The sequence below is a fragment of the Pseudonocardia sp. EV170527-09 genome, assembly GCF_008369905.1.
Lineage (GTDB): Bacteria > Actinomycetota > Actinomycetes > Mycobacteriales > Pseudonocardiaceae > Pseudonocardia.
Genome location: NZ_VRMC01000023.1, coordinates 1 through 56,706 on the forward strand (window position 1 = coordinate 1; position 56,706 = coordinate 56,706).

The 56,706-nt window shown below is 74.2% G+C and carries 53 protein-coding genes and 1 pseudogene (1 of these 54 only partly in view); 23 read left to right on the top strand and 31 right to left on the bottom strand.

Annotation, left to right across the window (positions count from 1 at the left end):
• Both FVA95_RS09450 and FVA95_RS09455 read left to right on the top strand, forming a co-directional pair.
• Nucleotides 1-392: transposase (locus tag FVA95_RS09450; RefSeq protein WP_193564307.1), on the top strand; the 392-nt coding region annotated here is incomplete at its 5' end.
• A 48-nt stretch (nt 393-440) separates the two neighbouring features.
• Nucleotides 441-1,511, top strand: a complete 1,071-nt coding sequence (locus FVA95_RS09455; RefSeq protein WP_149663865.1) for an alpha/beta hydrolase family protein — start codon at nt 441-443, stop codon at nt 1,509-1,511.
• 7 nt (nt 1,512-1,518) lie between these two features.
• On the opposite strand, the gene modA is transcribed toward FVA95_RS09455, so the two are convergent.
• On the bottom strand, nt 1,519-2,316 hold the full coding sequence (gene modA / locus FVA95_RS09460) for a molybdate ABC transporter substrate-binding protein (RefSeq protein ID WP_149663866.1): 798 nt from the start codon (nt 2,314-2,316) through the stop codon (nt 1,519-1,521).
• A gap of 358 nt (nt 2,317-2,674) precedes the next feature.
• Between modA and FVA95_RS09465 the strand changes: the two genes are divergently transcribed.
• Nucleotides 2,675-3,826, top strand: a complete 1,152-nt coding sequence (locus tag FVA95_RS09465) for a hypothetical protein (RefSeq protein WP_149663867.1) — start codon at nt 2,675-2,677, stop codon at nt 3,824-3,826.
• Nucleotides 3,827-3,854: 28 nt separating this feature from the next.
• On the opposite strand, the gene FVA95_RS33885 is transcribed toward FVA95_RS09465, so the two are convergent.
• From FVA95_RS33885 to FVA95_RS09480, 3 genes are all read right to left on the bottom strand, one after another.
• Nucleotides 3,855-5,150: a RecX family transcriptional regulator gene (locus FVA95_RS33885; RefSeq protein ID WP_161992246.1), complete on the bottom strand. Its 1,296-nt coding sequence runs from the start codon at nt 5,148-5,150 to the stop codon at nt 3,855-3,857.
• Nucleotides 5,151-5,152: 2 nt separating this feature from the next.
• Nucleotides 5,153-6,205: a recombinase RecA gene (gene recA, locus FVA95_RS09475; protein ID WP_149663869.1), complete on the bottom strand. Its 1,053-nt coding sequence runs from the start codon at nt 6,203-6,205 to the stop codon at nt 5,153-5,155.
• 259 nt (nt 6,206-6,464) lie between these two features.
• Nucleotides 6,465-6,659 (bottom strand): DUF3046 domain-containing protein, encoded by a 195-nt coding sequence (locus FVA95_RS09480; RefSeq protein ID WP_043278601.1) that lies wholly within the window; start codon nt 6,657-6,659, stop codon nt 6,465-6,467.
• A 77-nt stretch (nt 6,660-6,736) separates the two neighbouring features.
• Between FVA95_RS09480 and FVA95_RS31485 the strand changes: the two genes are divergently transcribed.
• From FVA95_RS31485 to FVA95_RS09490, 3 genes are all read left to right on the top strand, one after another.
• Nucleotides 6,737-6,898 carry a hypothetical protein gene (locus FVA95_RS31485; protein ID WP_020624151.1) on the top strand — a complete coding sequence of 54 codons (162 nt, stop codon included), beginning with the start codon at nt 6,737-6,739 and terminating at the stop codon, nt 6,896-6,898.
• A gap of 302 nt (nt 6,899-7,200) precedes the next feature.
• Nucleotides 7,201-7,722 (top strand): hypothetical protein, encoded by a 522-nt coding sequence (locus tag FVA95_RS09485; protein ID WP_149663870.1) that lies wholly within the window; start codon nt 7,201-7,203, stop codon nt 7,720-7,722.
• Nucleotides 7,723-7,771: 49 nt separating this feature from the next.
• Nucleotides 7,772-12,832, top strand: a complete 5,061-nt coding sequence (locus tag FVA95_RS09490; RefSeq protein ID WP_149663871.1) for an ATP-dependent helicase — start codon at nt 7,772-7,774, stop codon at nt 12,830-12,832.
• A gap of 23 nt (nt 12,833-12,855) precedes the next feature.
• Here the strand turns inward: FVA95_RS09490 and FVA95_RS09495 are convergent, their stop codons facing one another.
• Nucleotides 12,856-13,650 carry a carbon-nitrogen hydrolase family protein gene (locus FVA95_RS09495; RefSeq protein WP_149663872.1) on the bottom strand — a complete coding sequence of 265 codons (795 nt, stop codon included), beginning with the start codon at nt 13,648-13,650 and terminating at the stop codon, nt 12,856-12,858.
• A gap of 36 nt (nt 13,651-13,686) precedes the next feature.
• Between FVA95_RS09495 and FVA95_RS09500 the strand changes: the two genes are divergently transcribed.
• Nucleotides 13,687-14,328 carry a GntR family transcriptional regulator gene (locus tag FVA95_RS09500; protein ID WP_020622813.1) on the top strand — a complete coding sequence of 214 codons (642 nt, stop codon included), beginning with the start codon at nt 13,687-13,689 and terminating at the stop codon, nt 14,326-14,328.
• On the opposite strand, the gene FVA95_RS09505 is transcribed toward FVA95_RS09500, so the two are convergent.
• On the bottom strand, nt 14,318-15,643 hold the full coding sequence (locus FVA95_RS09505) for an MFS transporter (RefSeq protein WP_149663873.1): 1,326 nt from the start codon (nt 15,641-15,643) through the stop codon (nt 14,318-14,320). The two genes, FVA95_RS09500 and FVA95_RS09505, sit on opposite strands and share 11 nt — an antisense overlap.
• 120 nt (nt 15,644-15,763) lie before the next feature.
• Between FVA95_RS09505 and FVA95_RS09510 the strand changes: the two genes are divergently transcribed.
• From FVA95_RS09510 to FVA95_RS09525, 4 genes are all read left to right on the top strand, one after another.
• Nucleotides 15,764-16,462 carry a DUF2848 domain-containing protein gene (locus FVA95_RS09510; protein WP_149663874.1) on the top strand — a complete coding sequence of 233 codons (699 nt, stop codon included), beginning with the start codon at nt 15,764-15,766 and terminating at the stop codon, nt 16,460-16,462.
• A 29-nt stretch (nt 16,463-16,491) separates the two neighbouring features.
• Nucleotides 16,492-16,893, top strand: a complete 402-nt coding sequence (locus FVA95_RS09515) for a MauE/DoxX family redox-associated membrane protein (protein WP_149663875.1) — start codon at nt 16,492-16,494, stop codon at nt 16,891-16,893.
• Between the two features lie 133 nt (nt 16,894-17,026).
• Entirely contained in the window at nt 17,027-18,490 is a 1,464-nt protein-coding gene (locus FVA95_RS09520; RefSeq protein ID WP_149663876.1) for a glycosyltransferase family 39 protein, read from the top strand.
• Between the two features lie 40 nt (nt 18,491-18,530).
• Nucleotides 18,531-19,406, top strand: coding sequence for a DNA-formamidopyrimidine glycosylase family protein (locus FVA95_RS09525; RefSeq protein WP_149663877.1), 876 nt, complete (start codon nt 18,531-18,533; stop codon nt 19,404-19,406).
• Between the two features lie 141 nt (nt 19,407-19,547).
• On the opposite strand, the gene FVA95_RS09530 is transcribed toward FVA95_RS09525, so the two are convergent.
• The 4 genes from FVA95_RS09530 to rimO all read right to left on the bottom strand — a co-directional run bounded on the left by FVA95_RS09530 (nt 19,548) and on the right by rimO (nt 23,203).
• Nucleotides 19,548-20,396: a PspA/IM30 family protein gene (locus tag FVA95_RS09530; protein ID WP_075311258.1), complete on the bottom strand. Its 849-nt coding sequence runs from the start codon at nt 20,394-20,396 to the stop codon at nt 19,548-19,550.
• Nucleotides 20,397-20,585: 189 nt separating this feature from the next.
• Nucleotides 20,586-20,957 (bottom strand): helix-turn-helix domain-containing protein, encoded by a 372-nt coding sequence (locus FVA95_RS09535; RefSeq protein ID WP_020623215.1) that lies wholly within the window; start codon nt 20,955-20,957, stop codon nt 20,586-20,588.
• 135 nt (nt 20,958-21,092) lie between these two features.
• Nucleotides 21,093-21,710: a CDP-diacylglycerol--glycerol-3-phosphate 3-phosphatidyltransferase gene (pgsA, locus tag FVA95_RS09540; protein WP_149663878.1), complete on the bottom strand. Its 618-nt coding sequence runs from the start codon at nt 21,708-21,710 to the stop codon at nt 21,093-21,095.
• Nucleotides 21,707-23,203: a 30S ribosomal protein S12 methylthiotransferase RimO gene (gene rimO, locus FVA95_RS09545; protein WP_149663879.1), complete on the bottom strand. Its 1,497-nt coding sequence runs from the start codon at nt 23,201-23,203 to the stop codon at nt 21,707-21,709. The genes pgsA and rimO overlap by 4 nt, the downstream gene beginning before the upstream one ends.
• A 52-nt stretch (nt 23,204-23,255) precedes the next feature.
• Between rimO and FVA95_RS09550 the strand changes: the two genes are divergently transcribed.
• The 3 genes from FVA95_RS09550 to FVA95_RS09560 all read left to right on the top strand — a co-directional run bounded on the left by FVA95_RS09550 (nt 23,256) and on the right by FVA95_RS09560 (nt 25,245).
• Entirely contained in the window at nt 23,256-23,777 is a 522-nt protein-coding gene (locus FVA95_RS09550) for an amino-acid N-acetyltransferase (RefSeq protein ID WP_240051382.1), read from the top strand.
• Nucleotides 23,778-23,806: 29 nt separating this feature from the next.
• Nucleotides 23,807-24,667, top strand: a complete 861-nt coding sequence (locus FVA95_RS09555) for a helix-turn-helix transcriptional regulator (protein WP_149663880.1) — start codon at nt 23,807-23,809, stop codon at nt 24,665-24,667.
• Between the two features lie 116 nt (nt 24,668-24,783).
• The gene (locus tag FVA95_RS09560) at nt 24,784-25,245 is read left to right on the top strand and encodes a tRNA (cytidine(34)-2'-O)-methyltransferase (protein WP_060712813.1); all 462 of its coding nucleotides are present in this window, start codon (nt 24,784-24,786) and stop codon (nt 25,243-25,245) included.
• On the opposite strand, the gene FVA95_RS09565 is transcribed toward FVA95_RS09560, so the two are convergent.
• Nucleotides 25,238-25,789, bottom strand: a complete 552-nt coding sequence (locus tag FVA95_RS09565) for a TetR/AcrR family transcriptional regulator (RefSeq protein ID WP_149663881.1) — start codon at nt 25,787-25,789, stop codon at nt 25,238-25,240. The two genes, FVA95_RS09560 and FVA95_RS09565, sit on opposite strands and share 8 nt — an antisense overlap.
• A gap of 118 nt (nt 25,790-25,907) precedes the next feature.
• Nucleotides 25,908-26,138 (bottom strand): annotated as a pseudogene (locus FVA95_RS33890) (GntR family transcriptional regulator); the annotation flags it as partial.
• A gap of 57 nt (nt 26,139-26,195) precedes the next feature.
• On the opposite strand from FVA95_RS33890, the gene FVA95_RS09575 reads away from it, so the two are divergent.
• Nucleotides 26,196-27,347 carry an FAD-dependent monooxygenase gene (locus FVA95_RS09575; protein ID WP_161992247.1) on the top strand — a complete coding sequence of 384 codons (1,152 nt, stop codon included), beginning with the start codon at nt 26,196-26,198 and terminating at the stop codon, nt 27,345-27,347.
• A gap of 30 nt (nt 27,348-27,377) precedes the next feature.
• On the opposite strand, the gene FVA95_RS33450 is transcribed toward FVA95_RS09575, so the two are convergent.
• The 6 genes from FVA95_RS33450 to FVA95_RS09600 all read right to left on the bottom strand — a co-directional run bounded on the left by FVA95_RS33450 (nt 27,378) and on the right by FVA95_RS09600 (nt 34,645).
• A complete protein-coding gene (locus FVA95_RS33450; RefSeq protein ID WP_255474627.1) occupies nt 27,378-27,605 on the bottom strand; it encodes a YceI family protein in 228 nt (75 codons plus the stop codon).
• Nucleotides 27,590-28,285, bottom strand: a complete 696-nt coding sequence (locus tag FVA95_RS33455) for a YceI family protein (RefSeq protein ID WP_255474628.1) — start codon at nt 28,283-28,285, stop codon at nt 27,590-27,592. The genes FVA95_RS33450 and FVA95_RS33455 overlap by 16 nt, the downstream gene beginning before the upstream one ends.
• A 135-nt stretch (nt 28,286-28,420) precedes the next feature.
• Complete coding sequence (locus FVA95_RS09585) at nt 28,421-31,012, bottom strand: DNA translocase FtsK (RefSeq protein WP_149663883.1); 2,592 nt, start codon at nt 31,010-31,012, stop codon at nt 28,421-28,423.
• 79 nt (nt 31,013-31,091) lie between these two features.
• Nucleotides 31,092-32,780 (bottom strand): ribonuclease J, encoded by a 1,689-nt coding sequence (locus tag FVA95_RS09590; RefSeq protein WP_149663910.1) that lies wholly within the window; start codon nt 32,778-32,780, stop codon nt 31,092-31,094.
• Between the two features lie 168 nt (nt 32,781-32,948).
• On the bottom strand, nt 32,949-33,980 hold the full coding sequence (gene dapA, locus FVA95_RS09595; RefSeq protein ID WP_149663884.1) for a 4-hydroxy-tetrahydrodipicolinate synthase: 1,032 nt from the start codon (nt 33,978-33,980) through the stop codon (nt 32,949-32,951).
• Between the two features lie 38 nt (nt 33,981-34,018).
• Complete coding sequence (locus tag FVA95_RS09600; RefSeq protein WP_149663885.1) at nt 34,019-34,645, bottom strand: TIGR03085 family metal-binding protein; 627 nt, start codon at nt 34,643-34,645, stop codon at nt 34,019-34,021.
• A 164-nt stretch (nt 34,646-34,809) separates the two neighbouring features.
• Here FVA95_RS09600 and FVA95_RS09605 point away from each other — a divergent pair, with 164 nt between their 5' ends.
• Together FVA95_RS09605 and FVA95_RS09610 are read left to right on the top strand one after the other, a co-directional pair.
• Nucleotides 34,810-36,123, top strand: a complete 1,314-nt coding sequence (locus FVA95_RS09605) for an MFS transporter (RefSeq protein ID WP_149663886.1) — start codon at nt 34,810-34,812, stop codon at nt 36,121-36,123.
• 187 nt (nt 36,124-36,310) lie between these two features.
• Nucleotides 36,311-37,051: a Crp/Fnr family transcriptional regulator gene (locus FVA95_RS09610; RefSeq protein ID WP_149663887.1), complete on the top strand. Its 741-nt coding sequence runs from the start codon at nt 36,311-36,313 to the stop codon at nt 37,049-37,051.
• A gap of 84 nt (nt 37,052-37,135) precedes the next feature.
• Here FVA95_RS09610 and thyX read toward each other — a convergent pair whose 3' ends face one another.
• Nucleotides 37,136-37,900, bottom strand: coding sequence for an FAD-dependent thymidylate synthase (gene thyX, locus FVA95_RS09615; protein WP_020627863.1), 765 nt, complete (start codon nt 37,898-37,900; stop codon nt 37,136-37,138).
• 151 nt (nt 37,901-38,051) lie between these two features.
• Here thyX and FVA95_RS09620 point away from each other — a divergent pair, with 151 nt between their 5' ends.
• The 3 genes from FVA95_RS09620 (at nt 38,052) to FVA95_RS09630 (ending at nt 40,287) form a co-directional block, all read left to right on the top strand.
• On the top strand, nt 38,052-38,645 hold the full coding sequence (locus tag FVA95_RS09620; RefSeq protein ID WP_149663888.1) for a toxin-antitoxin system HicB family antitoxin: 594 nt from the start codon (nt 38,052-38,054) through the stop codon (nt 38,643-38,645).
• Nucleotides 38,642-39,778: a DUF4097 family beta strand repeat-containing protein gene (locus FVA95_RS09625; RefSeq protein WP_149663889.1), complete on the top strand. Its 1,137-nt coding sequence runs from the start codon at nt 38,642-38,644 to the stop codon at nt 39,776-39,778. The genes FVA95_RS09620 and FVA95_RS09625 overlap by 4 nt, the downstream gene beginning before the upstream one ends.
• A 65-nt stretch (nt 39,779-39,843) precedes the next feature.
• Entirely contained in the window at nt 39,844-40,287 is a 444-nt protein-coding gene (locus tag FVA95_RS09630) for a nitroreductase family deazaflavin-dependent oxidoreductase (RefSeq protein WP_149663890.1), read from the top strand.
• A 4-nt stretch (nt 40,288-40,291) separates the two neighbouring features.
• Here FVA95_RS09630 and FVA95_RS09635 read toward each other — a convergent pair whose 3' ends face one another.
• Complete coding sequence (locus FVA95_RS09635) at nt 40,292-41,539, bottom strand: winged helix-turn-helix domain-containing protein (RefSeq protein WP_161992248.1); 1,248 nt, start codon at nt 41,537-41,539, stop codon at nt 40,292-40,294.
• 110 nt (nt 41,540-41,649) lie between these two features.
• Between FVA95_RS09635 and FVA95_RS09640 the strand changes: the two genes are divergently transcribed.
• Nucleotides 41,650-42,180 (top strand): GNAT family N-acetyltransferase, encoded by a 531-nt coding sequence (locus FVA95_RS09640; RefSeq protein WP_149663892.1) that lies wholly within the window; start codon nt 41,650-41,652, stop codon nt 42,178-42,180.
• Between the two features lie 4 nt (nt 42,181-42,184).
• On the opposite strand, the gene dapB is transcribed toward FVA95_RS09640, so the two are convergent.
• From dapB to FVA95_RS09685, 9 genes are all read right to left on the bottom strand, one after another.
• Complete coding sequence (gene dapB, locus FVA95_RS09645; protein ID WP_255474629.1) at nt 42,185-42,943, bottom strand: 4-hydroxy-tetrahydrodipicolinate reductase; 759 nt, start codon at nt 42,941-42,943, stop codon at nt 42,185-42,187.
• Nucleotides 42,944-42,948: 5 nt separating this feature from the next.
• The gene (locus tag FVA95_RS09650; protein WP_149663893.1) at nt 42,949-43,428 is read right to left on the bottom strand and encodes a DUF456 domain-containing protein; all 480 of its coding nucleotides are present in this window, start codon (nt 43,426-43,428) and stop codon (nt 42,949-42,951) included.
• Between the two features lie 292 nt (nt 43,429-43,720).
• Nucleotides 43,721-45,037 (bottom strand): pitrilysin family protein, encoded by a 1,317-nt coding sequence (locus FVA95_RS09655; protein ID WP_240051385.1) that lies wholly within the window; start codon nt 45,035-45,037, stop codon nt 43,721-43,723.
• 64 nt (nt 45,038-45,101) lie between these two features.
• Nucleotides 45,102-47,378: a polyribonucleotide nucleotidyltransferase gene (locus FVA95_RS09660; RefSeq protein WP_149663895.1), complete on the bottom strand. Its 2,277-nt coding sequence runs from the start codon at nt 47,376-47,378 to the stop codon at nt 45,102-45,104.
• Between the two features lie 243 nt (nt 47,379-47,621).
• The gene (rpsO, locus tag FVA95_RS09665; RefSeq protein WP_020621572.1) at nt 47,622-47,891 is read right to left on the bottom strand and encodes a 30S ribosomal protein S15; all 270 of its coding nucleotides are present in this window, start codon (nt 47,889-47,891) and stop codon (nt 47,622-47,624) included.
• Between the two features lie 290 nt (nt 47,892-48,181).
• On the bottom strand, nt 48,182-48,721 hold the full coding sequence (locus tag FVA95_RS09670; RefSeq protein WP_149663896.1) for a helix-turn-helix domain-containing protein: 540 nt from the start codon (nt 48,719-48,721) through the stop codon (nt 48,182-48,184).
• A 64-nt stretch (nt 48,722-48,785) separates the two neighbouring features.
• Nucleotides 48,786-49,748 carry a bifunctional riboflavin kinase/FAD synthetase gene (locus FVA95_RS09675; RefSeq protein WP_149663897.1) on the bottom strand — a complete coding sequence of 321 codons (963 nt, stop codon included), beginning with the start codon at nt 49,746-49,748 and terminating at the stop codon, nt 48,786-48,788.
• Between the two features lie 65 nt (nt 49,749-49,813).
• Nucleotides 49,814-50,710 (bottom strand): tRNA pseudouridine(55) synthase TruB, encoded by an 897-nt coding sequence (gene truB / locus FVA95_RS09680; protein WP_149663898.1) that lies wholly within the window; start codon nt 50,708-50,710, stop codon nt 49,814-49,816.
• Between the two features lie 9 nt (nt 50,711-50,719).
• Nucleotides 50,720-51,379: a response regulator transcription factor gene (locus FVA95_RS09685; protein WP_075307535.1), complete on the bottom strand. Its 660-nt coding sequence runs from the start codon at nt 51,377-51,379 to the stop codon at nt 50,720-50,722.
• 116 nt (nt 51,380-51,495) lie between these two features.
• Here FVA95_RS09685 and FVA95_RS09690 point away from each other — a divergent pair, with 116 nt between their 5' ends.
• The gene (locus FVA95_RS09690; RefSeq protein ID WP_149663899.1) at nt 51,496-52,962 is read left to right on the top strand and encodes a cation:dicarboxylate symporter family transporter; all 1,467 of its coding nucleotides are present in this window, start codon (nt 51,496-51,498) and stop codon (nt 52,960-52,962) included.
• A gap of 124 nt (nt 52,963-53,086) precedes the next feature.
• Complete coding sequence (locus tag FVA95_RS09695; RefSeq protein WP_161992249.1) at nt 53,087-54,856, top strand: ATP-binding protein; 1,770 nt, start codon at nt 53,087-53,089, stop codon at nt 54,854-54,856.
• A 357-nt stretch (nt 54,857-55,213) separates the two neighbouring features.
• On the opposite strand, the gene FVA95_RS09700 is transcribed toward FVA95_RS09695, so the two are convergent.
• On the bottom strand, nt 55,214-56,641 hold the full coding sequence (locus FVA95_RS09700) for an MATE family efflux transporter (RefSeq protein ID WP_149663901.1): 1,428 nt from the start codon (nt 56,639-56,641) through the stop codon (nt 55,214-55,216).
• Nucleotides 56,638-56,706: the final stretch of a class I SAM-dependent methyltransferase gene (locus FVA95_RS09705; RefSeq protein WP_370460849.1), read on the bottom strand. 570 nt of this gene lie beyond the right edge of the window; only the last 69 of its 639 coding nucleotides appear in the window; its start codon lies off the right edge, out of view — the gene reads right to left on this strand; its stop codon occupies nt 56,638-56,640. The genes FVA95_RS09700 and FVA95_RS09705 overlap by 4 nt, the downstream gene beginning before the upstream one ends.

Consider the following 56,706-nt stretch of genomic DNA (forward strand, 5'->3'; position numbering starts at 1 on the left):
GAGCTATTTACACCGCGTCCACCGCCGATGCCGCTGCAGCCGCGCTGGATGATCTCGATGACGAGTGGGGGCGAGCCTATCCGGCGATGATACGTTTGTGGCGTAACGCCTGGACCGAGTTCATGCCGTTCCTCGACTACGACATCGAGGTCCGGAGGGTGATCTGTACGACGAACGCGATCGAATCGTTGAACGCCCGCTACCGGCGAGCGGTCCGAGCGCGAGGGCATTTCCCCAGCGAGCAGGCCGCGATGAAATGTCTGTACCTTGTCACCCGCAGCCTCGACCCGACCGGACGAGGCCACACCCGATGGATGATGCGCTGGAAGCCAGTCCTCAACGCCTTCGCCATCACTTTCGGTGACCGCTGGCCGGGCGCCGAGCACTACTGACAACATCGCCGGAACCACCGTTCTCGTTACAGACCCCCACGTCAGTTCGTGACGGGGTTCGTCCTCGCCAGCGTGGTGGTCCTCGTGCCGGTCGTCCTGGGGGTGCGGCGGGCCGGGCGGTCCCGGCACCGGTCGCTGCGGATCCTCGCCCGGCTGGGCGCGACGGGCGTCGTCGCGGTGGTGCTGCTGGCGAACGCCCTGGTCGGGGTGAACGCCGCGCTGGACTACCTCCGGACCGTCGGTGACGTGGCCGGAACCGGACCGGCCGAGGGGATCGGGGTCGCGCAGCTGCTGCTGAGCCGGAAGGTCCCGTCGGCCGGTCAGGTCGTGGAGGTCGCGATCCCGGGGACGGCGTCGCACTTCGCGGCCCGGCCCGCGGTCGTGTGGGTGCCGCCCGCCTGGTACCAGCGACCCCGGCCGCAGCTGCCGGTGATCGTGCTGCTGCACGGGACTCCCGGACGCCCGGCGGACTGGGTGGACTCCGGGGGCGCCGCCGACGTCGCCGATGCCTGGGCCGCCCAGCACCACGGGGTCGCGCCGATCCTGGTGATGCCCGACGTCAACGGCACCTACACCGCGGACTCCGAGTGCGTCGACACCCCGACCGCGAAGGTCGAGACCTACCTGACCCGCGACGTGCCGCGGGTGGTGAGCAGGCTGTTCGGGACCCGGCCACCGGGACCGGCGTGGGCGGTGGCGGGGTTGTCCGAGGGCGGCAGCTGCGCAGTGATGCTGGCACTGCGCCACCCCACGGTCTTCGCCACGTTCGGCGACTACGCCGGGCTGCTCGGCCCGCGGGTCGGGGACTCCAACGGCGGGGTCCCGGACACCGTCGCCGAGCTGTTCGGCGGGTCGCAGGCCGCGTTCGCCGCGCACGACCCGGCGACGCTGCTGGCCGCGAACCGCGCCCCCGGGATCGCCGGCTGGTTCGAGGCGGGCGACGCCGACACCGACCCGGCCGCCGCCGCACGCACCCTGTCGGCGGTGGCGACCCGGGCCGGTGTGGAGAACCGGCTGGTGATCGTGCCCGGAGGTGGACACGACTTCGACCTGTTCTCCCAGGCGCTGGCGGACTCCTACCCCTGGCTCGTGGGACGGGTCTCGGTCCCCGCGCCCTGACCCGGGGTCACGGGGCGCCGAAGCCGGCCGCCCCGAGGACCTGACGGCCCTCGTCGCCGTTCACGAACTGCACCCACTTCTGCGCCAGCTCGGCGTTCCTCGTGTTCTTCAGGACGACGATCGGGTACTGGTTGACCGCCTGCGACGCCTGCGGGATGTCGACGCCCTGCGCCTGCCCGCCGGACGCGGTGACGTCGGTCCGGTAGACGAGCCCGGCGTCGGCGTTGCCGGTGGTGACCTTCTGCAGCACCGACTTGACGTCCTGCTCCTCGGAGACCGGCCTGATGTCCACGCCGGCGGCCTGCTCGACCTTCTCCGTCGCCGAGCCGCACGGCACCTGCGGGGCGCAGACCACCGTCCGCAGGTCCGGCTTCGTCAGGTCCTGCAGCGACGCGATCCGCTTCGGGTTCTGCGGCGCGACCGCGATCTGCAGGGTGTTGGTGGCGAAGACCTCGGGCTGCCCCTGGGCGTTGCCCGCGTCGGTCACCTTGGTCATGTTGTTCTGGTCGGCCGAGGCGAACACGTCGGCCGGGGCGCCCTGGTTGATCTGCTGGGCCAGGGCCGAGGACCCGGCGAAGTTGAACACCACGTCGGTGCCGGGGTTCGCGGCCTCGAACTTCTTCTCCAGGTCACCGAAGGTGCCGGTCAGCGACGCCGCGGCGAACACCGTCAGCGTGCCGCCCTGCGCCTGCCCGCTCGGCTGGGCGGCGGTCCCGCCGCCCCCGTCTCCCCCGCCGCAGCCCGCCACTGCGAACAGCGCCGTCACCGCCAGCGCGGCCCCGGCCACTCGTCCTCGGATCCTCACGAACACCCTCCCGGGATCGACACCTCGCGCCGTTCGTCGATCACGAACTGCGGCTCGGCGGGCATCTTATGCACGCAATCGCCCGCTGCACACCACCGATCGGCACGCAGGACCGGTTCTCCGCGCCGTGGCTCGGTCGTCGACTCTCAGTGATCGCTCAGCGTTCTCTGTGGTTGCTCTGCGCAACGACCGGAAGGCTCCACCGCGGCGGCGGATCATGCCGCCAGGACGCAGGAGGACGACGGCGCATGGTGCTGGAGACGCTGGTCCCGCCGGGGGCCGTGGCCCCGGGTACGACGGCGGCGGAGGGGGCGACCGGCGGGCGGGGCGGGGCGACCCCGGGCCCGGCGGTGCGGCGATGAGCGCGGTCGAGACCACCGTCGAGATCGCACCGGCGTCGAGGCACTCGCGGCGACGCCGGCGACGGCGCCGGGCGGGCGCGGTCCTGGCGGTGCTCGTGGTGCTGCTCGGCGGCGCGGGTGCCGGGATCGGCGCGGTGACCCTGGCCGCGCCCCCCGGAACCGGTCCGGTCGAGGCGACCGCCGAGTGGGCCCGCGACCACGGGCTGAACTGGCTGGTGACCAGCCTGGAGAAGCTCCAGTACGCCGCGGACGCGCCGTCCGAGGGCGGTACCCCGGCCGGTGGGATCCCGCGGGCTCCGGGTGCGCTGCCCGACCCGGCGACGACACCGCCGCTCGCCCCGGTCGCGGCCGGTGCCCCGCTGCCCGGGGAGGGCGTGTGGCAGACCGTGGTCGCCGACCAGGGGCGGCCCGCGGTGCAGGTGACCACTCTGCGGGTCGACGACACCCACACCTCCTACCTCGCCGGGGTGCTGCGGATGGATCCCGCGCTGGTGCGGGGCACCCTGCATCCGGGCGTCGGCGAGCCGGCCGGGCACTGGCGTGCGTCGACGTCGCTGGCCGGACGGGCCGGTGACGGGGTGGCGGTGGCGTTCAACGGCGGGTTCAAGCTGTCCGACCCCAGTCACAACGGCTACTACGCCGAGGGCCGTACGGTCGCGCCGCTGCTGCCCGGCAAGGCCAGCCTGGTCCTGCACACCGACGGCCGGGCCGACGTCGGGGCCTGGGGCACCGAGGTCGGGATGGGGCCGGACGTCGCGAGCGTGCGGCAGAACCTGCTCCCGCTCGTCGACGACGGCGCGGTGAACCCGACGTGCGCCACGGGCGGCACCGCGGAGTGGGGCAGCACGATCGGGCAGAACGCGTTCGTCCACCGCTCCGGGTTCGGTGTGACCGCCGACGGCACCGAGGTCTACGTCGCCGGGCCGGCACTGTCGGTGTGCACGCTGGGCAGGCTGCTCGCCGACGCGGGGGTGGTCCGCGGCATGGAGCTGGACATCAACCCGGCCTGGGTCAGCGGGACCTACTTCCACGACCGGCCCGGGCACGCCCCGCAGGGGTTCCCGCTGTTCCCGGCCGAGCAGGTGCCGCCGACCCACTACCTCACGCCGACGATGCGCGACTGGTTCGCCTGGTACCTGCGGTCGTGACCGGTCGGCGGATCCCGCCGGGGACGGGTCAGTCCTCGGGTGGGGCCTCGCCCAGCTCGTCGGCGTCCGCACCGGCGGCGGCGATCTCCTCCTTGACCACCCCGTAGGCGACCCCGGGGCCGTAGCCCTTGCGCGCGAGCATGCCGACCAGCTTGCGGGCACTGGACTGCCGCTCCTCGCGGCTCCCGACGGGCAGGCTCCGCAACCGCCGCACGACGAGCTCACGGGCCCGGTCGCGTTCGGAGGCGTCGTCGATCCCGGTGAGTGCCTCGTCGGCGATCTCGCGGTCGACGCCCTTGCGGTGGAGCTCCATCGCGATCGCCCGCTTGCCGAGGCCGCGGTGACGGTGCCGGGACCGGACCCACTGTTCGGCGAAGACCTGGTCGTCGACGAGGCCGACCTCGTCGAACCGCTCGAGGACGCGGTGCGCGACCTCGTCGGGGATCTCCTTGCGACGCAGCGCGTCGCCGAGCTCCTTGACCGTGCGGGCGCGGTCGGTGAGCAGGCGCAGGCAGATGTCGCGGGCGCGGCTCTCCTGCTCCTGCGGTGTCTCGACGCGCGGGGTGCGTTCCTCGCTCCGGCGGCTCCCCCGGCCACGACCCTCACCACGACGACGGCCACGGGAGGTGGCGCCCGTCTCCCCGGTGCCCGTCTTCTCGGTGCCCGTCTCCCCGGTGCCCGTCGCTTCGGTGCCCGGCCCGGCAGGTCCGGCGCTCCGGGACAGGTCGGCCACGGTGTCCGGAGTGGTCGTGGCCGCCGCTGTGTCTCCACCGGTCACGGCCGCTGCGGTGGTCGGGCGCCGGCGCGGGGTCGCACGGTCGCGGCGGGTCGCACGGTCGCGGCGGGCTCCGCCGCGGTGTGTGCCCCGTCCCGACAGCTCCTCGAACGAGACCACGCGGGGCGCACCGGATCCGTCGCCACCGCCGTCCGCTCCCGGTCCGGGAACGGGGTCGTCGAAGGTCAGCCTGCGGACCGGGGCGGGCTCCGCCACCCCGTCCGTCGCAGCGTCGGCCGACGGATCCGTCGGCCGGGCCGTCGCCGGCGGGTCGGTGATCGCCGTGGTGGCCCCGTCGGCGCCGCTGAGCGTCACGAACGAGACCTGGTGCGGACTCGCGTCCCACCCGGGGACGGCCGGGGGCTCCGCAGCGGGCTCCCCCGGTTCGGCGCCGGTCGGGTCGACGGTCCGGATCGCGGGCGGATCCGGCACGTCGGGACCCGACGGGGTCACGCCGAACAGGTCGTCGAGCGGGACGGTGCGGGGCCCGGTCGGCTCCGCACCGTCCCGTCCCGACGTGCCTCCGGACCCGTCGTGGTCGCCGGTCACGCTCAGAAGCCGACCGGGGCCGGGAGGGGCTCGACCGGGCTGGTCTCCTCGGCGTCGACGACCGCGCCGATCCCCAGCTTCTCCTTGATGCGCTTCTCGACCTCGGCGGCGACGTCCGGGTTCTCCTTGAGGAACTTGCGGGCGTTCTCCTTGCCCTGCCCCATCTGGTCGCCCTCGTAGGTGTACCAGGCGCCGGACTTGCGGATGATCCCCTGCTCGACGCCCACGTCGATCAGCGAACCCTCCTTGGAGATGCCGACGCCGTAGAGCACGTCGAACTCCGCCTGCTTGAACGGCGGAGCCACCTTGTTCTTCACGACCTTGACCCGGGTCCGGCTGCCGACCATGTCGGTGCCGTCCTTCAGCGTCTCGATGCGGCGGATGTCCATGCGGACCGACGCGTAGAACTTCAGTGCCTTACCACCGGTCGTGGTCTCCGGGGACCCGAACATCACGCCGATCTTCTCGCGCAGCTGGTTGATGAAGATCGCCGTGGTGCCGGAGTTGCTGAGGGCACCGGTGATCTTCCGCAGCGCCTGGCTCATCAGCCGGGCCTGCAGACCGACGTGGCTGTCACCCATCTCGCCCTCGATCTCGGCACGCGGCACGAGCGCGGCCACCGAGTCGATGACGATGATGTCGAGCGCGCCGGAGCGGATCAGCATGTCCGCGATCTCCAGCGCCTGCTCACCGGTGTCCGGCTGGGAGACCAGCAGGTCGTCGGTGTCGACACCGAGCGCCTTGGCGTACTCCGGGTCGAGCGCGTGCTCGGCGTCGATGAACGCGGCGACACCGCCCGCGGCCTGCGCGCTCGCCACGCAGTGCAGCGCGACCGTGGTCTTACCGCTGGACTCCGGGCCGTAGATCTCGACGACGCGGCCGCGCGGGATGCCCCCGACGCCGAGCGCGACGTCGAGCGCGATGGAGCCCGTGGAGATGGCACTGATCGGGACGCGGGCCTGGTCGCCCAGGCGCATCACCGATCCCTTGCCGTGGTTCTTCTCGATCTGGGCGAGGGCGAGTTCGAGCGCCTTGCCGCGGTCCGGAGCGGACATCTCTTGACTCCTCGCTGGTGGTCGACGGTCGGGTCCTGCTGGTGTCTTTCGGGGAGGCACACCACAACGGTATGGGGTACCCCTGACAGTTTCGGGCCCGGATCGGCGCCTGTGGACAACTCGTCCGACACCACGCCGCAGGACCGGTACCGCAAGCCCTGCCGGAACCGTAGACGAACACGCGTTCGACCCGACACCGCGACACGCCGACCGGGCGCCCACGGGAGCCGAGCGGTCAGCACGACCGCCCGGGGCGCCGCTACCGCCGTGCGGGTGGGACCTCGTAGGCCGCACAGACCGCGCGCCAGATCCGGCGCAGGTCGACGCCGGCCTCGATCGCCTGCTCGACGGTCCGGCCGCCGAGCTCGGAGAAGACGTGGTCGCGGGACAGCGACGCCGCCCGCACCGGCCCGAACTCGCCCTCCATCAGTTCCCGGAAGTGGCTCAGTCGCACGTCCGCGAGGGTAGACGGGTCACCCGTTCCGTGCGGCGTCCGCCCGATGACGCCCCGGAGCAGGTAGCCTGGGTGATATGTCCGAACTGCTCGCCACCGTCCCGGTCGACGTCGCCGACGAGGTCCTCGCGACGACCGGCATCGGCTCGCCACTGGCGTGGCAGATCGTGTCCCTGCTCGCGCTGCTGTCCGCGCTGGTCGTGCTGGTGCGCTGGTGGCTCCACCAGCGCCGTCGCTGAGGGTCCGGCTCAGCCCGCCGCCGGGCGTCCCGCACCGGCCGAACGCACGCGACGCCGTCGACCGCCGGTGAGCCGGACGGCCGGGAGGCGACCAGCGAGCTCGCGGCGATCGAGGTCGCGACGGCCGTCCCGCCGAGCACCTGCACCATCGCGAGAACCGCCAGCAGCCGGGGCTGCGCGAGGTCCTGGGGCGGGGAGACGGCGTCGGGTGCGGCGGTCACGGACGGATGCTGCCGTGCGACGGTCGCCGTGCGCCAGGGCGTTACGCTCCGGCCCGGCCACACGAGCGGAGGACGGTGGACATGGCGGGGACGACCCCGAACGCACGCAGGTCGGCGGGCGCGGACGACGCGGAGCTGCAGAACGCCTACCGCATGGTGTCCGACGTGCTGGCCGGGGCGGTCCGCGAGACGCTCGCCGCGCCGGGGCCGGATCCGGCCCGGTTCGCCGTGCGCCGGCTGACCGCGGTCGACCGGGACATGCCGCCGGACGCCACGCCGCCCGGCTGGTCGCTGGCCTTCCTCGTGCTGGCCGACTGGTACGACGCCGCCCGCGCCGCGCTGGTCGACCACGACGACCGCTCCGAGCGGGCGCTGGCCTGGATCGGGCAGAACCTGGGTCCGCGCTACGCGGCCCGGGCGCGCTACACCATCGCCCCGCTCGTCGACCCGGCCGACGCCCGCGAGACCTCGCACTACGTCGACGCGCTGGGCGTGGACTTCCTGGCGTCGATGGTCTGGACGATCGCGGCGGTCGTCGCGGAGTTCCCGGCCGAGGACGCCGCGGAGGTCTGGCCCCGTACCCGGGCGGACGCCGCGCGCTGAGAGCGCAGGTCACGCCCGGTCCGACGGGTGACTGTCGGACCCCACCCGCATGATGGTCGGCGTGACCGCACTCGAGGGCTTCTCCCCCGCCACCCGCCAGTGGTTCGAGGGGGCCTTCGCCGCGCCCACCGCGGCCCAGGAGGGCGCCTGGTCCGCGGCGCAGGCCGGGCGCAACGCCCTGGTCGTCGCGCCGACCGGGTCCGGCAAGACCCTGGCCGCGTTCCTCTGGGCGCTCGACCGGCTCGCGGCGACGCCACCGCCCGCCGAGCGCAAGCAGCGCTGCCGGGTCCTCTACGTCTCCCCGCTCAAGGCCCTGGCCGTGGACGTGCAGCGCAACCTGCGCTCGCCGCTGACCGGCATCCGCCAGGCCGCGCAGCGGCTCGACGAGCCGGTGCCGGACATCACCGTCGGGATGCGCACCGGCGACACCCCGGCCGACGAGCGGCGCCAGTTCCAGCGCACCCCGCCGGACGTGCTGGTGACCACTCCGGAGTCGCTGTTCCTCCTGCTCACCTCGGCCGCGCGGGAGTCGCTGCGCGGGGTGACGACCGTGATCCTCGACGAGGTGCACGCCGTCGCCGGCACGAAGCGGGGGGCGCACCTGGCGGTGTCGCTGGAACGGCTCGAGGAGATCACCGAGGCCACCCCGCAGCGGATCGGGCTCTCGGCGACCGTGCGCCCGGTCGACGAGGTCTCGACGTTCCTGTCCGGTACGCGCCCGGTCGAGGTCGTCCAGCCCGTGATCCCGAAGACGATCCGGGTCGAGGTGCAGGTCCCGGTGCCCGACCTGGCCGCGCTCGACGAGCGGCCCGCGCCGGGCAGCACCGACGAGGAGGTCGTCGGGTCCGCCGCGGGCACCGCGCGCAAGCCCTCGATCTGGCCCGCCGTCGAGGAACGGCTGCTCGGTCTGGTGCGCGAGCACCGGTCGACGATCGTGTTCTCCAACTCCCGCCGGCTCGCCGAGCGGCTGACCTCCCGGCTCAACGAGCTCGCCGCCGAGCAGGAGGCCGCCGCGCTGGAGGAGGCCGCGCTGGAGGAGGCCGCCGACCTCGACGCCGCGCCGGGTGCGTTCCCGGCCGAGGCGGTCGGGCAGTCCGGGGTGGGTGGCGGTGCCGCACCGACGGTCGCCAAGGCCCACCACGGGTCGATGTCGCGCGACCAGCGGACCCTGGTCGAGGAGGAGCTGAAGTCCGGCGTTCTGCCGTGCGTCGTTGCGACGTCCAGCCTGGAGCTGGGCATCGACATGGGCGCGGTCGACCTGGTCGTGCAGGTCGAGGCACCGCCGTCGGTCGCGTCCGGGCTGCAGCGGGTCGGGCGCGCCGGGCACCAGGTGGGCGCGGTGTCCGAGGGTGTCGTGTTCCCGAAGTACCGCGGGGACCTCGTGTCCTGCGCCGTCGTCGCCGAACGGATGACGACCGGGTCGATCGAGTCCACCCGCTATCCCCGGAACCCGCTAGACGTCCTGGCCCAGCAGATCGTCGCGATGGTCGCGATGGAGTCGTGGCGGCTGTCCGACCTGGCCGCGACGATCCGTCGGGCGGCCCCGTTCGCGGCGCTGCCGGACTCCGCGCTGCACTCGGTGCTCGACATGCTGGCCGGGCGCTACCCGTCCGAGGAGTTCGGCGAGCTGCGCGCCCGCATCACCTGGGACCGGGTCACGGACGAGCTGCGCGGGCGCCCGGGCGCGCAGCGCCTCGCCGTCACGTCCGGCGGCACCATCCCCGACCGCGGCCTGTTCACCGTGATGACCCCGGGCGGCGCGGACGGCGCCGGGTCGCGGGTCGGTGAGCTCGACGAGGAGATGGTCTACGAGTCCCGCGTCGGGGACACGTTCCTGCTGGGGACCTCGTCGTGGCGGGTCGAGGACATCACCCACGACCGCGTGATCGTCACCCCGGCGCCGGGGGTGCCCGCCCGGATGCCGTTCTGGAAGGGCGAGTCGATCGGTCGGCCGCTGGAACTGGGCCGGGCGGTCGGCGCGTTCGTGCGCGAGATGTCCGGGCTGGCCGACGCCGAGGCCCGCGAGCGCGCCACCGCGGCCGGACTCGACGTGTGGGCCTGCGACAACCTGCTGTCCTACCTGCGCGAGCAGCGTGAGGCGACCCGGCACGTGCCGAGCGACCGCACGATCCTGGTGGAGCGGTTCCGCGACGAGCTGGGCGACTGGCGCCTCGTCGTGCACTCGCCGTTCGGTGCTCAGGTCAACGGGCCGTGGGCACTGGCGATCGCGGCCCGGATGCGGGAGCGACGCGGGGTCGAGGTGAGCGCGTCGGGCGCGGACGACGGGATCGTCCTGCGCCTGCCGGACGCGGTCGACGACAACGGCACCGAGGTCGTCCCGAGCGCCGAGGACGTGCTGCTGGAACCGGGCGAGATCGAGCAGATCGTCGTCGCGGAGCTGGGGAACTCGGCGCTCTACGCCTCCCGGTTCCGGGAGTGCGCCGCGCGGGCGCTGCTGCTGCCCCGCCGCGACCCGCGTCGCCGCAGCCCGTTGTGGCAGCAGCGCCAGCGCTCGGCACAGCTGCTGGGCGTGGCGGGCAAGTTCGAGCAGTTCCCGATCACCCTGGAGGCGATGCGGGAGTGCGTGCAGGACGTCTATGACCTGCCCGGGCTCCGCGAGCTGATGGGCGACGTCGCCGCGCGCCGGGTCAAGGTCGTCGAGGTCGAGTCCGCGCAGCCGTCGCCGTTCGCGCGCAGCCTGCTGTTCGGCTACGTCGGGATGTTCCTCTACGAGGCCGACGCGCCACTGGCCGAGCGCCGCGCGGCCGCCCTGTCGCTGGACTCGACTCTGCTGGCGGAGCTGCTCGGCTCCGAGGCTATCCGGGAGCTGCTCGACCCGGAGATGCTGGCCGAGATCGAGGGGCAGCTGCAGCGCACCGACCCGGAGCGGCACGCCCGTGACGTGGAGGGTGCCGCGGACCTGCTCCGCTTCGTCGGTGACCTGTCCGAGGCCGACGGGCGGGCCCGCGGCGTCGACCCGGCGTGGCTGGCGCAGCTGGAGCGCGACCGCCGGGCGCTGCGGGTGCGGATCGCCGGTGAGGAGCGCTTCATCGCGATCGAGGACGCCGGGCGCATCCGGGACGCGCTGGGCACCGCGCTGCCGGTCGGGGTGCCGGAGGCCTTCACCGAGCCGGTGCCCGACCCGCTCGGTGACCTCGTGCTGCGCTGGGCACGCACGCACGGACCGTTCACCGCCGCCGAGCTCGCCCGTCGCTTCGGGCTGGGAGTGGCCGTGGTCGGCGGGGTACTGGAACGGCTCACCGGCACCGGGCGGCTGATGAAGGGCGAGCTGCGTCCGCAGGCCTCGGTGCCCGCCGGATCCGGCGGCGATCTGGAGTACTGCGACGCCGAGGTGCTGCGCCGGCTGCGCCGCGCGTCGCTGGCGAAGCTGCGGCACGAGGTCGAGCCCGTCGAGCAGCGGGCGCTGGGGCGGTTCCTGCCGCAGTGGCAGGGCGTGCAGGTGCGGTCGGGCTCCGAGCGGCGCGGCCGGGTGCGCCGTGCACCGGGGGCGGAGGACGTGCTCGGTGTGGTCGAGCAGCTCGCCGGGGCGCCGCTGCCGGCGAGCGCGGTCGAGTCGCTGGTGCTGCCCGCCCGGCTGCCCGGCTACACCCCCGCGCTGCTCGACGAGCTGACCGCCGCCGGTGAGGTGACCTGGGTCGGGTGCGGCGCGCTGTCCGGGCAGGACGGCTGGCTCGCGCTGACCCCGGCCGACGTGGCGGACCTGCTGCTGCCCGCCCCCGACCTCGACACCGCGGGCACCCCGCTGCACACCGCGGTGCTGGCCACGCTCGGGCTGACCGACCCGGCCGCGCTGACCGACCCGGGGGCGGCGCCGGACTCCGGGGGCGGTGCACTGTTCTTCCGCGAGCTCGCGACCCGGGCCGGGGTCCTGCTGACCGAGCAGGACGAGCCGGCTCCCTCCGACGACGACGTCGTCGCCGCCGTCTGGGACCTGGTCTGGGCGGGTGCGCTCACCAACGACACGCTCGGCCCGCTGCGGGCCCGGCTGTCCGGGGGCGGCTCGCGACGGGGCGCCTCCGGGCGGCAGGGCGGGGCGCATCGCACGGCGCGGCGACCGGCCCGCGGACGCTACGCACAGCTGCGTGCGGGGCGGCCGTCGATGCCCAGCCGGACCGGGCCGCCGTCGGTCGGCGGGCGCTGGTCGGTGGCGGTGCCGCGCGAGCCCGACCCGACCCGCCGTGCGCACGCCGCCGCGGAGGCGTTCCTGGAGCGTCACGGTGTGCTGACCCGGGGCGCGCTGGGCACCGAGCGGGTCACGGGCGGGTTCGCCGCGGTCTACAAGGTGCTCCGGGCGATGGAGGAGTCCGGCCGGTGCCGACGCGGCTACATCGTCGAGGGGCTGGGCGCGGCGCAGTTCGCGGTGCCGGGTGCGATCGACCGGGTCCGCGCCCTCGCCGGGATCGAGGGCGGCCCGGCCCCCGCCCCGCCGACCGGTCCGCGCCGTCTCGGTGCCGGGCCGGGCGCGGTCGTCACCGACCCCACCGACCGCACCGGGTCCGCCGGCACGGCCGGGTCCGTGGACCGGGCCGGGGACGTCGAGCCCCTGCCCGACGACCTCTGCGGCGACGCGGCGGGACTCCCCATGTGCGACGACCCGTACGCCGGGGTGCCCGACGACCTGCGCGGCAGCCTGGGCGGGCTCGGCGGCGCCGGCCGCCACGCCGAGTTCGACGGGGGCGCCGGTCGCCGCCCGCAGGCGCCGCGGGAGGCGTGGCGCGAGCTGTCCCGGGTGGTGCTCGCCGCCACCGACCCCGCCCAGCCCTACGGCGCCGCCCTGCCGTGGCCGGACACGACCGGTGAGACCCGGCACCGCCCCGGTCGCAAGGCAGGGGCCCTGGTCACCCTCGTCGACGGGGCGCCCGCGCTCTACGTCGAACGCGGCGGGAAGTCGCTGCTGTCGTTCACCGAGGACCGTGACGAGCTGCGCGCCGGGGCGGAGTCGCTCGCCGGGGCGGTGCACGAGGGCTGGCTGGGGTCGCTCGCCGTCGAGCGCGCCGACGGACAGGACTCGCTGACCTCGGCACTGTCGGAAGTGCTCACCGAGGCCGGGTTCCGGGTGACGCCGAAGGGGCTGCGGCTGCGGGCCTGACCGGCGACACCGCGGACCCGGGGTCAGTACCGCCGGTTGGCCAGGACCGGGATCGCCCGGCGGGCCGCGGTGACCGCGTCGAGGTCGAGGTCCACGAGCAGGGTCCCCGGTGCGGCGTCCAGCGCCGCGACGACCGAGCCGGTCGGGCCGGCGACCGTGCTCGCCCCGATCCCGGTCGGGGCGCCACCACCGGGGACCGGGCGCCCGGCCGCCTCCGGGTCCGCCTGGTCGCAGGCCGCCACGAAGGCCGTCGTGTCGAGGGCCCTGGCGCGCACCAGCAGCTCCCACTGCTCGCGCTTGCCCGGCCCCGCGCCCCAGGACGCGGGCACGACGACGAGCTGCGCCCCGGCGTCGCCGAGGGTCTGGAACAGGCCCGCGAACCGCAGGTCGTAGCAGGTCGCGAGGCCGACGGTGACGCCGTCGACGGTGACCGTGACCGGCCGGTCCCCCGGGGCGACCGTGTCGGACTCGGCGAACCCGAACGCGTCGAACAGGTGGATCTTGTCGTACTGCTCCTCGACGCCCGGGCCGGTGACGAGCAGGGTGTTGCGGACGCGGCCGTCGTCGGCGGGGGTGAACATCCCGGCGACCACGGTGACCCCCGCACCGGCGGCGATCCCGCGGACGCGGGACGCCCAGGGGCCGTCGAGGGGCTCGGCGACCGGGCCGAGCGGCACCCCGAAGCGGCACTGGGTGGCCTCGGGGAACACGACCAGCCGCGCGCCCCGGGCGGCCGCACCGGCGACGCCGTCGGCGACCAGGGCGAGGTTCTCCGCCGGGTCGGTGGTGGCGGCGATCTGGACGAGGGCGATCCGCATGGCGTCTCCTGGGATGGTTCGGTGTATACGTGTCGTATGCCGACGTCACGGGAGTCCGGTCGCGACCGCGCGTTGCACTACCTGCGCGAGACCGTCCTGGTGGACCCGCGGGTGCAGGGCACGTTCCTCAACGAGAACGAGCTCGCCGGCCGGATCGGGGTGTCGCGCACCCCGGTCCGTGAGGCGTTGCTCCTGCTCGTGGCCGACGGCCTGGTCGAGATGCTGCCCGGTCGCGGCGCCTACGTGCCGCCCTTGACCGGCCGGCAGATCTCCGAGCTGATGGAGCTGCGCGGGGTCCTGGAGAAGCACGCGGCGCGCGCGGCGATGGGCGCCGACGGTGTCCCGTTCGAGGCGATGAACGCGGCCCTGGACCGGCAGCGCGAGCTCGCCGGCGCCGGCGGGGACCCGGCCGAGTTCATCGAGCTCGACATGGTCTTCCACCAGGCACTCGTCGACGCCACCGGGAACGCGCTGCTCTCGCGGACCTACGCCGGGCTGCGGGTGCGCCAGCGCCGGGTGGGCGTGACCGCGCTGTTCCGGACCGAGGACCGGCGGCAGGCGGTCTGTGCCGAGCACGACCGGATCGTCGCGGCGCTGGCCGGCGACGACCCGGACGCGGCGGCGGAGGCGATCGACGAGCACCTGCAGCTCACCCTGCGCGTGCTGCTCAGGGCGTGAGGGCGAGGTAGGCCTCGTCCTCGTCGTGGTCCGGGTCGCGACCGATGACCAGCCCGACGACGGTCAGCGCGCAGGCGATGGCCAGGTAGGCCGCGACCGGCACCCAGTTCCCCGACCCGCCGGACAGCGCGGTGAACGCCAGCGGCGCGACGGCACCCCCGACCACGCCGGCGATGGTGTAGGCCAGCGAGCTGCCGGTGTAGCGCAGCCGCGGCGAGAACTGCTCGGTGACGAACGCGGCCTGCGGCCCGTACATGAACGAGTGCAGGCCGAGCCCGACGACGATGCCGACGACGAGCAGCGCGAACGAGCCGCCCGCGATCATCGGGAAGAAGACGAACGGCCACACCGCTCCCCCGACCGCGGCGACGCCGTAGACCAGGCGCCGGTTGAACCGGTCGGTGAGCGCCCCGGCAAGTGGGATCGCGGGCAGCTGCAGCGCCGAGCCGATCAGGATCGCGCCGAGCACCTCCGACCGGGAGAACCCGAGGTGGGTGGTGGCGAAGGTCAGCACGAAGACGGTGAACAGGGCGTAGCTGACGTCCGGACCGATCCGGCTGAGGATCCCGGCGAGCAGCGGGCGGCGTTCGGCGGTGAACACCTCGCGCACCGGCGCCGACGGCCGGTCACCGGACTCGGCGATCGCGCGGAAGACCGGGGTGTCCTCCAGCTTGAGCCGGATCCACAGCCCGAACGCCACCAGCACGGCCGACAGCAGGAACGCCAGCCGCCAGCCCCAGGCCAGGAACTGCTGATCGGTCAGCAGCAGGGTGAGCAGGGCCAGGACACCGTTGGACAGCAGGTTCCCCGCGGGCGGCCCGACCTGCGCGGCCGAGGCCCAGAACCCGCGCCGGCGCGGCTCGCCGAACTCGCTGGAGAGCAGGACCGCGCCGCCCCACTCCCCGCCGACGCCGACGCCCTGGGCGAAGCGCAGCAGCACCAGCAGGATCGGAGCCGCGACGCCGATCGTGCCGTAGGTCGGCAGCAGCCCGATGAGGAACGTCGCGACGCCGATCAGCACGAGCGTGATGACCAGGACCTGCTTGCGGCCGATGACGTCGCCGAGCCTGCCGAACACGACGCCGCCGAGCGGGCGCGAGACGTAGCCGACGGCGTAGGTGGAGAACGCGAGCAGCAGACCGGTCACCGGGTCGGCGGCCGGGAAGAACAGCACCGGGAACACCAGCGCGGCCGCCGCGGAGTAGACGGCGAAGTCGTACCACTCGAGCGAGGTGCCGGTGAGGCTCGCGACGAAGGCCTTGCGCAGGTCACGGCGGTCGACCGGTGGTGACGAGGAGGCGGAGGGCGAGGTCATCGCGGGCTCCCGGGGTCGGGGCGGTGGGGTGGACGGGGCTCATACTTGCTGTATACACAGTGTGTGCGCAACCCTCGCGCGCATCGGTTACGCGACGTACACATCTGACGGAGGTCCCCCGTGACGCTCGAGCTGACCCTGCCCGACGGCGACACCCGCTCGGTGGAGGTCCACCGGGTCTTCAACGCCGGCTACGCCGGCCGCGCCCAGGAGGAGGTCGCCGCGCACGTCGCGGAGCTGGCCGAGCTGGGCGTGCCCGCCCCGGACACGGTGCCCGCGCTGTACCCGGTCTCGCCGTACCTGGCGTCGCAGACCGACCGGGTCCCCGCCCAGCACGACCGGACCTCCGGCGAGGCGGAGTGGGCGCTGGTCGTCGGCGACGACGTCACCGACCCGCTGCTGACCGTCGCGTGCGACCACACCGACCGCGCGCTGGAGGTGCACGGTGTGGCCTGGAGCAAGAACGCCGGTCTCGACGTCCTGGGCCGCAAGGCCTGGCGGCTGTCGGAGGTCGCCGACCGGCTCGACGACATCACCCTGCGCGCGTGGGTCCGTCACGGCGGCGACCACGACGGCACCGAGGCGCTCGTGCAGGACGCGACGCTGGCAGCCCTGCTGCCGCCCGCCTACTGGGTCGACGTGCTGCGCGAGCGCGGCTGGCTGGTGCCCGGCACCGTCCTGCTGTCGGGGACCGTCGCGATGAAGGCGGGGGTCGACCAGTTCGCCGACGCCTGGCGGGTGGAGCTGCACGACCCGGCCACCGGCGACACGATCGGCCTGGCCTACGAGGTCGACCGGCTCCCGGCGCCGATCGGCTGACCGACCGGCCGGGTGGCACCATCCCGGTCATGACCCGTCGCTCCCCCGCCACCTCCTCCCGCGACCGGCGCCTCGCCGTCGGACTCGCGGGGCTGCTCGGCACCGCCGCCGTCCTGCACGTGGTGCGGCCCGAGCTGTTCGACTCGATCGTGCCGCGCAGCCTGCCCGGTGAGCCCCGGTTCTGGACCTACGCCTCGGGGGCCGCCGAGGGCGCCGTCGCCGCGGCGGTCGCGCATCCGCGGACCCGGCGTGCGGGTGGCTGGGCCGCGGCCGTGCTGTTCGCGGCGGTGTTCCCGGCGAACGTGTCGATGGCGTTGCACTGGAACCGCAAGGCTCCGTTGTACCGGGCGATCGGCTGGGGGCGGCTGCCGCTGCAGGTCCCGCTGGTGCTGTGGGCGCTGCGGATCGCCCGCAGTGCCCCGCGCGGCTGACCGAGGGTGGACCGCCGGTAGACCGAAGTCGATCGTCGGCCACCCGATGCCCGCTGCGCCGGACGGACCCGCCGGGGTCTGATGGCGCCGGGCCCGGGACCGACGGCGCCCACGTCGTCGCTCGGGGGGACACATGACGTCGTCGACCACGGTCCGGGACTCCGACGCCGCACCCGCGGCCGTCCCTCAGCTCGCGCGGCTGCCCGTGGGGATCATCGCCGCGGTGGTGGCCGCTGTCCACCTCGTGATGGGGGCGCTGGGCCGCGGGTACTGGTTCGATGAGGCGCTGATGCTCGCGATCGGGCGTCACCACCTGGGCTGGGGGTCGGCCGACCAGCCGCCGGTCGCGCCGGCACTGGCCGGGCTCGCCGACGCCCTCGCGCCGGGGGTGAACGGGGTGCTGCGGATCGTGCCGTCCCTGTCGACGGCCGGCGCGGTCGTCGTCGCGGCGCTGATCGCCCGGGAGCTGGGCGGGGACCGCAGGGCCCAGGTGCTCACCGCGCTCGCCCAGGCCACCGGGCTGTGGGTGACGATGTTCGGGCACTTCGTGACGCCGTACTCGCTCGAACCGCTGCAGTGGGCGCTCTTGCTGTGGCTGCTGGTCCGCTGGACCCGGGTCCGCGACGACCGGCTGCTCCTCGCCGTCGGGCCGCTGCTCGGTCTGGCCGCGCTGACGAAGTTCCAGGTGATCCTGCTCGGCGCGGTGCTGGTGGTCGCGATCGGCGTGGCCGGGCCGCGGGCGATGCTGCGGCGGCCGGCGTTCTGGTGGGCCGCGCTGGTCGGGGCGCTGATCGCGTCGCCGACGCTGGTGTGGCAGGCCGTGCACGGCTGGCCGCAGCTGCGGATGACCTCGGTCGTCGCGCAGGAGTCGATCCTGTTCGGCGGGCCGGGCCCGAACGCGGTGGCGATGCTGCTGCTGGCCGGCCTGCTCGGCACGGTGCTCGTGGTGGTCGGCACGGTCGCGGCGTTCACCGCGCCGCGGCTGCGGCCCTACCGCTTCGTGGCGGTCACCTTCCTGCTGCTGTGGGTCGTGTTCGCGGTGACCGTGGGGCGCGCCTACTACCTGTGCGGGCTGCACGGCGCCGTCGCCGCGCTCGGTGCGGTGTGGTTCCAGCAGCGGCGCGAGGCCGGGCGACGACGGTGGTCCTGGGTGGCGTGGCCCGCGGGGGTGCTGTCGGTCGCCCTCGCCACGACGATGCTGTCCGCGAGCGTCGCCGCGGCCGACCCCGCCGTGCCGGAGCGGATCGTCACCGAGGTCGCCCGGGTGCGCGACGGGCTGCCCCCGGACCGGCGCGACCGTGCGGTCGTGGTGGGCGACTCCTACATCTTCGCCGCCTACGTCGACACCGCCGACCCCGCGCTGGGCCTGCCCCCCGGGTACAGCGGCAACCGCAGCTACGGCTACTTCGACCCGCCCCCGGACGACCGGGACGTCGTGGTCTTCCTCGGGAAGGACCCCGGCCTGCTCGCGCCCACCGGGGTGACACTGCGACCGGTCGCCGACCTCGGCGACGGCAACCGCATCTGGCTGGGCGAGGGCATGACGCGTCCGTGGTCGCAGGTGTGGCCGCAGCTGCGGACCCTGGTCGTCGACTGAGCCCGGGCCGACCCCGGCGGGCCCGGGTAGCGTCGCGATCGTGCCCGAGGGAGACACCGTGTACCTGGCCGGCAAGCGGCTGCACGCCGCGCTGGCCGGGTACGAGCTGCTGCGCGGCGAGCTGCGCCACCCGCGGCTGGTCGAGCACGACCTGGCCGGGCTGACCGTCACCGGCGTCGTCTCCGTCGGCAAGCACCTGTTCACCCGGTTCGACGACGGCCGCAGCCTGCACAGCCACTTCCGGATGGACGGCTCCTGGCACCTGTACCGGCCGGGCATGCGGTGGCGCCGGGTCGCGCACGAGGCGCGCGCGGTGCTGGAGACCGCCGACCGGGTCGCGGTCGGGTTCGCCCTGCACGACCTGGAGCTGCTCCCCACCGACGACGAGCACACCCTCGTCGGGCATCTCGGGCCCGACCTGCTCGACCCGGCCTGGGGGCCCGCCCACGACGCCGAGGCGCTGCGCCGGATGACCGCCCGCGCCGACCACCCGCTCGGGCTGGTGCTGCTCGAACAGCGGGTCATGGCCGGCCTCGGCAACCTCTACCGCAACGACATCTGCTTCCTGCTCGGGCTCACCCCCTGGGTGCCGGTCCGCGACGTGCCCGATCTGCCCGGGGTCATCGACCTGTCGCGCCGGCTGTTGTCGTCGAACAAGGACCGCCCGGAGCAGACCACGACCGGCTCGCTGGCCGCGGGCGAGGCGCACTGGGTGTTCGAGCGGGCCGGGCGGCCGTGCCGCCGCTGCGGCACCCGCATCCGCACCGCCGACCAGGGCGACGACCACCGGGCCCGGGTCACCTACTGGTGCCCGCGCTGCCAGGCCGGGCCGTCACCGCGCCCGGTGCGCCGCGGCACCGGCCCGCGTCGCGGCGCCCCCGGGCGGCCGCCGCCCGGCGCGGCCCGCACGCCCTGACCGCGCGGCCACGTCGCGACCGACGGCCGGAGCCGGCGAGGTGCCCGGAGCCGTGTCGCCCGGCCCGGGCGGGCCCGGACACACGTCCGCCGCGGCCCCGGGATCGGGACCGCGGCGGACGGTGTGGAACGGCTGAGCGGCTCAGGCGGTGCCGGGCTGCTGCTGGTTCTGGGTGTTCTGCTGCTGGGCCGGCGCCGGCGAGGACGGCAGCTGCTGGGTCGCCTCGCCCTGGCCGACCTGCGGAGCCTGCTGGCCACCGGCGATCGGCGCCCCGGACATCGACGCCCGGATCTGCTCCAGCCGCGACATGCCGGCCATGTCGGTGGTCGACTGCTGGACCTCCAGCATCCGGCCCTGCACCGAGTTCTGGGCCAGCTCCGCGGACCCGAGCGCGGTGGCGTACCGCTTCTCGATCTTGTCGCGGACCTCGTCGAGCGAGGGCGCGTTGCGCGGCGCGGACAGCTCGCTCATCTGCTGCAGCGACTTCGCGGCCTGCTCCTGCATCTTGGCCTGCTCGAGCTGGCTGAGCAGCTTGGTGCGCTCGGCGATCTTCTGCTGCAGCATCATCGAGTTCCGCTCGACGGCCTGCTTAGCCTGGGCGGCGGCACCGATCGACTGGTCGTGCAGCGTCTTGAGGTCCTCGACGCCCTGCTCCGCGGTCACCAGCTGGGTCGCGAAGGTCTGCGCCGACTGCTCGTACTGCTGGGCCTTCTGCTCGTCGCCCTGGGAGCGGGCCTGGTCGGCCAGCACGAGTGCCTGCCGCGCCGACGACTGCAGCTTCTCGATCTCACCCAGCTGCCGGTTCAGCTTCATCTCCAGCTGACGCTGGTTGCCGATCACCGCCGCGGCCTGCTGCGACAGCTGCTGGTGCTGGCGCTGGGCGTCCTCGATGGCCTGCTGGATCTGCACCTTCGGGTCGGCGTGCTCGTCGACCTTCGACGAGAACAGGGCCGACAGATAGCTGAAGAACTTGGTGAATCCGTTGGCCATCTCTGCGCGTCCTCCGCCTGCGTTCGCTCGCGACCGTGCCCGCCACCACGGCGGGCATGCGGACCCCGGACCGACCCCGCGTTCCCCCCGTGGTCGGAACCGGGCCTCCGGCCCTGTCCATCCTGGCATCGCTGCCGGTCTGCCCGCACCCTACCGCGCAGGAGCGGTCGGCCGGGGTCGCCCGTGCGATCAGGCGGCCGAGGCCACCGGGCCGCCCGAGGACGCCGGTGCGGCGACCACGGAACCCGGCCGTCCGGCCAGCCGCAGCTCGGCGTGACGCTGCCCGATCGGGACGAGCACGTCGTCGCGGCGGCTCGCGGCCGCGGCGGACGTCGCCGTCGCCATCTCGGCGGCGACGGTGGTCAGCAGGTCCGGCACGGAGACCCCGAGTGCCTCGCAGATCGCCGCGAGCAGCTCGCTGGAGGGCTCCTTGCGCCCGCGCTCGACCTCGGAGAGGTACCCGAGGCTCACCCGCGCGGCCCGCGAGATGTCGCGCAGCGTGCGCCGGCGCGCCGTGCGCACCTCACGCAGCCCACTGCCGATCGCTTCCCGCAGCAGCATGTGCCCTCCTCGACTGCTCCCCGGACATCCGGTGATGTCTCACCGTACCGACTTCTCCGGTCCCTGGGCGCAGGGACGCTGTACGCCCACGGCGAACACCTCAACGCCGCACGGGCCGCGGATCGTCCCCGCAGGTCAGGCGGCCCGGGGCCGGACGGCCTTGCGGACGTAGTCGGCGCCGGTCACCACGGTGAGCACCAGCGCGACGGCCATCACCGCCCACTGGAGCACGAGCACGGCCGTCGCGGCCGCGGTGCCGGGGCCCAGCAGCTCCGGCAGCGGCAGGAGGAAGAGCCCGATCGCGACCGTCTGGGCGACGGTCTTGGCCTTGCCGCCGCGGCTGGCCGGGATGACGCCGTGCCGGCGGATCACGACGAAGCGCAGCACGGTGATGCCCAGCTCGCGGACGACGATCACGATCGTCACCCACCAGGGCAGCACACCGAGGATCGACAGCCCGATCAGGGCCGCGCCCATCAGTGCCTTGTCGGCGATCGGGTCGACCAGTGCGCCGAACCAGGTGACGAGCCCCCGGCTGCGGGCCAGCTGGCCGTCGAGCCGGTCGGTGGCCGCCGCGACGACGAACACCGCGAACGCGACCAGCCGCCACACCACGTCCTCGCCGCCGCCGACGAACAGCGCGACGACGAACACCGGGACGAGCAGCAGCCGCAGGACCGTCAGCGCGTTCGCGATGTTCAGCAGGGGCGGGTCGCCGACTCCGGCGGCGCCCCCGGCCGGGTGCGAGCTCATCCGGCCGCGGAGGCCGCCGGGACGGCGGCGGCCGGTGCGTTCGGGTCGATCAGCTCGAGGGCCTCCACCAGCAGGTCGACGCCCTCGGTGTCCACGACGCGGCAGCGGACGAGGTCACCGGGACGCAGCGAGTCCGGCTCGGGGCCGTCCTGCGCCGCCCCGACGACGGTGCATTCGCCGTCGGCGTCGGGGCCCTGGTGGGCGGCACGGCCGGTGCAGTCGTCCTCGTCGTCCTCGGCGGACTCGACCAGCACGACGACCTCGGTGCCGATGCGCTCCTCGGCGCGCTGCTCCATCAGCTCGTCGACCAGCGCCGAGATCCGCGCGACGCGGGCCCTGACCTCGGCCGGATCGACGTGGCCGTCGTAGCCCTCGGCCTCGGTGCCGTCCTCGTCGGAGTAGCCGAACACCCCGACGGCGTCGAGCCGGGCGCCGGTCAGGAACGCCTCCAGCTCGGCGAGGTCCTCCTCGGTCTCGCCGGGGAACCCGACGATGACGTTGGAGCGGATCCCGGCCTCCGGCGCCAGCGCGCGGATGCGCTCGCAGAGGTCGAGGAAGTCGGTGCGCGACCCGAACCGGCGCATCCGGCGCAGCACCCGCGCCGACGCGTGCTGGAACGACAGGTCGAAGTACGGCGCGACACCCGGCGTGGTCGCGATGACGCGCAGCAGGTCGGGCCGGAGCTCGGCGGGCTGCAGGTAGGCGACCCGGATCCGCTCGACGCCCTCGATCGCGGCGAGCTGCGGGAGCAGGTCGACCAACGCGCGGGTGCCGCCGGGGAGGTCCTTGCCGTAGCTGGTGGAGTTCTCGCTGACCAGCACCAGCTCGCGCACGTCCTGCCGGGCGAGCCAGGCGGCCTCGCCGAGCACGTCGGCCGGCGGGCGGGACACGAAGCTGCCGCGGAAGCTCGGGATCGCGCAGAACGCGCAACGGCGGTCGCAGCCCGAGGCCAGCTTGAGCGAGGCCACCGGCCCGCCGGACAGGCGGGTGCGCGCGATGTCGGGCACCCAGTCGTGCCCGGGGACCGAGACGTCCGCGGTCGCGGCCGGGCGCTCCACCGGCGAGATGGGGAGGAGCTTGCGACGGTCGGTGGGGACGTGCGGGGCCGGGGCGTGCCCGCCCAGGACGTCGCCGAGCCGCTCGGCGAGCTCGGGGTAGGCGTCGAAGCCGAGCACCGCGGCGGCCTCGGGGAGGTCGGCGGCGAGCTCGGCGCCGTAGCGCTCGGCCAGGCACCCGACCGCGACGACCTTCGCCCCGGCGGGACGTGCCACGTCCGCGGCGGCCAGCACCGTGTCGATCGAGTCCTTCTTCGCCTGCTCCACGAACCCGCAGGTGTTGACGACGATGACGTCGGGGCTGCCGTCCTCGGCGTCGACCAGTTCCCAGCCGGACCCGGCCAGACGGCCGGCGAGCTCCTCGGAGTCGACCTCGTTGCGCGCGCAGCCCAGGGTCAGCAGGGCGGCGCGCCGGGGCGCAGTCTCGGGGGATGCCACGAATACCAGGGTAGACGGCGCCGTCGGCGACCCCGGTCTAGGCTCTCCTGCCGTGCCCGCCCCCGTGCCCGCCCCGGTCCCCGACGTGATCGTCCGCCGCGCCCGCACCCGCGACGTCCGCCGGATCCGTGAGCTCGTCGACGAGTACGCGGGCACCGTCCTGCTCGCCAAGGAGACCGTCACCCTCTACGAGGCGGTCCCGGAGTTCCTGGTCGCCGAGGTCGACGGCGTGGTCGTCGGCTGCGGCGCGCTGCACGTGCTGTGGGAGGACCTGGGCGAGATCCGCACGGTGGCGGTGTCGCCGTCGGTGGTGGGCCGCGGGGTGGGGCACCGGATCGTCTCCGCGCTGATCGACGGCGCGCGCGAGCTGGGCCTGGAGCGGCTGTTCGTGCTCACCTTCGAGAAGCAGTTCTTCGCACGGCACGGCTTCGCCGAGATCGACGGGACACCGGTGTCGGCCGAGGTGTTCGCGGCCATGCTGCGCAGCTACGACGCGGGCGTCGCCGAGTTCCTCGACCTCGCCCACGTCAAGCCGAACACCCTGGGCAACGTGCGGATGCTGCTCACGCTCTGACCTCACCCGGCGGCGCTACCCTGGCCCGCATGTCCGACGGGGCCCGGCGCTGGCGTCCCTCCGCGCGTCTGCGCCCGCTGGTCTCCGGGATCTGGTGCTGGTCCTCCCCCGCGGGTCCGCCGGGGACGCACCAGGGTGTGTCGAGCGCGCACTTGACCGTCGTGCTCTGTCTGGACGGCACGGTCGACCTGCTCGCCGCCCCGGACCCGCGACGCGGCCCGGGCCGGTTCACCGCATCGGCGGCCGGTCTCCACGCCGCGCCCGCGCTGCTCGCCTCCGGCGCCCCGCGGTCCGGGATGCAGCTGGAGATGACCTGGCGCGGCGCCCGCACGCTGCTCGGGCTTCCCGCGGGTGAGCTGGCCGGCGACGTCGTCGACCTCGCGCTGCTCCTCCCCGGCCTGGGCACCCTGCTCGACCGGCTGCGTGCCGAGCCGGGGTGGGCCGGGCGCTGCGCGCTGCTCGACGCCGCGCTGTGCCGCGTCGCCGACGCCCGGGACGGCCCCGGCGAACCGGCGCCGGAGGTCGTGCACGCCTGGGAGCTGCTGGTCCGCAGCGGTGGGACCGCGCGCGTCGCCGACGTCGCCGGGGAGGTGGGCTGGTCGCCACGCCACCTCGGTGAACGGCTGCGACGCGAGACAGGGCTCGGGACGAAGGCCGCGGCACGGGTCATCCGGTTCGAGCGGGCGTGCACGCTGCTGCGCCGCCCGTCGGCTCCCCCGCTGGCCGAGCTGGCGGCGACCTGCGGCTACAGCGACCAACAGCACCTGGCCCGCGAGTTCCGCGAGCTCGCGGGGACGACCGCGCTGAGCTGGCGGGCCGAGCGGGTCGCGCCGGCGGCTCCGACTCGTCCACGACCGGCCCGCGCGGCCCCGGCACCCTCGTCCCCATGAGCGGCCGGGCCACCGTCGTGCGCACGCCCGTCGACGCCGACCACGGCAGCCGTCTGTTCGAGATCGCCGACCCGGACGGGAACCACTGGAGCGCGGGCACCTGGTACGAGTAGCGCGTGGTCCGCCTCGCCCTGCACACCCCGGAGATCCCGCCGAACACCGGCAACGCGATCCGGCTCGCCGCGAACACCGGCGCCGAGCTGCACCTGGTCCGGCCGCTCGGCTTCTCCCTCGACGAACGCTCGGTACGCCGGGCCGGGCTCGACTACGCCGATCTCGCCGAGGTCGTCGTGCACGACGACACGGCCGCGTTCGCCGGATGGGTGCGAGCCGCCGGGGCGCGGGTGTTCGCGTTCGTGCCCGGCGCGCCGGTCCGCTACACCGACGTCGCCTACTCCGGCGGGGACGTGCTGCTGTTCGGCCGCGAGTCGACCGGACTGCCGCCCGAGGTCGCGGCGGCGGACTGGGTGACGGGCACGGTGGCGCTGCCGATGCGGCCGTCGAACCGCTCGCTGAACCTGGCCAACGCCGCCGCCGTCGCCGTCTACGAGGCGTGGCGGCAGCAGGGGTTCAGCTGATCCCGTCGAGGAGCCGGGCGATCCCGGTGTCGAACACCCGCTGCAGGTCGTACGGGTAGTCGCCGACCCGGCGCAGCGCGGGCCCGCCGTGACGGCGCAGCGCAGCGCGCAGCCCCGGGTCGTGCTCGGACCAGGTGTCGGCGTCGACGCCGGTGTCGGCCTGCGCCTCCTGCTCCGCGGCCAGGGTCAGGGCCATCCCCCGCACGAATCCGGTCAGCGCCAGGTGCAGGTCGAACCGCTCCACCGGGTCCGCGACGACCTCCTCCAGCGCGGCCAGCTCGAACTCGGCGAAGCGCAGCAGCGACGGCAGCGCCTGCGGCCGGGACAGCGACAACACCCGCGCCAGCCACGGGTGCCGCCGGTGCACCCGCCACTGGGCGTGCGCCGCGCCCTCCAGCCGGGCCCGCCACGGCCCGTCGGCCGGGGGCAGCACCAGCTCCGCGAACACCGTCTCGAGCATCGCCAGCAGCAGCTCGTCCCGGCTGCGCACCAGCCGGTACAGCGACATCGTCGGCACGCCGAACGCCCCGGCGAGGCGCCGCATGGACAGCGCGGCCAGGCCCCTCGTCGTCGGCGATGCCGATCGCGGTCCGCACCAGCCGGGCCGTGTCCGGCGGCGGAGCGATGCCCGCAAGCCCGGCGGGCTCCGCCACCACCGACCCGACCCGCGCCGTCGTCCGCAGCAGACCCTCCTCGCGCAGCCGGGTCAGCGCCCGGGCGGCAGTGGACATCGCGACACCGTGCTCGGCCACCAGCGCGCGCACCGATGGCGCGCGGTCCCCGGGCCGCAGATCCCCCGACTCGACACGGGCACGCACCGCGGCCGCGACCCGGTCCGTGGGCGAACCGTCCACCGGCCACCTCCCTGTACCACCTGTGCCGCTACACGACACACGTCATCGCAGCTCGCGGCGGCATCGTCGATGCGTACACCGTACCGAGGAGGACGCATGACCGACATCCTGATCAGCGGGGCCGGTATCGCAGAGACGACGCTCGCGTGGTGGCTGCGCCGGCACGGGTTCCGCCCGGTCGTCGTCGAGTCGGCGCCGGGGCCGCGGCCCGGCGGGCAGGCCGTCGACGTCCGGGGGCCCGCGCTGACCGTCGTCGACCGGATGGGGCTCGGGGCCGCACTGCGCGCCGCCCGCACCGCGATGGACGGCATGTCCCTGGTCGACGAGGACGGCACCGAGGTCTTCCGCAGCACCGAGGTGACGCTCACCGGGGGGCCGGTCGCGAGCGACGACGTGGAGATCCTCCGCGACGACCTCGCCGCGCTGCTCACCGGTGCGCTCCACGGCGTCGAGCACCGGTGGGGCGACCGGGTCGTCGCGCTCGACCCGGACCCGGCGGGCGGCGCCCGGGTGCGCTTCGCCTCCGGCACCGAGGAGCACTACGACCTCGTGGTGGGCGCCGACGGCCAGCACTCCGGCGTCCGGCGTCTGGCTCTCGGCCCCGACGACGACGGCCGGCTGGTCCCCCTCGGCCAGCACGTCGCCGTGTTTACCCTGCCCAACACCTTCGGGCTGAGCCGCTGGCAGGTGTTCCTCCAGCGGCCGGACGCGATGGCCGGGCTCTACACCGCGCACGACGACACCGAGGTCCGGGTGATGCTCGGCTTCTCCGACCCGGACGCCACCTACCACCACCGCGACCTCGGGGCGCAACGCGCGCTGGTGACGCGGCACTTCGCCGGCGGGGGCTGGTGGCTGCCCGAGCTGCTCGCGGGGATGGACCGCGCCGAGGACCTGTACCTCACCCCGATCACCCAGGTCCGGCTGCCGACCTGGTCGCGCGGTCCGGTCGCGCTCCTCGGCGACGCCGCCTGGTGCCCCACGCTGCTGTCCGGTCAGGGCACCACGCTCGCCGTGGTCGGCGCCTACGTGCTGGCCGGGGAGCTCGCGCGCTCCGGCGGCGATCCCGGAGCGGCGGCCGCCGCCCACGAGCGGCGGATGCGCGGCTGGGTGGAGGCGAACCAGGAGCTGGCGCTGACCAACGCCGCGCGGGTCCGGGACCTCACCGCCCCGGACACCGCCGCTCCCGGGCTCGTCGAGCACTGGGCCGCGACCGCCGCGACGGCCCTCACGCTCCCCGAGTACTGAGCGTGGAGTACTGAGCGCGCCGTCCGGGGGTCAGGACTGCCGGACCGCCTGCACGTCGAGCTCGATCCGGATCGTCGACCCGACGACCGGCAGGCCCTTGGCGATGGTCTGCTGCCAGTTGAGCGTGTAGTGCTCCCGGTGCAGTTGGGTGGTGGCGATCGCGCCGACCCGGTCGCCGTTCCACTCCGCCGAGCCCAGGAAGGTGGTGTCCAGCGAGACGTCGCTGGTCAGACCGTGCAGGGTCAGGTCGCCGTCCACCGGTTCCCGCCGTGCGCGGCGAAGCGCACGCTGGAGAAGCGCAGCTCGGGGAAGCGCTCGACGTCGAGGAAGTCGGCGGAGCGCAGGTGCGTGTCGCGGGCGGCGACGTTGGTGTCGACGCTGGCCGCGTCGATCACGACGTCCACCGAGGACTCCTCGAACGGCTCGGCGATCCGGATCTGCCCCTGGAACCGGTTGAACCGGCCGTACACCTTGGACATCCCGATGTGCCGGGCGACGAAGCGGACCGAGCTGTGGTCGCCGTCGATGACGAAGACACCGGGCCGCGGCGGGCGCAGCGCCGGGTCCTCACCGAGGACGATGTGGCCCATGTCGGCGTGCTCGCCCCAGGACACCTCGACGATGTCGGTGACCTGCTGGTAGCCGCCCGCCTCGACCCGCACCCGGTACCGGCCCGGCATCAGCGACGCGGCGAACCGGCCGAACGGGTCGGTCTCGACGTACACGGCGCGCCGGTCCGCGGGGTCCATCACGGACACCTCGGTGCCGGCCAGCGCACCGCCCTGCTGGTCGCGGACCTGGCCGGACAGCACACCGCCGGTCAGCGGAATCGGGACGAGGGCGTGCCGGTCGGTGGTGCCCCGCGCCGGGCGACGACGGTCCTTCTTCCTCCAGAACACCAGCCAGTACCTCCCCTGCCCGGCGTCGACGGGCAGCACGACGTGCGGTCACCGGACGGCGACCCGTGGCCACTGTGGCACAAACGTGACCGCCCCGTTAAGCCGTGAGCCCGAAAAGTCGATCACCGGCAGTGTCGGGATCATCACCGGTCCTCGACCGTCACCCGGCGGGTGTCACTCGTCGTCGTCCGCGATCTCGCCGCCGTCGGCGGTCCCGCCGCCCCGGATCAGGAGGAGCGCGCCCTCCAGCTCGTCCGGCTTGACCAGCACGTCGCGGGCCTTCGAGCCCTCCGAGGGCCCGACGATGTTGCGGGTCTCGAGCAGGTCCATCAGCCGGCCCGCCTTCGCGAACCCGACCCGCAGCTTGCGCTGCAGCATCGACGTCGACCCGAACTGCGAGGTGACGATCAGCTCAGTGGCCTGCAGCAGCAGGTCGAGGTCGTCGCCGATGTCGGCGTCGATCTCCTTCTTCTCGCCGGCCTTCTGCGCGGTGACGCCCTCGGTGTAGCTGGGCTCGGCCTGCTCCTTGGTGAACGCGACGACCTTGGAGATCTCGTCGTCGTCGACGAAGGCGCCCTGCATGCGGACCGGCTTGCCGGCACCCATCGGCAGGTAGAGCGCGTCGCCCATGCCGATCAGCTTCTCCGCGCCCGGCTGGTCGAGGATGACCCGGCTGTCGGTCAGCGACGACGTCGCGAACGCCAGCCGGGACGGGACGTTCGTCTTGATCAGACCGGTGACGACGTCCACCGACGGCCGCTGGGTCGCCAGGATCAGGTGGATCCCGGCCGCACGCGCCTTCTGGGTGATCCGGACGATCGCGTCCTCGACGTCGCGCGGGGCGGTCATCATGAGGTCGGCGAGCTCGTCGACGATGCACATGATGTACGGGTAGGGCCGGTACACCCGCTCCGACCCGGGCGGGGCGGTGATCTCCCCGGTGCGGACCTTGCGGTTGAAGTCGTCGACGTGCCGGACCCGGTTGGCCTGCATGTCCTGGTAGCGCTGCTCCATCTCCTCCACCAGCCAGGCCAGCGCCGCGGCGGCCTTCTTCGGCTGGGTGATGATGGGCGTGATCAGGTGCGGGATGCCCTCGTAGGGCGTCAGCTCGACCATCTTCGGGTCGATGAGGATCATCCGTACCTCGTCCGGCGTGGCCCGGGTCAGCAGTGACACCAGCATCGAGTTGACGAAGCTGGACTTGCCGGAGCCGGTGGAGCCCGCGACCAGCAGGTGCGGCATCTTCGCCAGGTTCGCGACGAGGTAGTGGCCCTCGATGTCCTTGCCCAGGCCGATGCCCATCGGATGCTGCTCGGCGCGGGCGTTGCCCGAGCGCAGGACGTCGCCGAGGCGGACCATCTCGCGGTCGGTGTTGGGCACCTCGATGCCGACGGCGGACTTGCCGGGGATCGGTGCGAGGAGCCGCACGTTGTCGTTGGCGACGGCGTAGGCGAGGTTGCGCTGCAGCTGGGTGATCTTCTCGACCTTCACCGCCGGGCCGAGCTCGATCTCGTAGCGGGTGACCGTCGGGCCGCGGGTGAAGCCGGTGACCTGGGCGTCGACGTTGAACTGGTCGAGGACCCCGGTGATCGCCTCGATCATCGCGTCGTTGGCGGAGCTGCGGGACTTCGGCGGCGGGCCGGACTCCAGGGTGTCCGCCGGCGGAAGGATGTACTCGGTGTCGGACTGCGGCTGGCGGATCGCCATCGAGAGCTGTTCGCCCTCGATCGGCTCGTCGGCCACCTGCGGCGTCTCGACGACGGGCTTGCGCGGCTTCTTCGCCGGCGGCGCGGCGGCCGCGGGGACGGCAGCGGGGACCTCCTCCTCCGGGGCACCGGGCAGCGACGGGTCCACCGGGGCCGGGGCGTGCTCGCCCTCCTCCACCCGGAACGCGTCGGCCTCCGCGGCGCCCTGCCTGCGCCGCGCCGGGCGACGCCGCTTCGGGGTCTGGTCGGCGTCCTCGGCACGGCCCTCCCGCTCGGCGACGGCGTCGGCCACCGTGCGCGGGCGGTCCGCGCCGGACTCGCCCTCGCCGTCCTGCTCGGGCGGCAGCTGCCCGGTGAGCCTGCGGACACGGTCCGGCAGCTCCCGCACCGGGATCCCGGTGACCAGCAGCACCGAGTAGAGGGTCAGCAGGACGAGAACGGGGACGGCCGTCCACAGGCTCAGCCCGGCCTTCAGCGGGGTCCCCGCGACGTAGCCGAGCGCGCCGCCCGCGCCACGCCAGGCGTCGGGCTCGGCGGGCGCTCCGGCCGCCAGGTGCACCAGCCCGAGCACGCCGAGGGCGAGCAGCAGGCTGCCGGTCACGATCCGCGGTCGGGCCTCCGGGTGCCCCTCGGTGGTGACCAGCACGATGCCGATGCCCAGCAGGATCGCCGGCAGCGCGACACCGGCCTGTCCCATCACCGCCTGCACGAGGAAGGTGAACCAGTAGCCGACCGAGCCGCCGGCCTGCCACCACAGCCCGGCGGCGGCGATGACGGCGAGCACGAGCATGCCGAACCCGATGCCGTCGCGGCGGTGCGCGGGGTCGATCTCGCGGGTCCGCCCGACCGCGCGCCCGGAGGCGCGGACGGTCTTGGCCACCCCCCGGCCGACCGCGTCGATCCCGCGGTCGACCAGGTCGGGGCCCTGGCGCCGGGCCGGCGGCCTCCGGCCTGCCGACGGACGCCTGCGGGCGGTGGACGCGCGCGAGCCCGACCGCCCCGAGCCGCGGCCCGTGGCCGCAGTCGTGGTGGTCCTGCCCGTGCCCGTGCGTCCTGCCATGTCACACACGGTAGCCCGGTTCGGTGATCGAACCGGGGACCGACGCGGCTGTGGAGGGGTCGACGACCCCTCCACACGCTCACACCGCGATGACCGTGGGGACGATCATGGGGCGGCGACGGTAGGTGTCCGACACCCAGCGGCCGACGACGCGCCGCACGCCCTGGGCGATCCGGTGCGGGTCGGTGACGCCCTCGTTCTCCAGCCGGGACAGCTCGTCCTCGACCAGCGCCTGGGCGGCGTCGAGCGCCTTCGGGTCATCGGAGAACCCGCGCCCGGACAGCGTCGGGCGCGACAGCGCGCGGCCGGTCTTGTGGTCGATCGCCACGTTGATCGCGATGAAACCGCCCTCGCCGAGCGCGATGCGGTCACCGAGCGTGGTCTCGCCCACATCGCCGACCGACAGCCCGTCGACGTAGACCTGCCCGACCTCGACCCGGCCGGTGATCGCCGCGCGGCCGTCGACGAGGTCGACGACCACGCCGTTCTCCGCGATGACCACCGACTCCTCCGGCACCCCCGTGCGACGCGCGAGCGCGGCATTGGCCCGCAGGTGGCGCCACTCCCCGTGCACCGGCATGACGTTCGACGGGCGCACCGCGTTGTAGAGGAACAGCAGCTCGCCGGCCGGGGCGTGCCCGGAGACGTGCACCTTGGCGTTGCCCTGGTGCACGACGGTGGCGCCGAGCCGGGTCAGCCCGTTGATCACGCCGAAGACGGCGGTCTCGTTGCCGGGGATCAGCGAGCTGGCCAGGATGATCGTGTCGTCCGGGCGGATCGTGATGCTGCGGTGGTCCCCGCGCGCCATCCGGGACAGCGCGGCGAGCGGCTCACCCTGCGACCCGGTGGAGACCAGCACCAGCTTCTCGTCGGGCAGGCGCATCGCCTCGTCGAGGTCGACGAGCAGCCCCGGCGGGATGTTCAGCAGCGAGTGGTCGTCGGCCAGGCCCATGTTGCGGACCATGGATCGCCCGGTCAGGCACACCTTGCGGCCGTGGGCCTGCGCGGCGTCGAGCACCTGCTGGACACGATGCACGTGGCTGGCGAAGCAGGCCAGGATGATGCGCGACGGCGCCCGGCGGACCAGGTCGGAGATGACCGGCCCGATGTCGGCCTCGGGGGTGACGAAGCCCGGCACCTCGGCGTTGGTGGAGTCGACCAGGAACAGGTCGACGCCCTCCTCGCCCAGCCGGGAGAACCCGCCCAGGTCGGTGAGCCGCCCGTCGAGCGGGAGCTGGTCGAGCTTGATGTCACCGGTGTGCAGCAGCAGCCCGGCGGGCGTGCGGACGGCGACGGCGACGGCGTCGGGGATCGAGTGGTTGACCGCGAAGTACTCGCAGTCCCACCCGCCGTGGGAGACGCGGTCGCCCTCGCGGATCTCCTGCAGGTGCGGGGTCAGGCGGTGCTCCTTGCACTTCGCCGCGACCAGGGCGAGCGTGAACCGGGACCCGACGACGGGGATGTCCGGGCGCATCCGCAGCAGCCACGGCACGGCACCGATGTGGTCCTCGTGGCCGTGGGTGAGCACGAGCGCGTCGATGTCGTCGAGGCGGTCCTCGATGGTGCGGAAGTCGGGCAGGATCAGGTCGATGCCCGGCTCGGAGTCGGAGGGGAACAGCACGCCGCAGTCGACGATGAGCAGCCGGCCCTCGTACTCGAAGACGGTCATGTTGCGACCGACCTCACCGATGCCGCCGAGCGCGTAGACGCGCAGGCCGCCCTGCGCGAGGGCGGGTGGCGGGCCGTCCGGGAGCTCCGGACGCTCGATGTGCTCCGGCGGCGCGGAGAGCGACCGGCCGGGCCGGTTGCGTCGGTCGTTGCGCTGGGGACTCACAGGGGTTCGTGCCTCACATGGGTTCGTGTTCTCGGGTTCGTGTCGGGGGGCCGGGTCGCGTCGTCCCGGGGCGGGCCGGGTGCGCGACGGCGACCGGTGGACCTACGTCCGGTGGTACGCGACCTCGGCGCCGAGGTCCGCCGCGGTGCGGCCGCCCAGGGCGCCGTGGCCCGGCTGGTACAGCGGGAGGTTCGGGCGGGCCTGCGGGTCGAGCGCCACCCCCGCGACGGCGAGGTCCCCGGCGATCGCGGCGATCTGGTCCTCGGTGGCGGGCGGCAGCGGCAGCCGGGTGTCGCCGACGTCGATGCCCCGCAGGCGCAGCGCGGTCTTGGCGAACACCGCGCCACCGACCCGGCCCATCCCGCGGATCACCGGGAGCATCGCGTAGTGCAGCGCGCGGGCCCGCTGGTGCTCACCGGCGTGGTAGGCGTCGATCATGGCGCGCAGCCGGTCGGCGACGACGTGGCCGATCACGCTGACGAAGCCGACCGCCCCGACCGAGAGCCACGGCAGGTTCACCGGGTCGTCGCCGGAGTAGTAGGCGAGCGTGGTGGTGGCCAGCACCTCGGTGCCGACACGCAGGTCGTTGCGGGCGTCCTTCACCGCGACGATGCGGGGGTTCTGCGCCAGGCGCTGGAAGGTGTCGACGTCGATGCCGATGACGCTGCGCGGCGGGATGTCGTAGAGCATCACCGGCAGGTCGCCCGCGTCGGCGACCGCGGTGAAGTGCGCGAGCAGGCCCTCCTGCGGCGGCCGGGAGTAGTACGGCGTGACCACGAGCAGCCCGTGCGCACCGGCGCGCTCCGCGCTGCGGGCCAGCTCGATCGAGTGCGCGGTGTCGTACGTGCCGGCCCCGGCGACGATCGTCGCCCGGTCCCCCACCGCGGACACGACCGCGCGGATCAGCTCGGACTTCTCGGTGTCCGACGTGGTCGGGCCCTCGCCGGTGGTGCCGTTGACGACGAGCCCGTCGTTGCCGAGGTCCACCAGGTGGGTCGCCAGCTCCTCGGCCTTGGCCAGGTCCAGCTCGCCGTCGGCGTCGAACGGCGTGACCATCGCCGTCAGCACCTCACCGAACGGTCGGCGCGGCGGGTGCTGCTGCCCGCCGGGGGCGGGATCGGGACCGGTGCTCATGACTGGTGACGGTACCGCCCGGTACCGACGGATCCCGGTCAGATCCCGGTCGGGGCGCCGCGGTAGGCCTCCACGTCGGCGGGCAGACCGGTCACCTCGACCCGCGCCGCGTCCCGGCCGAAGGCGTGCAGCACCAGCTCGGCGGGCTCGCCGGTCACCGTGACCACGCCGAACCCGGTCGCGACGACCTGGGTCGCGCCCTCCGGGCGGGCCAGGACCACGCCGACCGGGCTGCGCCGGAACAGCAGCCTGGCCTGGGTGTGCAGCAGGTTCCACAGCTGCCCGTCGCGCCCCGGGTCGGACGGGCGGGGCTCCCAGCCGGGCTCCCCGCGGCGCAGGTCCTCGTGGTGGACGAAGAACTCGGCGCCGTTGGCGATCTCGTCCACCTTGCCGACCTTGAACGGCGACCACGCGGGCGGGCCCTTGCGCAGGTCGTCGATCATGTTCGGCCAGGCCGCGGACGCGTAGCCGTCCATCGCCTTGTCGGTCATCCCCGACAGGGCGGGCAGCACGATCCCCGCGGCGTTCCACGGCTGCCGCTCGCGGACCAGCAGGTGGGTGAGCAGGTCGCGGGCGTTCCAGCCCTCGCACAGCGTCGGCCGGTCGGGTCCGGAGCGTTCGAACTCGGCGCAGAGGGCGGCACGTTCGGCGGTGGCGAGGCTCACCGTCCCCAACGTAGTACCGGACGTGCGCGACCGCACCGCGACGAACGGTCGACAGAAGTCTGACGGAACGCACGTCTCGTGTAGCCGGTGATACAGATCTCACCCGTCGGTGTCCCGATACTCCGATCCGTCCCACTCATCGCTTCTCGACGGGGAGAACACACGTGACGAACGCTGCCACCACGCAGCCACCGCGGTCGATGCGCCGGATCGCGCTCGCGAGCATGACCGGCACGGTCATCGAGTTCTACGACTTCTTCATCTACGGGACCGCCGCGGCCCTGGTGTTCAACAAGGTCTTCTTCCCCGAGCTCGGGGCGGCGGCCGGTACCGCACTCGCGCTGGCCACGTTCGGCGTCGCCTTCGTCGCGCGGCCGTTCGGGTCGGTGCTGTTCGGCCACTTCGGCGACCGCCTCGGCCGCAAGGGCACGCTGGTCACCACACTGCTGCTGATGGGCTTCTCGACGCTCGCCATCGGCCTGCTGCCCACCACCGGCACGATCGGCGTCCTGGCACCGATCCTGCTCGTGGTGCTGCGCATCCTGCAGGGCCTCGCCGTCGGCGGCGAGTGGGCCGGGGCGACCCTGCTCACCGCGGAGAACGCGCCGACCAAGGCCCGCGGGAAGTACGCGCTGTTCCCGCAGCTCGGGCCGTCGGTGGCGTTCGCGCTGGCGTCGGCAACCTTCCTGGTCACCGCACTGACCATGAGCAACGAGGCGTTCCTGGCCTGGAGCTGGCGCATCCCGTTCATCGGATCGGTGCTGCTCGTCGCGGTCGGGCTCTACGTGCGGCTCGCGCTGGAGGAGACGGCGGGCTTCCGCAACAGCGGCCCGGTGTCGACGAAGCTCCCGATCACCGAGGTGTTCACCACCCGGCCGGCCGCGGTGCTCCTCGGGGCGGGCTCGACCACCGCGGTGTTCGCCTTCTTCTACATCGGCGTCACCTACCTGACCAGCTACGGCACCCAGCAGCTGCAGCTGCCGCGCCCGTCGGTGCTGGCCATGGGCATCGTCGGCGGCGTCGTCTTCGCCCTGACGACGATCGCCTCGGCGATCCTGTCCGACCGGGTCGGGCGACGGAAGATGGTCGTCGGCGGCAACATCGCCTCGGTCGCCGCCGGGCTGGTCGCGTTCCCGATCATCGACATCGGGACGGTGTGGTCGTTCGGGCTGGGCCTGTCGCTGGTGCTCGGCGTCGTCGGCATCGCCTACGGGCCGATCGGCGCCCAGCTGCCGGAGTTGTTCCCGACCCGCTTCCGCTACACCGGCGCCGGGATCGCCTACAACCTCGCCGGCGTGTTCGGCGGCGGCGTGGTCCCGCTGTTCGCCGCGGCACTCGCCGCGTCGACGCTGGGCAGCCTCGGCATCGGCCTGCTGCTCTCGGCGGTCTCGCTGCTCAGCCTGCTCTGCACACTCGCCCTTCCGCAGACCGACGCGGACTCCCTCGCCGAGCAGGACGCACAGCTCGCGGCCGCGTGACCGGCCACCGGGGCGGCCCGTCCGGGCGGGCCGCCCCGCACCCACCCGGTGCCGGCGGCCGCCGGTCGGCACCCCCGGGCCCGACGGCCCGGACGCACCCCCGGCGTCCGGGCCGTCCGCCTACCCGCGGGCGCCCCGGCCCGCTACCGTCCGGACGAACCATCGGCGACGGCCGGGAGGCGGGACCATGAGCAGCGCGGCGCGGAGGCCGGACGGCACCGTGCGGGCGCTGCCCGCACCCGATCCCGACGACCACCCGGTCTCACCGTTCCTGACCGCACCGTGGACCTCGGTGACCGCTCGGATCGCGCAGCTGGGCAGCCCCCGCCACTACGCCCGTGGCGAGCACGTCTACACCCAGGGCCAGCTGTCGTCGCGGTTCCACCTCGTCGTCTCCGGGCGGGTACGGATCTACCTGCACCGTCCCGACGGCTCGGAACGCTCGCTGGCCTACGCCGAACCCGGCGCCAGCCTCGGCGAGGCGGCCTGCGTCGACGGTCGGCCCCGCCACCTCGCCTCGGTCTGCACCCTGCCGTCGGAGATCGTCTCGGTGACCCGCGACGCGCTGCTGACCGCCGCCCGCGAGGAACCGGAGCTCCTGCTCGAGATCACCCGTCGGATCGCCTACAAGCAACGGGTCATGCAGCTGCACGTGCTCATCGAGGGGCTGCCCGCCCGCGAGCGGATCATCCTGCTGCTCGGCCACCTCGTGGAGGCCTACGGCGAGATCGCGCTCGACGAGGTGGCCCGGCTGTCGATCCGCCCCGCCGTCGACGAGCTGGGGCTGCTCGTGGGACTCACCCGGGTCACGACCAGCCGGGAGCTGTCCCGGTTGGTCGCCGAGGGACTCCTGGAGAAGGAGGGACGCGGGTTCGTCGTGCGGGACCTGCCGGACCTGCGACGACGGGTGCACGCCGTCCTCGCCTGAGCTCTCGCTCGGCAAGCCTCGCTCAGCACCGACACTCGCTCGGCAAGCCTCGCTCAGCACCGACACTCGCTCGGCAAGCCTCGCTCAGCCTTCCGCGACCAGCGGGCTGGAGGCGATCTCGGTCCCGTCGGCGAGGGTCTGGATCTGGAAGTCCGCGAACACGTTCGGCACCTCGGCCTGCAGCTGGCGCAGGCACTCGACGGCGAGCTTGCGGATCTCGACGTCGGCGGCCTCGGAGGCGCGCATCGCGATGAAGTGCCGCCACGCCCGGTAGTTCCCGGTCACGACGATCTTGGTCTCGGTCGCGTTCGGCAGCACCGACCGCGCGGCCTGACGGGCCTGCTTGCGCCGCAGCGTCCCGTTCGGCACGTCGGCGAAGCGCGCCTCGAGCCCCTCGAGGAGCTTCTCGTAGGAGGCGAGCGCGTCGGCCGAGGCCTGCAGGAACAGCTCGTGCAGCTCCGGGTCCTGGGCGATGACGTCGGGCTCGACCATCGCGGCGTCCCGCTCGGGGACGTAGCGCTGGGAGAGCTGGGAGTAGGAGAAGTGCCGGTGCCGGATCAGCTCGTGGGTCAGCGAGCGTGAGATGCCGGTCAGGTAGAAGCTGACCGAGCCGTGCTCGAGGACCGAGAGGTGCCCGACCTCGAGGATGTGGGCGATGTAGCCGGCGTTGGTCGCGGTGCGCGGGTTCGGCTTGCCCCAGGACTGGTAGCAGGCGCGGCCGGCGAACTCGGCCAGTGCCTGGCCGCCGTCGGCGTCGGTGGACCACGGGACGTCCGCGGGCGGGGTGAACTCGGTCTTCGCGACGAGCTGCACGGTCAGCGGGACGGTCTTCGGCGCGGTCTCCGGCATGCCGCGAGGGTAACGACCGGCGTGCCCGGCACCCGCCGGGCCCCGCGCCCGCACCCACGGTGGCGGCCACGACACCCCCGGTACGCTGCGACGTCGCGCCAGACGCCACGAACCGGTGGCGTGATGTCATCTGTGACGCCATAGTGGTGTCATGGACCTCACGCCGTATGTCGCGCAGCTGCGCGACGACCTCGCCGCCGCGGCGGCCGCGGGCGACGAGCAGACCCGTCGCACCGCGGCACTGCTCGGCTCCGCGATCGAGCCCGCAGCCCGGCTCGCGATCATGAACGCACTGTCGGACCTGGCCTCGGAGGCGACCGCCGCGCTCGGCGACCGTTCGGTCGAGGTCCGCCTGCACGGCCGGGAGGTGCGCGTGTCGGTGTCCGGGGGCGACCCGGAGCCCGAGCACGCACCCACCCCGGACCCCGCTCCGGCGGGCGAGGGGACGTCCCCGTTCGGTGGCTTCCCGTTCGGCGGCACCGCGGCCTCCGGCGGTCAGACCTCCTCCGGAGGCCCGGCGGCCGGCGGCTCGCCGTTCTCCGGCGACGCCGGTGACATCAGCCGGGTCACCCTGCGCATCGTCGAGCAGATCAAGGCCCAGGCCGAGCGGGCCGCCCAGTCGCAGGGCGTCTCGCTCAACACCTGGGTGTCCCAGGCCGTGCAGGGGGCGCTGGCCGGCGCGGAGGGGCGCACCGGCCGACCGCACCGCGACGGGCGCAGCCTGAAGGGATGGGTGCAGGGATGAGCGACGAGCAGACCGGCCCCGTCGGGCCGGACGACGCCAGCGCTGACGCCACGCACGGCGGCGGCGCCCACACCGAAGGCACCGGCGCCACCGGTGCACGCAGCGGCGACGCCGGCCACCCGCCGACCGCCGGTGCGGACCCCGGCGGTGCAAGCACCGGGGACGCCGGCACCGGCACACCCTCCCGCAGCGAGCGGTTCGACTGCGCCGGTGCCGCCGAGATCGAGGTGACGACCGGCGCAGGCCGGGTCCGGATCGACCTGGTCGAGGGCGCCGACGAGGTGCGCGCGGAGATCACCGCCGACCGCAGCGCCGCGCCCTGGTCCGGCGGCCTGGGTGGGCTGCTGGACTGGATCGGCAGCTCGATGACCGGCCGCGCCGGTGTCCCCCAGGCCGGGGCGGGCTGGTCCGGGCGGGGGTTCGACCCGATCGTCGGCGCCCCCTGGGAGGCCACCGGCGACCCCTCGGCCGACGCCGTCGACGCCGTCACCGTCGAGTGGTCGGCGGCGGCGCGACGCCTGGTGGTGCGCGGTCCGGACGACGCCGCCCTCGGCGCGGTGCCGCTGGTGGTGACCATCTCCGCGCCCGCCGGGTCGCGGCCCGCGGTACGGACCGGCGCGGCCTCGGTCGAGCTGACCGGCCGCGCGTCCTGGGCCGCGGTGCGGACCGGGTCCGGTGCGGCCCGGCTTGCCGAGGTGCACGGCGACACCGACGTCACCACCGGTGCGGGGTCGATCGCCCTGGGCAGGTGCTCGGGCCGGGCCCACCTGCGTGCCGGCTCCGGCGGGGTCGAGGCCGGGTCGCTCGGCGGCGCGTCGCGCATCCGGACCGGCAGCGGCGACATCCGTGTCGGCGAGCTCACGGCGGACCTGGAGGTGCGCTCGGGGTCGGGGGACGTGGTCGTCGCCGATGCGGTGTCCGGTGACGTCCGGCTGGGCACCGGGTCGGGGTCGGTCCGGGTCGGGGTGCACTCCGGTGTCGCCGCCGAGCTGGACCTGTCGACGGGGTCGGGCCGTGCCCGCTCCGAGCTCGACGTCCGCCACGACACCCCGCCGACGGCACCGGCGGTGCGGCTGTCCGGGCGCACCGGCAGCGGTGACGTCCTGGTGACCCGGGCCTCCGTGGCGGTCTGACCCACACTCGGTATCTCGCTCGCCGAGATGATCGGCGAGCGAGATACCGGCGTAGGATCCGCGCCGTGGACCGCACCGAGATCGCCGCGACGAACGCCTCCATGACCGCCCGGGTACTGCAGATGCCTCCGTCCCCCGTCCCGGACGGCGGCTACGCACTACGTGTGCTGCGCACCCGCGGGCGGCGCAGCGGGGAGCCCCGCGACACCCCGATCGGCGTCGTCGGGCACGGCGGTGCCACCTACCTGGTCTCCCCCACCGGTGGGCGGGACTGGGTGCGCAACCTGCGGGCGACGCCGGAGTGCGCGATCCGCTCCGCCGTGGGCGACGAGCCGCACCGGGCGGTGGAGCCCGACCGCGCCGAGGCCGCGGCGGTCGTCGTCGGCTACCTGCGGGCGCTCGACGTGCCGTGGGCCCTGGCGGCGTTCCCGGTACCGGCCGACGCCACCGAGGAGCAGGTCGCCGAGCACCTGGATGCGATCGCGGTGTTCCGTCTCGACCCCGCCTGAGCCGTCAGCGGGCGGCGACCTCGGCACGCAGCTCCGCGGCCAGGTCGCCCCGCTCCCCCACGGCGACGCCGTCGAGCCCGAGCCAGCCCGCCATCGTCGCGAGCTCACCCGCCAGCTCGGCGGCGATCCGCGGGCGCGGGGCGGTCGCCCCGGGCTCGGCGAACGCCCCGGGCACCCGCAGCACGCCGGCCGCCCGGTCGGCCTTGAGGTCGACCCGGCCGACGAGCTCGCCGTCGAGCAGGAACGGGAAGACGTAGTAGCCGTACTCCCGCTTCGGCTCCGGCACGTAGATCTCGATGCGGTAGCGGAACCCGAAGATCCGCTCGGTCCGGCCGCGCTCCCAGACCAGCGGGTCGAACGGACACAGCAGGGCCCGCCCGGTCACCGTGCGCGGCACCCGGGCGGCCGGGTCGCGGTAGGCAGGCCGGTCCCAGCCGCGCACGCTCACCGGCTCCAGGGCGTCCGAGTCGACCAGCTCGGCGATCGCGGTGCGGGTGCGTTCCGGACCGAGCCGGTAGTAGTCGCGCAGGTCGGTCTCGGTACCGACCCCCAGCGCGGAGGCGGACCGCGCGACGAGCTCGCGCGCCGCGTCGGCCGGGTCGGGGGCGGGCAGCGCGAGGATCTCCGGCGGCAGCACCCGCGAGGGCAGGTCGTAGCGGCGCTCGAAGTGCACCCGCGTGCCGACCGCCAGCTCCCCGACGGCGAACAGGTACTCGCAGACCCGCTTGACCTCCGACCGCTCCCACCAGGTTGCCCCCGGCGGGCGCGGGCGCACCTCACCGGCCCGCCCGTGCGGGGCGAGCGCCTTCTCGATCGCACCGGCGCCCAGCGGCCCGGACTCCGCCACCACGTCGAGGATGTCCCCCGCCAGGGACGGGTGTTTCTCCAGCAGCGGGCCGTAGTGCTTCCACCAGCGCCGCGGCAGCGCCTCGTGGGAGAGCAGCGGCATGTCCTGGACCGGGACCAGACTCGCCTCGTGCGCCCAGGTCTCCGCCAGCAGGCGCGGTCGCCGCGCGCTCGGTGACCAGGCCGCGTCGTCGAGGAGGGCGGTGGGGTAGGCACCGAGCCTGCTGAACAGCGGCATGTAGTGCGCGCGCACCGCGATGTTGACCGAGTCGAGCTGGAGCAGCTTCACCCGGTCCAGCACCCGGCCGAGGTGGCGGCGGGTGACCGGCCCGGACGGCCGTGGATCGGTGAAGCCCTGGGCCGCGAGGAAGGTCCGACGGGCGACGTCGGCGGAGATCGTGCGCACGGCCGGGATGCTGCCACGGGGCACCGACAGGAACCGACCGCAGCCACGCCGAAGGCAGCCACACCGACGGCGGTGACGCGGGCGGAGGCGGCGCACGGTAGGCATGACCCATGGCCACCGCGACCGTCCGCCCCGCCACCGACGACGACGTGGGCACGATCATGGCGATCCAGGACCGCACCTGGCGCACCGCCTACGCCGGGCTGCTGCCCGAGGAGGCGTTCGCGGGACTCACCTCGGACGCCGCGCGCTCGCACTGGAGCGACGCCGTGCACGCCGGCGACGGCTACCACCTGTTCGTCGCCGTCGAGGGGGACGAGACCGTCGGGTTCGCCGCCGCCGCCCGCTACGCCGGGGCCGACGGCCTGGCGATCGCCGAGGTCAGCACGCTGCTGGTGGAGCCGCGCTGGGGCAGGCGGGGGCACGGCGGGCGGCTGCTCGCCGCCGTGGCGACCGCGCTGCGGGAGTCCGGCTCGGACACCGGGCGCACCTGGGTGCCCGAGGCCGACACCGCCTCACGGAACTTCTACAGCCGCGCCGGCTGGGCGCCCGACGGCGCGGTGCGCACGCTGGACACCGGCTCCTCGACGCTGCGCGAGATCCGCCATGCCGGGACCCTGGACCTGCGCCTGGTCGACTGAGGACTCATCCGAGCCCGAGCAGCGGCTCCAGCCCGATCGTCAGCCCCGGGCGCTCGCGCACGGCACGCACCGCGAGCAGCACGCCCGGCATGAAGCTGGTCCGGTTCATCGAGTCGTGGCGCAGGGTGAACACCTCGCCGTCGGTGCCGAGGACGACCTCCTGGTGCGCGATCAGCCCGGGCATCCGGACCGCGTGCACGTGGATGCCCTCGACGACCGCGCCACGGGCGCCGTGCGGGTCGTCGGTGGTGGCGTCGGGAACGTCGCCGAGACCGGCCTCGCGCCGTGCCGCGCCGATCACCGACGCGGTCCGCGCGGCGGTGCCGGACGGGGCGTCGACCTTGCCGGCGTGGTGCAGCTCGATGACCTCGGCGGAGTCGAAGAAGCGGGCGGCCTGCGCCGCGAAGTGCATCATCAGCACCGCGCCGACCCCGAAGTTCGGGGCGACGAGCACGCTGCCCAAGCCGTGCTCGTCGAGGATCGCGCGGACCTCGTCGAACTTGGCGGCGTCGAAGCCGCTGGTCCCGACGACCGGGGCGACCCCGCGCGCCAGGCACTCGCGGATGTTGGCGATCGCGGCGCCGGGGTGGGTGAAGTCGACGGCGACGTCGGCGCCGTCGAGGGCGGACAGGTCGTCGCCCGCGTCCAGCGCGGCGACCAGCTCGGTGTCCTCGGCGGCCTCGACCGCCCGGCACACCTCGCTGCCCATCCGGCCCTTCGCGCCGAGGACCGCCACCTTGATCGTCACCGTGTCCGTACTCACGGGCGTCACCCTACGACGAGGCCGCCGATCCACACCGCGACCGTGACCAGGCCCGCGGCGAGCTCGATCAGGATGCTCCAGCCGACGGCGGTGAGCGCCTCGCGGGCCGAGCGCCAGGCGGTGGCGGCGTCGGGCAGGCGGACCAGCTCGGCCAGCCAGACCCCGAGCACGAACCCGAGGAACAGCCCGACCACGGGCACGACGAAGAACCCGACGACGCCCAGCACGAGCCCGGCGAAAAGAGTGCGGGTCGGGACCCCGGCGGCCTTGAGCCGCCGTCCGGGCAGCAAGTACTTCGCGACCTGGCCGGCGACGGTGACGAGCACCGCGATGCCGAGCACCCACCAGCCGACCGCGTCGCCGCGCGGGACCGCCCAGACCGCCACCCCGCCGACGATCAGCAGCGGCCCGGGCAGCACGGGCAGCACGATCCCGGCGAGGCCGACGAGCATCATCAGGCCGGCGACGACGGCGAGGGCGGTCATGGCGCCCAGCCTGCCAGCAGATCCGGCGGTTCCCTCGGACGAACCCGCGGCGACGGGAGGGTGTCATCATCACGAGTGGGTAAACGCTGTGAGCCGGGACTACCAGCTTCTGGTACTGGCGTGCCAGCCTCGATGTCACCCGAAACAGTGACACCCGCTCACCTGCCCGGGCTCGAGAACTGGGGCGCAAGACCGTTCGCCGTCGACCCGCTGCCCGAGACCCTCCGCTGGTAGAACTGCTCCTGACCGGCCCACCCCACACCGCCCGGCGAGGCAGCCGGAGGGGGTGGGGTCAGGCCAGGTCCCGCAGGGCGACCGGGAGGTCGTCGGCCTCGGCGTAGGGCCCCACGACTGCCGCCGTCAGCGGCTGGGCCAGCAGGTCCGCGGCCAGCGCTGCGACCTCTCCCGGGGTGACGGCGTCGATGCGGGCGAGGCTGTCGGCCAGCGACCGCTGCCGCCCGTGGTCCAGCTCCGCACGACCGAGCCGGTTCATCCGCGACGCGGTGTCCTCGCAGCCCAGCACCAGTCCCCCGCGCAGGGCGCCCTGGGCACGGACGACCTCGGCCTCGGTCAGACCGCCGGCCGCGACCTCGCCGAGCACATCACGCACCACGGCGACGACCTCACCGAGGCGTTCGGGGGCGCATCCGGCGTACACCGACAGCGCACCGGCGTCGGCGTAGCGCACGGTCGAGGAGTAGACCTGGTAGGCCAGTCCGCGCTGCTCCCGGACCTGCTGGAACAGCCGCGAGGACAGCCCCCCGCCGAGGGCGGAGTTGAGGACGGCGAGCACCGGGAGACCGCGGCCGGCGCGGCCCGCGGTGGGCACACCGAGCATCACGTGGGCCTGCTCGGACTCGTCGTCGAGCAGCCCGAGTGCGCCGATGCGGACCGGGCGGACACCGGTGGCGCTGCGCGGAGGTACCGGACGGGCCCCCTCGTGGTGCCGTGCGGCCGCGCCGAGGGCGGCGGCCACGAGCTCGGCGACGTAGGAGTGGTCGAGGTTCCCGGCCGCGGCGACGACCATCCGCGGCGCCGTGTACTGCCCGCGCCAGAAGCTGTGCAGGGTGTCGCGGCTCATCGCCCGGACCGACTCCTCGGAGCCGATCACCGGCCGTCCCAGCGGGTGGTCGCCGAACAGGGTCTCGTCGAACAGGTCGCCGAGCAGGTCCTCCGGGTCGTCGTCGCGCATCGAGATCTCCTCGAGCACGACGCCGCGTTCCAGCTCGACGTCGGTGTGGGCCAGCTCGGCGTCGGTGACGACATCGGCCAGCACGTCCACCGCGAGCGCCACGTCGGTGTCGAGGACGTGGGCGTAGTAGCAGGTGTGCTCCTTGGCGGTGAACGCGTTCAGCTCACCGCCGACGGCGTCCATCTCCTCGGCGATGCCCGCCGCCGTACGCCGCCGGGTGCCCTTGAACAGCAGGTGTTCCAGGAAGTGCGCGGCGCCGGCCTGCTCGGGGGTCTCGTCGACCGAGCCGATCCCGATCCAGATGCCGAGTGCCACCGAGCGGACCCCCGGCACGGCCTCGGTGACCAGCCGCACCCCGCCGGGCAGGTCGCTGCGGCGCACGGTGTCACCGGTGTCGCCGTCGGGGAGCGGGGACACACGGGCGGCGGCCCGGGAGGAGTCCCGGGCCGCCGTCGCGTGGTCGTTCTCAGATGCCAACAGTTCAGCTCGGGTTGGCGGCGGCCTCGGCCGGAGCCTCGGCGTCGACGACGCCCTCGGCGGGCACCTCCGCGACCGCGGACTCGTCGACCACCGGGATCAGCGAGATCTTGCCGCGGTTGTCGATGTCGGTGACCTCGACGCGCAGCTTGTCGCCGACCTTGACGACGTCCTCGACCTTGCTGATCCGCTTCCCGTTGCCGAGCTTCGAGATGTGGACCAGGCCGTCCTTGCCGGGGACCAGCGAGACGAAGGCACCGAACGCGGCGGCCTTGACCACCGTGCCCAGGAAGCGCTCGCCGACCTTCGGCAGCTGCGGGTTGGCGATCGCGTTGATCATGCCGATCGCCTCCTCCGCGGAGGGGCCGTCGTTCGCACCGACGTAGATCGTGCCGTCGTCCTCGATCGAGATGTCGGCACCGGTCTTCTCGGTGATCGAGTTGATCATCTTGCCCTTCGGGCCGATGACCTCGCCGATCTTGTCGACCGGGACCTTCACCGCGGTGACCCGCGGCGCGTACTTGCTCATCTCGTCCGGGCCGTCGATGGCCTCGCCGATCACCTCGAGGATGGTCAGGCGGGCGTCCTTGGCCTGGTTCAGCGCGGCGGCGAGCACCTCGGACGGGATGCCGTCCAGCTTGGTGTCCAGCTGCAGCGCGGTGACGAACTCCTTGGTGCCGGCGACCTTGAAGTCCATGTCGCCGAAGGCGTCCTCGGCGCCGAGGATGTCGGTCAGCGCGACGTAGCGCGTCTGGCCGTCGACCTCGTCGGACACCAGGCCCATCGCGATGCCCGCGACCGGCGCCTTCAGCGGCACACCGGCGTTGAGCAGCGACATCGTGGACGCGCAGACCGAGCCCATCGAGGTCGAGCCGTTCGAGCCGAGGGCCTCGGAGACCTGGCGGATCGCGTAGGGGAACTCCTCGCGGTTCGGCAGGACCGGGATCAGGGCCCGCTCGGCGAGCGCGCCGTGGCCGATCTCGCGGCGCTTCGGCGAGCCGACGCGACCGGTCTCACCGGTCGAGTACGGCGGGAAGTTGTAGTGGTGCAGGTAGCGCTTGCGCGTCTCCGGCCCCAGCTGGTCGATCTGCTGCTCCATGCGGAGCATGTTCAGCGTGGTGACACCCATGATCTGGGTCTCGCCGCGCTCGAACAGCGCGGAGCCGTGCGCCCGCGGGACGACCTCGACCTCGGCCGACAGCGGCCGGATGTCGGTCAGGCCGCGGCCGTCGATCCGGACCTGGTCGGTCAGGATCCGGCGGCGGACCAGCTTCTTGTTCAGCGCGCGGAACGCGTTGCCGAGCTCGGACTCGCGGCCGACGAAGCGCTCGCCGAGCTTCTCGAGCACCGACGCCTTGATCTCGTCGGTGCGGGTCTCGCGCTCCTGCTTGCCGGCGATGGTCAGCGCCTGCGCCAGCTCCTGCTCGACGGCCTCGGAGACGGCCTCGAAGGCGTCCGGCTGGTAGGCCGGGAACACCGGGTAGTCGCCGGTCGGCTTGGCGGCGACGTCGGCCAGCTGCTGCTGGGCGATGCACAGCGAGCGGATGAAGGGCTTCGCGGCCTCGAGGCCGTCGGCCACGACACCCTCGGTCGGAGCGGTGGCGCCGCCCGCGATCAGCTCGATCGTGTTCTCGGTGGCCTCGGCCTCGACCATCATGATCGCGACGTCGTCGCCCACGATGCGGCCCGCGACGACCATGTCGAACGCTGCGCGGTCGAGCTGGTCGTGGGTCGGGAAGGCGACCCACTGGGTGTCGGTGCCCGCCTCGTTCGCGATGAGCGCGACGCGGACGCCGCCGACCGGGCCGGAGAACGGCAGGCCGGCGAGCTGGGTGGACGCCGACGCGGCGTTGATCGCCACGACGTCGTAGGGGTCCTTCGGGTCGAGCGACATGACCGTCACGACGACCTGGATCTCGTTGCGCAGACCGTCCACGAAGGACGGGCGCAGCGGACGGTCGATGAGGCGGCAGGTCAGGATCGCGTCGGTGCCCGGGCGGCCCTCGCGGCGGAAGAACGAGCCGGGGATCCGGCCCGCGGCGTACATCCGCTCCTCGACGTCCACCGTGAGCGGGAAGAAGTCGAACTGGTCCTTCGGCCGCTTCGAGGCGGTCGTGGCGGACAGCAGCATGGTCTCGTCGTCGAGGTACGCGACGACGGACCCGGCAGCCTGGCGCGCGAGCCGGCCGGTCTCGAACCGGACGGTGCGGGTGCCGTAGGTGCCGTTGTCGATGACGGCGGTGCTCTCGTGCACGCCGTCCTCGGAGATGACGTCAGTCATACGGGGGTGTTCTCCTCGTCGTTGGGAGTGGTCTTCGTCTACCCCCACCACCGTGGCGCCGGCTCGATCCCCTGCTGGGCCGGTCTTCGATCGAAGCCCCCGGCCGCGCGTCGCGCTCCGGGGGCCACTACCGAGGACCGGCGGATGTCCGGTCGCCCCGCGTGACGGGCTCTGTTCAGTTGTGTCGCTCGGTGTTACGGAACGACCCGGCACCGGGAACCGGTGCCGGGTCGGCCGGGCGGGTCAGCGGCGCAGACCCAGCTTCTCGATCAGCGCGCGGTAGCGAGCGACGTCGACCTCGCGCAGGTACTTGAGCAGCCGGCGACGACGACCGACCAGCAGCAGCAGGCCGCGCCGGCTGTGGTGGTCGTGCTTGTGCTGCTTCAGGTGCTCGGTCAGGCCGACGATGCGCTGCGTCAGCAGCGCGACCTGGGCCTCGGGGGACCCGGTGTCGGTGGCGTGGGTGCCGTACTGCTCGAGCGTGCTCTTCTTCTCGGCGGTGGTCAGTGCCACTGCTCAACTCCTTCATCCTTGAGACGGTCCGTGGGGCCGTGACGTCCGACGAAACCCGGATGAACCGGCGGGACGGCAGGAAGTCGGTCGCGGCCGCCACGGACTGCAGCCGGACCCGAGGTGAAACGGTACCAGCGACGGGTGCGCCGACCGCCGCCGACCCGTGCCACCCCGGTGTGTGATCCGGTGTCCCGGCGCGCGACGAGATCCGGTGGACCACGGCGGCCACCGATGCGGGTCACCCCGCCACGTCCGCACCCGGGGGCAGCAGCCGGGGTCAGCAGCCGGGGTCAGCGCCGTCCCGCGGCGGCCCGGCGCAGTACCTCGGCGATCTCCGGGAACGCCGCGGCCAGCTCGGCCGCCGCCGCGACGAGCCGGGCCGGCGCGCTCACCCCGCGCAGCGCGTCCTCCGCGGTCGGCTCGGCCCGGGCCCGTCGCGGCTGCGGCACCGCCGGCCCGGTCGTGGGTGCCTGCCCGGCGCAGCGGCAGGCACCGGTCGGTCCCCCCGGCGTCGGCTCCTGCCGGACCCGGGCCAGCAGCACGTCGCGTTCGGCCTCGGGCACCGGGCCGTGCGCGAGCCGCCGGTCCAGCGCGGTCATCCGGCCCAGCACCGCAGGGTCCCCGATCTTGACCCGGCGCCCGCCAGCCAGCTGGGACAGCATCGCCGGGCTCAGCCCGATCGCGGCGGCGAGGCGGGCCTGGGTGATGCCGAGGCCGGTCGTGAGCCGGCGGATGCGTTCGTCGAGGGGCTCGCCGTAGATCGCGCTCTGGCGGTCGCGGTTGCGCGCGATCTCCTGCGCCACCGGGTCCACGGTGCGGGGGTCGTCCATGCCTGCCAGCCTCGGTGACCACGCGGTGCGGCGCGGTCGATCGGCCCCGGCAGGGGGTTTTCACCTAATCCGGCACCCCGTCGGGTCCGGTGGCGTCGCCGGCCGCGGTGAGGATCTCGCGGCAGGTCTCCACGTCCCGACCCATCTGTGCGACGAGCGCCTCGACGCCGTCGTAGTGCTCCTGGCCGCGCAGCCGCTCGACGAACTCGACGCTGACCTCGTGGCCGTAGAAGTTCTCGTCGACGTCGAGGACGTAGACCTCGACGGTGCGCACCCGCCCGGAGAACGTCGGGTTGGTCCCCACCGAGATCGCGCCCATCAGACGACGGTCGCCGATGCGGAACCAGCCCGCGTAGACGTCGTCGGCGGGGATCGCGGTGTGCGGCGGGGTGGCGACGTTCGCGGTCGGGTAGCCCAGGTCACGGCCACGTTTGTGGCCGTGCACGATCACGCCGTCCACCCGGTGCCAGCGGCCCAGCGCGTGGGCGGCGTCGCGGACGGCCCCGGCGTCGATGCAGGACCGGATGTAGGTGGAGGAGAAGGTCACGTCGTGGTCGGAGACCAGGTCGAGCGCCTCGCAGGCGAACCCGAAGCGACGGCCCAGCTCGGCGAGGGTCCCGACGTCGCCCTCGGCCCGGTGGCCGAAGGTGAAGTTGCTGCCCACCACGACGACGGCCGCGTGCAGCCGGTCGACCAGCACCTCGTGCGCGAACCCGGCGGGCGGCATCCGGGACAGCGCCTCGGTGAACGGGATGACGCAGAAGACGTCCGCGCCCACCTCGGCCACGAGCTCCGCCCGCCGGTCGAGTGTGGACAGCCGCGCCGGGTGGGTGCCGGGCCGGATCAGCTCGGCCGGGTGCGGGTCGAACGTCACGACGACGGCGGGCAGGCCGCGCTCGTGCGCCCGTTCCACCGCGCGGGAGATCAGCTGCCGGTGTCCACGGTGCACCCCGTCGAACACACCGACGGTCACGACGCACCGGCCCCAGCCGGGCGGAACCGCCTCCAGACCACGCCACCGCTGCACGGGCGCGAGCCTAGGCGAACCGGGCCGGGTCCCGCGCAGCGGGCGACCGCGCCCGGCCCGCAGGGTCAGCCGGCCGGCGCGAGCACGACGACCGGGCGGGCGGCGGCACCGCGGTCGGCCATCAGGGCCAGCGCGGCGCCGTCCGGGGCGAACACCCCGTAGGTGCCCGCGATCCCGGCCGCCGGCAGTGACTTGCCGAACCGCACGTCGGTGGCGGCGGAGGCGTCGAGGTCGACCCGCGGGAACGCCGTCGCGACGGCCGCGGCGAGGTCCAGCGACAGCCCGGGTTCCTCGGCGAGCTGCTCGACGGTGCGCGCGTGCTCCAGGGTGAAGGGTCCGACCCGGGTGCGCCGCAGCGCGGTCAGGTGCCCGGCGGAGCCCAGCGCGGTGCCGAGGTCGCGGGCGAGCGCGCGGACGTAGGTGCCCGAGGAGCAGTCGACGGCGACGTCGAGGTCGCACCACGGACCGTCACGGCGCACCGCGAGCAGCTCGAAGGCCGACACGGTGACCGGGCGGGCCGGGATCTCGACGGTCTCGCCGTCGCGGACCCGCTGGTAGGCACGCTTGCCGTCGATCTTCACCGCGGACACCGCGCTGGGGACCTGCATGATCTCCCCGGTCAGCGTGGCCATGGCGGCGCGGACCGCGTCCTCGTCGACCCGGACCGGGACGGGCTCGCCGACGGGCGTGCCCTCGGCGTCGTCGGTGTCGGTGCCCTGCCCGAGCCGCACGGTCGCGGTGTAGGCCTTGGTGTCGAGCGACAGGTGCCCGAGCAGCTTGGTGGCCCGCTCGATGCCGACGACCAGCACCCCGGTCGCCATCGGGTCCAGGGTCCCGGCGTGGCCGACCTTGCGGGTGCCCATGATCCGACGGAGCTTCCCGACGACGTCGTGGCTGGTCGGGCCCCGCTCCTTGTCGACGATCACGAGGCCGGGCGGCGGGGGTGGGTTGCGTGCGGGCACGCCGGGACGCTAACGCGCCAGCCGGTACCCGACTCCACGGACCGTCACCACGACGTCGCGGGCCCCCAGCTTCGACCGCAGCGACGCCACGTGTGCCTCCAGCGTGCGTGCCGCGGACGCGTCGGCGGTCCCCCACACCTGCTCCAGCAGCTCGGTGCGCGGCAGCACCGCTCCCTCCCGGCGGGCGAGCGCAGCGAGCAGGTCGAACTCCTTGCGGGTCAGCGCGACCTCGGTGCCGGCCGCGGTCACCGCCCGCCGGTCGAGGTCGACGACGACGTCGCCGACGCTCACCGTCGCGGCCACCGCGGCGCCGGTGGCACGACGCAGGACGGCCTCGATCCTGGCCACCAGCTCGTCGGTGGAGACCGGCTTGACCAGGTAGTCGTCGGCGCCCGAGCGCAGTCCCTGCACCCGCGCCGCGACGTCGCCGCGGCCGGTGATGGCGAGGATCGGCACCCGGGACCGCTCCCGGATCTCCCGGCAGACGCCGATGCCGTCGCGGTCGGGCAGGCCCATGTCGAGCAGGACGACGTCGGGCTCCCGCTCGGCGACGGCGGCGATGGCCGCGGACCCGCTGGTCACGAGGTCGGTCGGGTAGCCCTGGCGGACGAGGCTGCGCCGCAGGGCGTCGCCGAGGACCGCGTCGTCCTCGACCAGCAGCACCCGCACGGACCCACCTTAGTCACGATTCCTCAAAGCTTCCTCAAGCTCGGTGCCCCCGCGGTTGCCCCACGACACACCCCGGCTCCATCGTGTCCGCACCGAACACGTCGAGGAGGACGGACATGGCCGAGGTCGCCAACGCAGACGGCTCGTCCGGGACGGGGTCCACCACCCCCACCCGGACCAAGAAGAAGGTCTACACCCAGCTCTGGTTCTGGGTGCTCGTCGGCATCGCGTCCGGCATCGCGGTCGGGTTCCTCGCTCCCGGCTTCGCCGGCGAGCTGAAGTGGCTCGCCGACACGTTCGTCCAGATGATCAAGGTCATCATCGGCCCGGTCATCTTCTGCACCGTCATCGTCGGCATCGCCTCGCTGGGCAACCTCGCCCGGGCCGGGGGCCTCGCCGCGCGGGCCATGGGCTACTTCCTGATCATGACGGTGATCGCGCTGACGCTCGGCCTCATCGCCGGCAACGTCTTCCAGCCGGGTGCCGGATTCGAGGGGCACCCGAGCGCAGCCGAGCTGACCCGGGCCGAGGGACAGTTCGAGACCGGGGCCCAGGAGTCGGGTGTCATCCCGTTCATCCAGGACTCGCTGCTCCCGAAGAGCTTCTTCGGCCCGTTCGTGGACAACTCGGTCCTGCAGGTCCTGGTGCTGGCCATCCTGGCCGCCTGCGCCATCTCCTCGCTGAACCCGGCCCTGCGCAGCCGCCTGGTCGGCGGCATCGAGGGCATCGCCCAGGTCATCTTCGGCATCATCAAGATCATCATGTGGGCCGCGCCGGTCGCCGCGTTCGGCGGCATGGCCTACACCGTCGGCCAGATGGGCGGCGCGTCGCTGCTCAACCTGCTCAAGCTGATGCTGGTCTTCTACGGCACCTGCCTGTTCTTCATCGTCGTCGTCCTCGGTGCGGTGTCCTGGATGGCAGGCATCAACATCTTCAAGGTCGTCCGCCTGATCAAGGACGAGCTGCTGATCATCCTCGGCACCTCGTCGTCGGAGTCGGTGCTGCCGCGCTTCCTCACCAAGCTGCAGTCCGCCGGTGCGTCCAAGCAGACCGTCGGGATGGTCATCCCGACCGGCTACTCGTTCAACCTCGACGGCACCTGCATCTACCTGACCCTGGGTGCGCTGTTCATCATCCAGGCGGGCAACGAGTACCTGCCGATCGGCGCGCAGATCGCGCTGGCCGTGCTCATGGTCCTCACCTCCAAGGGCGCCGCCGGCGTCACCGGCGCCGGCCTGGTCACCCTGGCCGCGTCGCTGCAGGCCTTCGGCGGGGAGTTCTTCACCCCCGAGGCGATCGTCGTCGGTCTCGCGCTGATCGTCGGCATCGACCGCATGATGTCCGAGGGTCGTGCGCTCACCAACGCGATCGGCAACGTCGTTGCGACCTTCGTCGTCGCCCGCTGGAACGGCGAGCTCGACCGCGAGCGGCTCGCCGCGGTGCTGGACGACCCGAAGCTCGTCGAGGCCGACATGGAGGCCGCGCACGGTGGCGGTGCCGCCGACGAGCAGATCGAGCAGGCCGCCGAGGGCGCCGAGAAGCCCGGGGCCGGCTCCCGCGAGAAGGTCGGCGCGGGCTCCTGACCACGGCGCAGGTCCTCCTCCCATGACCGTCGCACCCCCGCGGAGCCAGCAGGCCCGCGGGGGTGCGGACGTCCCGGCCGGTGCACGGGTCCCCCTGCCACTCCCGCGGTGGCAGGCTGGGCCCGTGCGCCGGCCGTTCCGTTCCTCCCCACCGCTGCGGCGGTCGCGGCTGGTGCGGCGGCTGTTCCTGCTCCAGGTCGTCACCGTGCTGCTCACCGTCGGCGGGCTCGCCGCGCTGGGTGTCGTCGGTGCGACCCGCCTGGAGCACGACGCCGCCGGGCGGCTCACCACCGCCACCGCGCTGTCGCTGGCCTCCGATCCCGAGGTCGTGTCCGCGATCCGAGAGGGCGGCGGGCTCGCCACCCTCGCCGGGCGACTGCAGCCGGTGGCCGAACGCGTCCGCCGGGCCACGAACAGCAGCTTCGTCGTCGTCATGTCCCCGCAGGGCATCCGCTACAGCCACTACAACCCCGACGAGATCGGGCGGCCGTACCAGGGCAACATCGTCCCGGCACTGGCCGGACGCACCTCCACCGAGGTCTACACCGGCACCCTGGGCCCCTCGGTCCGCACCGTCACCCCGGTGCTCGTCGACGGCCGGGTCGCCGCGGTGGTGTCAGTCGGCGTGCTGCAGACCCGGATCAGCGACCTCGCGCTGCGCTGGCTGCCGGGCATCATCGCCGCGGCCGTGGTCGCGGTGCTCGTGGGCTCGGGACTGGCGGTGCTGCTGGCCCGGCGGCTGCGTCGCCAGACCCTGGGCCTGGAGCCCGAGGACATCACCGCCGCCTACACCCACCACGAGGCGGTGCTGCACGCCGTCGGCGAGGGGCTGCTGGTCGTCGACGGCGACGGGCGGCTCGTCGTCGTCAACGCCGAGGCCCGGAGACTGCTCGGCCTGCCCGACCACGACTCCCCCGGCGACCCCGCCGTCCCGGGCCGGCCGCTCACCGGGCTCGGCATGGACCCGGCCGTCGCGGCCGTGCTCACCAGCGGGCTGCGCTCGGACCTGCGCGACCGGGCCGCGCTGGCCGGGGAGCGGGTGCTGCTGGTCAACAGCAGGCACGCCGGGCCGGCCGCGGGCCCGGGGACGCGGGTGTTCACCCTGCGCGACCGCACCGAGCTGGCCGGGGTGCTGCGCGAACGCGACGAGGCCCGCGGCACCGTCGCCGCGCTGTCCGGGCAGGCGCACGAGTTCGGCAACCGGCTGCAGACCGTGCTGACCCTGATCGAGCTCGGCGACACCGCCGACGCCGCGGCGGCCGGCACCGCCGCGCTGGACCGCACCCGCGGGCCCGGCGCGCGGGTCGTGGCCGAGGTGTACGACCCGGTCCTGGCCGCGCTGCTCGCCGACAAGGCGTGGCAGGCCTCCGAGCACGACGTCACCTTCTCCGTCACCGACGCCTGCGACCCCGACGTGCTGCCGGAGCTGCGACTGCCCTTCGCCGCGGACGACCTGGTCTCGCTGGTCGGCAACCTCGTCGACAACGCGGTCGAGGTCGTCACCGGGCGCGCCGGGGAACGGTCGGTCGCGGTCGTCCTGCGCACCGGGCCCGACGGCCGAGAGCTGCTCCTGGAGGTCGCCGACAGCGGCCCCGGAGTGCCCCCCGACACCGCCCGCGAGCTGTTCACCTTCGGGTTCAGCACCCGCGCGACGCCCGGCGGCCGCCCCCGCGGCATCGGGCTGGCGCTGGTCGACCGGATCGCCCGCCGCCTCGGCGGGTCGGTGACGGTCGGCGCCCGCGACGACGGCACCGGCGCCGTGTTCACCGTGCGGCTGCCGCTGCCGGCCACGCCCCCCGGGGACGCCGGAGCGCCGGAGGACTCCGACGCCCCGGTACACCGGCCGGACGCCCCGGGCCACCGGCCGGAGACCTCGGCCACCGGCCGGGGCTGACCACCTGCCGCCACCGGATCCCGGCCCGCGGGGAACGGGACCGCAGCGCGGCACATCCGTCCGGTGACCCGTCCCGGAGGCGCCGAGTGGCACGTCGTGTACCTCCGGGCCCCGCCACCAGGTGCCTGGTGTGCCACTCGGCCGCCCGGACTCCGTCGACGGGTCGCTCCACGCACCGCGGCGAACGGGCCCCGTCGCGGCGACGGAGGGGTGCGGACTCGTTCGTCCTGCCCGGCCGAGGCCGACGACCCCGGCGACAGGGCGGCCATCTCCTGCGCGCCGAGCAGGCCGGCCACCGAGCCACCGGGGCCCGCAGCTCGGGGAGGGCCACATCGCGGGGCGCAGCAGGTCGGACGGTCAGGCCCGGATCTCCCCCGGGACCGCCCAGCGCCCCGACCGTGCCCGCAGCCCCACCGCGACCAGGCGGACCACCATGAACGCGGCGAGCCCGGTCCATATCCCGGCCAGTCCCCACCCGAACAGCAGGGACAGCCAGATCATCGGCAGGAACCCGCCCAGCGCGGCGAGCAGCGTGGTGGTGCGCAGGAAGGCCGCGTCACCGGCGCCGAGCAGCACACCGTCCAGGGCGAACACCACCCCGGCGATCGGCTGCAGCGCGGTGAAGAACCACCACGCGGCGGGGACCGCCGCGAGGACGGCCGCGTCGTGGGTGAACACCGGCGGCAGGACGGGGTAGAGCGCGGCGAACAGCACGCCGAACCCGCAGCCGAGCACGAGCCCGTAGCGGGTGACCCGGGCGGCGAGCGCCCGCGCCGGACCCGTGTCCGCACGGTCGCCGCCGGCGCGGTCGTCGGCGGCACGGTCGTCGGCGGCACGGTCGTCAGCAGCACGGTCGCCGGCAGCACCACCGAGGGCGGCCCCGACCAGCGACTGCGCCGCGATCGCGACCGCGTCGAGCACCAGGGACTGGAACACCCACAGCTGCAGCACGATCTGGTGCGCGGCGACGGACTCGGACCCGAACCGGGCGGCCACCGCCGTCGCGGACAGGAAGCAGGCCTGGAACCCCAGCGACCGCACGATCAGGTCGCGACCCATCGTCGCCTGGGAGCGGAGCACCGCGGTGTCCGGGGCGAAGCGGACCGGGTCACCGGCGGGGGCCCGCCGTCGTTCGACGACCAGCGCCCGGAGGAACAGCGACGCCGCGACGGCCTGCCCCGCGACGTTCGCGATCGCCGAGCCCTCGAGCCCCCAGCCCGCCCAGTCCCCCGCCCCGTGCACCAGGAGCGGACAGAGCAGCGCGGACAGCAGGTTGCCGCCGACCACGATCCACATCGGACGACGCGTGTCCTGCACCCCGCGCATCCAACCGTTGCCGGCCAGCGTCACCAGGACCAGCGGGGCGCCGAGCAGGGCGATGCGCAGCCACGAGACCGCACCCCCGGCGATCGCCGGGTCCCCGGCGAGCAGCCCCGCCAGCGGTGCGGCGGCGAGCTGTCCGAGCGCGACGACGAGCAGCCCGACGCCCAGCGCCAGCCAGGTCGCCTGCACTCCCTCGGTCACCGCGGCCGAGCGGCGCCCGGCGCCGTAGAACCGGGCCGCGCGCGCCGTCGTCCCGTAGGACAGGAACGTCAGCTGGGTCGTGACCTGCGCGAACAGCACCGCCGCGACGGCGAGCGAGGCCAGCGGCAGCCCACCCAGCCGTCCGACGACGGCCGTGTCGACCAGCAGGAACAGCGGCTCGGCCGCCAGCACCGGGAGGGCGGGCAGGGCGAGCCGGAGGATGTCGCGGGGCCCGCCCGCGAGAGGGGCGGGCCGGGTCACCGACGAGGGCGGCGGCAGAGGAAGCAGAACGCGGGCGGCAGGTTGCGCCACACCGTCCGGGTCAT

Excerpts from the sequence above, each read along its gene's own strand:
- FVA95_RS09575 (WP_161992247.1), top strand. The coding sequence starts at position 26,196 with ATGACCGACATCCTGATCAGCGGGGCCGGTATCGCAGAGACGACGCTC.
- FVA95_RS09535 (WP_020623215.1), bottom strand. The coding sequence starts at position 20,957 with ATGCTGCTGCGGGAAGCGATCGGCAGTGGGCTGCGTGAGGTGCGCACG.
- pgsA (WP_149663878.1), bottom strand. The coding sequence starts at position 21,710 with ATGAGCTCGCACCCGGCCGGGGGCGCCGCCGGAGTCGGCGACCCGCCC.
- FVA95_RS09505 (WP_149663873.1), bottom strand. The coding sequence starts at position 15,643 with ATGACCTCGCCCTCCGCCTCCTCGTCACCACCGGTCGACCGCCGTGAC.
- FVA95_RS09520 (WP_149663876.1), top strand. The coding sequence starts at position 17,027 with ATGACGTCGTCGACCACGGTCCGGGACTCCGACGCCGCACCCGCGGCC.
- thyX (WP_020627863.1), bottom strand. The coding sequence starts at position 37,900 with ATGCCGGAGACCGCGCCGAAGACCGTCCCGCTGACCGTGCAGCTCGTC.
- dapA (WP_149663884.1), bottom strand. The coding sequence starts at position 33,980 with ATGAGCACCGGTCCCGATCCCGCCCCCGGCGGGCAGCAGCACCCGCCG.
- FVA95_RS09495 (WP_149663872.1), bottom strand. The coding sequence starts at position 13,650 with ATGCGGATCGCCCTCGTCCAGATCGCCGCCACCACCGACCCGGCGGAG.
- FVA95_RS09500 (WP_020622813.1), top strand. The coding sequence starts at position 13,687 with ATGCCGACGTCACGGGAGTCCGGTCGCGACCGCGCGTTGCACTACCTG.
- recA (WP_149663869.1), bottom strand. The coding sequence starts at position 6,205 with ATGTCCGCTCCGGACCGCGGCAAGGCGCTCGAACTCGCCCTCGCCCAG.
- FVA95_RS09555 (WP_149663880.1), top strand. The coding sequence starts at position 23,807 with ATGTCCGACGGGGCCCGGCGCTGGCGTCCCTCCGCGCGTCTGCGCCCG.
- FVA95_RS09690 (WP_149663899.1), top strand. The coding sequence starts at position 51,496 with ATGGCCGAGGTCGCCAACGCAGACGGCTCGTCCGGGACGGGGTCCACC.
- FVA95_RS09670 (WP_149663896.1), bottom strand. The coding sequence starts at position 48,721 with ATGGACGACCCCCGCACCGTGGACCCGGTGGCGCAGGAGATCGCGCGC.
- FVA95_RS09515 (WP_149663875.1), top strand. The coding sequence starts at position 16,492 with ATGACCCGTCGCTCCCCCGCCACCTCCTCCCGCGACCGGCGCCTCGCC.
- FVA95_RS09530 (WP_075311258.1), bottom strand. The coding sequence starts at position 20,396 with ATGGCCAACGGATTCACCAAGTTCTTCAGCTATCTGTCGGCCCTGTTC.
- FVA95_RS09660 (WP_149663895.1), bottom strand. The coding sequence starts at position 47,378 with ATGACTGACGTCATCTCCGAGGACGGCGTGCACGAGAGCACCGCCGTC.
- FVA95_RS09490 (WP_149663871.1), top strand. The coding sequence starts at position 7,772 with ATGATGGTCGGCGTGACCGCACTCGAGGGCTTCTCCCCCGCCACCCGC.
- FVA95_RS09610 (WP_149663887.1), top strand. The coding sequence starts at position 36,311 with ATGAGCAGCGCGGCGCGGAGGCCGGACGGCACCGTGCGGGCGCTGCCC.
- FVA95_RS09565 (WP_149663881.1), bottom strand. The coding sequence starts at position 25,789 with ATGCGGCGCCTCGCCGGGGCGTTCGGCGTGCCGACGATGTCGCTGTAC.
- FVA95_RS31485 (WP_020624151.1), top strand. The coding sequence starts at position 6,737 with ATGTCCGAACTGCTCGCCACCGTCCCGGTCGACGTCGCCGACGAGGTC.
- FVA95_RS09650 (WP_149663893.1), bottom strand. The coding sequence starts at position 43,428 with ATGACCGCCCTCGCCGTCGTCGCCGGCCTGATGATGCTCGTCGGCCTC.
- FVA95_RS09620 (WP_149663888.1), top strand. The coding sequence starts at position 38,052 with ATGGACCTCACGCCGTATGTCGCGCAGCTGCGCGACGACCTCGCCGCC.
- FVA95_RS09465 (WP_149663867.1), top strand. The coding sequence starts at position 2,675 with ATGAGCGCGGTCGAGACCACCGTCGAGATCGCACCGGCGTCGAGGCAC.
- FVA95_RS09640 (WP_149663892.1), top strand. The coding sequence starts at position 41,650 with ATGGCCACCGCGACCGTCCGCCCCGCCACCGACGACGACGTGGGCACG.
- FVA95_RS09625 (WP_149663889.1), top strand. The coding sequence starts at position 38,642 with ATGAGCGACGAGCAGACCGGCCCCGTCGGGCCGGACGACGCCAGCGCT.
- FVA95_RS09585 (WP_149663883.1), bottom strand. The coding sequence starts at position 31,012 with ATGGCAGGACGCACGGGCACGGGCAGGACCACCACGACTGCGGCCACG.
- FVA95_RS09485 (WP_149663870.1), top strand. The coding sequence starts at position 7,201 with ATGGCGGGGACGACCCCGAACGCACGCAGGTCGGCGGGCGCGGACGAC.